General features: G+C 61.0%; 52 protein-coding genes and 1 pseudogene (2 of these 53 cut by a window edge). 25 read left to right on the top strand and 28 right to left on the bottom strand.

Translation table 11 applies throughout. From position 1 onward, the window contains the following. The 7 genes from F6V25_RS09640 to metK form a co-directional block, all read right to left on the bottom strand. A protein-coding gene (locus F6V25_RS09640) for a hydrogenase (RefSeq protein ID WP_151128382.1) crosses the window boundary here: on the bottom strand, positions 1-571 show its 5' portion. The gene continues 74 nt to the left of window position 1, outside the view; only the first 571 of its 645 coding nucleotides appear in the window; it begins with the start codon at positions 569-571; its stop codon lies off the left edge, out of view. A 4-nt stretch (positions 572-575) separates the two neighbouring features. Next, positions 576-1,484: a respiratory chain complex I subunit 1 family protein gene (locus F6V25_RS09635; protein ID WP_151128381.1), complete on the bottom strand. Its 909-nt coding sequence runs from the start codon at positions 1,482-1,484 to the stop codon at positions 576-578. 57 nt (positions 1,485-1,541) lie between these two features. Next, positions 1,542-2,069, bottom strand: a complete 528-nt coding sequence (locus F6V25_RS09630) for a thermonuclease family protein (protein ID WP_151128380.1) — start codon at positions 2,067-2,069, stop codon at positions 1,542-1,544. Between the two features lie 5 nt (positions 2,070-2,074). Further along, positions 2,075-4,447: a peptidase U32 family protein gene (locus F6V25_RS09625; RefSeq protein WP_151128379.1), complete on the bottom strand. Its 2,373-nt coding sequence runs from the start codon at positions 4,445-4,447 to the stop codon at positions 2,075-2,077. A 321-nt stretch (positions 4,448-4,768) separates the two neighbouring features. Continuing rightward, complete coding sequence (gene asd, locus F6V25_RS09620) at positions 4,769-5,869, bottom strand: aspartate-semialdehyde dehydrogenase (protein ID WP_151128378.1); 1,101 nt, start codon at positions 5,867-5,869, stop codon at positions 4,769-4,771. A gap of 212 nt (positions 5,870-6,081) precedes the next feature. Further along, the gene (gene leuB, locus F6V25_RS09615) at positions 6,082-7,170 is read right to left on the bottom strand and encodes a 3-isopropylmalate dehydrogenase (RefSeq protein ID WP_151128377.1); all 1,089 of its coding nucleotides are present in this window, start codon (positions 7,168-7,170) and stop codon (positions 6,082-6,084) included. A gap of 374 nt (positions 7,171-7,544) precedes the next feature. Further along, positions 7,545-8,711 (bottom strand): methionine adenosyltransferase, encoded by a 1,167-nt coding sequence (gene metK, locus F6V25_RS09610; RefSeq protein WP_149307210.1) that lies wholly within the window; start codon positions 8,709-8,711, stop codon positions 7,545-7,547. Between the two features lie 222 nt (positions 8,712-8,933). Here metK and F6V25_RS09605 point away from each other — a divergent pair, with 222 nt between their 5' ends. The 7 genes and pseudogenes from F6V25_RS09605 to F6V25_RS09580 all read left to right on the top strand — a co-directional run bounded on the left by F6V25_RS09605 (position 8,934) and on the right by F6V25_RS09580 (position 16,893). Then, positions 8,934-9,446, top strand: a complete 513-nt coding sequence (locus F6V25_RS09605; protein WP_151128376.1) for a hypothetical protein — start codon at positions 8,934-8,936, stop codon at positions 9,444-9,446. Further along, the gene (locus F6V25_RS09600; RefSeq protein ID WP_246167013.1) at positions 9,446-11,236 is read left to right on the top strand and encodes an MXAN_6640 family putative metalloprotease; all 1,791 of its coding nucleotides are present in this window, start codon (positions 9,446-9,448) and stop codon (positions 11,234-11,236) included. The genes F6V25_RS09605 and F6V25_RS09600 overlap by 1 nt, the downstream gene beginning before the upstream one ends. Positions 11,237-11,382: 146 nt before the next feature. Continuing rightward, positions 11,383-12,402 (top strand): beta-barrel domain-containing protein, encoded by a 1,020-nt coding sequence (locus F6V25_RS09595; protein ID WP_151128375.1) that lies wholly within the window; start codon positions 11,383-11,385, stop codon positions 12,400-12,402. Continuing rightward, positions 12,347-12,889 (top strand): annotated as a pseudogene (locus F6V25_RS17495) (ABC transporter ATP-binding protein); the annotation flags it as partial. The gene F6V25_RS09595 and the pseudogene F6V25_RS17495, both read left to right, overlap by 56 nt. A gap of 591 nt (positions 12,890-13,480) precedes the next feature. Beyond that, a complete protein-coding gene (locus tag F6V25_RS17490; RefSeq protein ID WP_218043544.1) occupies positions 13,481-14,464 on the top strand; it encodes an ABC transporter ATP-binding protein in 984 nt (327 codons plus the stop codon). Positions 14,465-14,478: 14 nt separating this feature from the next. Then, the gene (locus F6V25_RS09585) at positions 14,479-15,612 is read left to right on the top strand and encodes an ABC transporter permease (RefSeq protein ID WP_151128481.1); all 1,134 of its coding nucleotides are present in this window, start codon (positions 14,479-14,481) and stop codon (positions 15,610-15,612) included. Positions 15,613-15,765: 153 nt separating this feature from the next. Continuing rightward, positions 15,766-16,893 (top strand): ABC transporter permease, encoded by a 1,128-nt coding sequence (locus F6V25_RS09580; RefSeq protein ID WP_151128373.1) that lies wholly within the window; start codon positions 15,766-15,768, stop codon positions 16,891-16,893. A 22-nt stretch (positions 16,894-16,915) separates the two neighbouring features. Here the strand turns inward: F6V25_RS09580 and F6V25_RS09575 are convergent, their stop codons facing one another. The 3 genes from F6V25_RS09575 to F6V25_RS09565 are packed head-to-tail and all read right to left on the bottom strand — an operon-like array spanning position 16,916 to position 20,546. Next, complete coding sequence (locus F6V25_RS09575) at positions 16,916-17,104, bottom strand: hypothetical protein (RefSeq protein ID WP_151128372.1); 189 nt, start codon at positions 17,102-17,104, stop codon at positions 16,916-16,918. A 15-nt stretch (positions 17,105-17,119) separates the two neighbouring features. Then, entirely contained in the window at positions 17,120-19,141 is a 2,022-nt protein-coding gene (locus F6V25_RS09570) for a cache domain-containing protein (RefSeq protein WP_151128371.1), read from the bottom strand. 34 nt (positions 19,142-19,175) lie between these two features. Further along, the gene (locus tag F6V25_RS09565; protein ID WP_151128370.1) at positions 19,176-20,546 is read right to left on the bottom strand and encodes a sigma-54-dependent transcriptional regulator; all 1,371 of its coding nucleotides are present in this window, start codon (positions 20,544-20,546) and stop codon (positions 19,176-19,178) included. 353 nt (positions 20,547-20,899) lie between these two features. Between F6V25_RS09565 and F6V25_RS09560 the strand changes: the two genes are divergently transcribed. From F6V25_RS09560 to F6V25_RS09510, 11 genes are all read left to right on the top strand, one after another. Continuing rightward, positions 20,900-22,012: a hydrogenase small subunit gene (locus tag F6V25_RS09560; RefSeq protein WP_149307218.1), complete on the top strand. Its 1,113-nt coding sequence runs from the start codon at positions 20,900-20,902 to the stop codon at positions 22,010-22,012. After that, complete coding sequence (gene hybA / locus F6V25_RS09555; RefSeq protein ID WP_151128369.1) at positions 21,996-22,928, top strand: hydrogenase 2 operon protein HybA; 933 nt, start codon at positions 21,996-21,998, stop codon at positions 22,926-22,928. Before F6V25_RS09560 ends, hybA begins: the two co-directional genes overlap by 17 nt. Continuing rightward, the gene (gene hybB / locus F6V25_RS09550) at positions 22,928-24,217 is read left to right on the top strand and encodes a Ni/Fe-hydrogenase cytochrome b subunit (RefSeq protein ID WP_151128368.1); all 1,290 of its coding nucleotides are present in this window, start codon (positions 22,928-22,930) and stop codon (positions 24,215-24,217) included. Before hybA ends, hybB begins: the two co-directional genes overlap by 1 nt. Positions 24,218-24,290: 73 nt before the next feature. Beyond that, positions 24,291-25,970: a nickel-dependent hydrogenase large subunit gene (locus F6V25_RS09545; protein ID WP_151128367.1), complete on the top strand. Its 1,680-nt coding sequence runs from the start codon at positions 24,291-24,293 to the stop codon at positions 25,968-25,970. Positions 25,971-26,180: 210 nt separating this feature from the next. Beyond that, entirely contained in the window at positions 26,181-26,660 is a 480-nt protein-coding gene (locus F6V25_RS09540; protein ID WP_151128366.1) for a HyaD/HybD family hydrogenase maturation endopeptidase, read from the top strand. A 304-nt stretch (positions 26,661-26,964) separates the two neighbouring features. Further along, positions 26,965-27,969: an NADH-quinone oxidoreductase subunit B family protein gene (locus tag F6V25_RS09535; RefSeq protein WP_151128365.1), complete on the top strand. Its 1,005-nt coding sequence runs from the start codon at positions 26,965-26,967 to the stop codon at positions 27,967-27,969. Then, positions 27,966-29,456: a Ni/Fe hydrogenase subunit alpha gene (locus F6V25_RS09530; protein WP_151128364.1), complete on the top strand. Its 1,491-nt coding sequence runs from the start codon at positions 27,966-27,968 to the stop codon at positions 29,454-29,456. The genes F6V25_RS09535 and F6V25_RS09530 overlap by 4 nt, the downstream gene beginning before the upstream one ends. After that, positions 29,456-29,935, top strand: a complete 480-nt coding sequence (locus F6V25_RS09525; RefSeq protein ID WP_151128363.1) for a hydrogenase maturation protease — start codon at positions 29,456-29,458, stop codon at positions 29,933-29,935. The genes F6V25_RS09530 and F6V25_RS09525 overlap by 1 nt, the downstream gene beginning before the upstream one ends. After that, positions 29,932-31,869 carry a CoB--CoM heterodisulfide reductase iron-sulfur subunit A family protein gene (locus F6V25_RS09520; protein WP_151128362.1) on the top strand — a complete coding sequence of 646 codons (1,938 nt, stop codon included), beginning with the start codon at positions 29,932-29,934 and terminating at the stop codon, positions 31,867-31,869. The genes F6V25_RS09525 and F6V25_RS09520 overlap by 4 nt, the downstream gene beginning before the upstream one ends. After that, the gene (locus F6V25_RS09515) at positions 31,866-32,336 is read left to right on the top strand and encodes a hydrogenase iron-sulfur subunit (RefSeq protein ID WP_151128361.1); all 471 of its coding nucleotides are present in this window, start codon (positions 31,866-31,868) and stop codon (positions 32,334-32,336) included. The genes F6V25_RS09520 and F6V25_RS09515 overlap by 4 nt, the downstream gene beginning before the upstream one ends. Positions 32,337-32,429: 93 nt before the next feature. Then, complete coding sequence (locus F6V25_RS09510) at positions 32,430-32,654, top strand: sulfurtransferase TusA family protein (protein WP_149307229.1); 225 nt, start codon at positions 32,430-32,432, stop codon at positions 32,652-32,654. Positions 32,655-32,737: 83 nt separating this feature from the next. On the opposite strand, the gene F6V25_RS09505 is transcribed toward F6V25_RS09510, so the two are convergent. The 4 genes from F6V25_RS09505 to F6V25_RS09490 all read right to left on the bottom strand — a co-directional run bounded on the left by F6V25_RS09505 (position 32,738) and on the right by F6V25_RS09490 (position 36,629). After that, positions 32,738-33,856, bottom strand: coding sequence for an oxygen-binding di-iron domain-containing protein (locus F6V25_RS09505; protein ID WP_151128360.1), 1,119 nt, complete (start codon positions 33,854-33,856; stop codon positions 32,738-32,740). 63 nt (positions 33,857-33,919) lie between these two features. Then, entirely contained in the window at positions 33,920-34,372 is a 453-nt protein-coding gene (locus F6V25_RS09500; protein WP_151128359.1) for a cupin domain-containing protein, read from the bottom strand. Positions 34,373-34,418: 46 nt separating this feature from the next. Then, positions 34,419-36,137: a SulP family inorganic anion transporter gene (locus tag F6V25_RS09495; protein WP_151128358.1), complete on the bottom strand. Its 1,719-nt coding sequence runs from the start codon at positions 36,135-36,137 to the stop codon at positions 34,419-34,421. Positions 36,138-36,191: 54 nt separating this feature from the next. Continuing rightward, positions 36,192-36,629: a DMT family transporter gene (locus F6V25_RS09490; RefSeq protein ID WP_151128357.1), complete on the bottom strand. Its 438-nt coding sequence runs from the start codon at positions 36,627-36,629 to the stop codon at positions 36,192-36,194. 191 nt (positions 36,630-36,820) lie between these two features. On the opposite strand from F6V25_RS09490, the gene F6V25_RS09485 reads away from it, so the two are divergent. Continuing rightward, positions 36,821-37,303 carry a DUF2062 domain-containing protein gene (locus F6V25_RS09485; protein ID WP_151128356.1) on the top strand — a complete coding sequence of 161 codons (483 nt, stop codon included), beginning with the start codon at positions 36,821-36,823 and terminating at the stop codon, positions 37,301-37,303. 72 nt (positions 37,304-37,375) lie between these two features. On the opposite strand, the gene F6V25_RS09480 is transcribed toward F6V25_RS09485, so the two are convergent. Both F6V25_RS09480 and F6V25_RS09475 read right to left on the bottom strand, forming a co-directional pair. After that, positions 37,376-38,377, bottom strand: coding sequence for an inorganic phosphate transporter (locus F6V25_RS09480; RefSeq protein WP_151128355.1), 1,002 nt, complete (start codon positions 38,375-38,377; stop codon positions 37,376-37,378). Further along, on the bottom strand, positions 38,370-38,990 hold the full coding sequence (locus tag F6V25_RS09475) for a DUF47 domain-containing protein (RefSeq protein ID WP_151128354.1): 621 nt from the start codon (positions 38,988-38,990) through the stop codon (positions 38,370-38,372). The genes F6V25_RS09480 and F6V25_RS09475 overlap by 8 nt, the downstream gene beginning before the upstream one ends. Positions 38,991-39,214: 224 nt before the next feature. Between F6V25_RS09475 and uppP the strand changes: the two genes are divergently transcribed. The 3 genes from uppP to F6V25_RS09460 are packed head-to-tail and all read left to right on the top strand — an operon-like array spanning position 39,215 to position 41,442. Further along, entirely contained in the window at positions 39,215-40,027 is an 813-nt protein-coding gene (gene uppP, locus F6V25_RS09470) for an undecaprenyl-diphosphatase UppP (RefSeq protein WP_151128353.1), read from the top strand. Between the two features lie 49 nt (positions 40,028-40,076). Further along, positions 40,077-40,766 (top strand): RadC family protein, encoded by a 690-nt coding sequence (gene radC, locus F6V25_RS09465; RefSeq protein ID WP_151128352.1) that lies wholly within the window; start codon positions 40,077-40,079, stop codon positions 40,764-40,766. A 52-nt stretch (positions 40,767-40,818) separates the two neighbouring features. After that, a complete protein-coding gene (locus F6V25_RS09460; protein WP_151128351.1) occupies positions 40,819-41,442 on the top strand; it encodes a DNA-3-methyladenine glycosylase I in 624 nt (207 codons plus the stop codon). Positions 41,443-41,533: 91 nt separating this feature from the next. Here the strand turns inward: F6V25_RS09460 and F6V25_RS09455 are convergent, their stop codons facing one another. From F6V25_RS09455 to F6V25_RS09440, 4 genes are all read right to left on the bottom strand, one after another. Then, positions 41,534-42,289: a rhodanese-like domain-containing protein gene (locus F6V25_RS09455; protein ID WP_151128350.1), complete on the bottom strand. Its 756-nt coding sequence runs from the start codon at positions 42,287-42,289 to the stop codon at positions 41,534-41,536. Between the two features lie 206 nt (positions 42,290-42,495). After that, complete coding sequence (gene glgC, locus F6V25_RS09450) at positions 42,496-43,737, bottom strand: glucose-1-phosphate adenylyltransferase (RefSeq protein ID WP_151128349.1); 1,242 nt, start codon at positions 43,735-43,737, stop codon at positions 42,496-42,498. A gap of 353 nt (positions 43,738-44,090) precedes the next feature. After that, entirely contained in the window at positions 44,091-45,497 is a 1,407-nt protein-coding gene (gene hemG, locus F6V25_RS09445; RefSeq protein ID WP_151128348.1) for a protoporphyrinogen oxidase, read from the bottom strand. A 37-nt stretch (positions 45,498-45,534) separates the two neighbouring features. Then, positions 45,535-45,963 carry a MarR family winged helix-turn-helix transcriptional regulator gene (locus tag F6V25_RS09440; protein ID WP_149307240.1) on the bottom strand — a complete coding sequence of 143 codons (429 nt, stop codon included), beginning with the start codon at positions 45,961-45,963 and terminating at the stop codon, positions 45,535-45,537. A 667-nt stretch (positions 45,964-46,630) separates the two neighbouring features. Here F6V25_RS09440 and F6V25_RS09435 point away from each other — a divergent pair. Continuing rightward, positions 46,631-47,827 (top strand): type I restriction endonuclease, encoded by a 1,197-nt coding sequence (locus F6V25_RS09435; protein WP_151128347.1) that lies wholly within the window; start codon positions 46,631-46,633, stop codon positions 47,825-47,827. Between the two features lie 142 nt (positions 47,828-47,969). Here the strand turns inward: F6V25_RS09435 and F6V25_RS09430 are convergent, their stop codons facing one another. The 4 genes from F6V25_RS09430 to F6V25_RS09415 all read right to left on the bottom strand — a co-directional run bounded on the left by F6V25_RS09430 (position 47,970) and on the right by F6V25_RS09415 (position 50,797). Further along, positions 47,970-48,266, bottom strand: coding sequence for a HigA family addiction module antitoxin (locus tag F6V25_RS09430; protein ID WP_151128346.1), 297 nt, complete (start codon positions 48,264-48,266; stop codon positions 47,970-47,972). A gap of 14 nt (positions 48,267-48,280) precedes the next feature. Continuing rightward, complete coding sequence (locus F6V25_RS09425; RefSeq protein ID WP_151128345.1) at positions 48,281-48,559, bottom strand: type II toxin-antitoxin system RelE/ParE family toxin; 279 nt, start codon at positions 48,557-48,559, stop codon at positions 48,281-48,283. A 189-nt stretch (positions 48,560-48,748) separates the two neighbouring features. Next, entirely contained in the window at positions 48,749-48,919 is a 171-nt protein-coding gene (locus F6V25_RS09420; protein ID WP_151128344.1) for a twin-arginine translocase TatA/TatE family subunit, read from the bottom strand. Positions 48,920-48,937: 18 nt separating this feature from the next. Beyond that, entirely contained in the window at positions 48,938-50,797 is a 1,860-nt protein-coding gene (locus tag F6V25_RS09415; protein WP_151128343.1) for a metallophosphoesterase family protein, read from the bottom strand. A 261-nt stretch (positions 50,798-51,058) separates the two neighbouring features. On the opposite strand from F6V25_RS09415, the gene F6V25_RS09410 reads away from it, so the two are divergent. Further along, entirely contained in the window at positions 51,059-51,955 is an 897-nt protein-coding gene (locus F6V25_RS09410) for a DnaJ C-terminal domain-containing protein (RefSeq protein ID WP_151128342.1), read from the top strand. Positions 51,956-52,144: 189 nt separating this feature from the next. Here the strand turns inward: F6V25_RS09410 and F6V25_RS09405 are convergent, their stop codons facing one another. From F6V25_RS09405 to F6V25_RS09390, 4 genes are all read right to left on the bottom strand, one after another. Beyond that, complete coding sequence (locus F6V25_RS09405) at positions 52,145-52,891, bottom strand: sensor histidine kinase (protein WP_151128341.1); 747 nt, start codon at positions 52,889-52,891, stop codon at positions 52,145-52,147. Positions 52,892-52,991: 100 nt separating this feature from the next. Further along, a complete protein-coding gene (locus tag F6V25_RS09400; RefSeq protein WP_151128340.1) occupies positions 52,992-54,488 on the bottom strand; it encodes an ammonium transporter in 1,497 nt (498 codons plus the stop codon). Positions 54,489-54,527: 39 nt separating this feature from the next. Next, a complete protein-coding gene (locus F6V25_RS09395) occupies positions 54,528-54,866 on the bottom strand; it encodes a P-II family nitrogen regulator (RefSeq protein WP_151128339.1) in 339 nt (112 codons plus the stop codon). Between the two features lie 93 nt (positions 54,867-54,959). Beyond that, positions 54,960-55,775, bottom strand: coding sequence for a hypothetical protein (locus F6V25_RS09390; protein WP_151128338.1), 816 nt, complete (start codon positions 55,773-55,775; stop codon positions 54,960-54,962). 449 nt (positions 55,776-56,224) lie between these two features. Here F6V25_RS09390 and F6V25_RS09385 point away from each other — a divergent pair, with 449 nt between their 5' ends. After that, positions 56,225-56,513 carry the 5' portion of a Rieske (2Fe-2S) protein gene (locus F6V25_RS09385; protein ID WP_149307595.1) on the top strand. It continues 11 nt past the right edge of the window, so the window shows 289 of its 300 coding nt (coding positions 1-289); its start codon is at positions 56,225-56,227; its stop codon lies beyond the right edge, outside the window.

Raw genomic sequence — 56,513 nt, 5'->3', positions numbered from 1 at the left:
TGATCCCCATGACGAAGATGCCGGCGATCAGGTCCAGGAGCGCCCCCGCCTCCACCATCAGCGGCATGGCTTCCGTCAGGAGCAGGCCGAAGATGAAGATGCCGTTCTCCAGCATCAGGTAGCCGATGACCTGGTTGATGGCCTTGCGGCGGCTGGCAAGGGCGATGAACCCGGCCAGAATGGTGGCCAACGCTGCCGGTACGGTCAACAGCTCCTGGTGGTGGGGGGCCAATGGGAGCCGTGCGGCGAAGGCGAACGCCATCACGGTGGCCACGGCGCCGGCGATGACATTGCCGGCATAACCGAGAAACGGCGGCAGGTCCTCGCTGAATTCGATCTTGCTGAGGGCGCCGAAGAGCAGCCAGGGGATGCAGACCCCCTTTGCCAGCACCACAAACAGGGTGATCAACAGGATATGCCCCTGCACCGGGTGGATCAGGAGCGGCATCATCCCCAGGACGACCCCCTGGAGGGCAATGGCGCGGATGGCGACGCGGGCCCGGTGGGTTCCCAGGATGAGGATGTTGATCAGCAGCACCAGCACCAGCAATTGGTCGGCAAAGGAACTCATAACCTCACCTTACTACCAGGATCATGGCAAAAGCCGCCATGACGCAGGCCGCCAGGAGCATCTGGGGGACGCGGGTCATGCGGAGGCGGGCCATGCAGGATTCCACCACGCCGATGGCAACCGCCAGAAGGATCATGGAGATCACGAAGACGAGCCAGTCCAGGTACGGATCGGCATTCCGCAACGGCAGGGCCACGTGAAGAAAAAGGGCGGAAAGGATTGAGAGCTTGAGCGCCGCGCCATAGGTGATCATACCGAAGGCGGGGCCGCTGTGGTCCAGCACCAGCACCTCGTGGATCATGGTCAGTTCCAGGTGGGTGGTGGGGTCGTCGAAGGGGATGCGGCAGTTCTCGGCCAGGAGGACCATGAACAGGCCCGCCACCAAGAGGATCAGTGAGGCGCCGGAGGCCAGCCAGAGCGTGGTGGAGCTATGGGTCAGGATGCCGGCCAGGGAAAGCGAGCCGGACAGGCGCGACAGCACGAGGAGGGTGATCAGCACCACCGGCTCGGCCAGGCAGGAGAAGGTCACCTCGCGGGCGGCGCCCATCCCCTCGAAGCTGGAACCGGTGTCCAGGGCTGCGACCGTGGTGAAGAAACGCCCCAGGGCCAGCAGGTACACGAACAGGATCATGTCGCCGTTGAACGAGAGGGGGGGGGCATGGTTGCCAAGGGGGATAAACAGGGCGGCGGCCAGGGTTGCGGCCAGGGTCACTATCGGGCCGGCCCGGAACACCCAGGTGGTGGTGCGGCTGAAGACCGTGCCCTTGCGCAGCAGTCGGTAGAGGTCGTAATAGGGTTGGAGCAGCGGCGCACCGGTGCGACCCGCAAAGGCGGCCTTGGTGCGGTTGATCACCCCCGGCAGCAGGGGGGGGATGAGGATGATCAGTACGAGATGGATCAGGAGATCAATCACCCGAATGTGTTCCTCCCGTTGCGATGCTGGTGCCCTGTGCGGCCGGTCTTCAGGGTACTAACGGCGGCCGCGGCGCCTGCCGCCCCCCTCCTGGGCATGACGGAACTCCCAGGGCGGTTGCGGGTTGGCGTCCCGCCAGAGCCCTTTGTGCCGGGCGCGGGCCAACTCCTCCACGCCGATATACTCCGAGGCGTACGGCCCTTGCAGATACTGGCGGTAGGCCCAGGCCATACCTTCAGCCACCATGTCCCGGTTGATGTCACGGTCGGCATAGCGGATGACCGCCACCGTGCGGTGGTACTGGTCGATATCCATGACCTCCACGGAAACCTGGCGGCCCATGATCTTGTACATCAGGGTCCGCCGGGAGATCTCCCCGAAGGGTTGCCCGGGGCTGTCCGGCTTGGTGGTTTCAGGGGCGTCGATGCCGTACAGGCGCACCTTGAGCCGGCTATCCTCCCGCGTGGCCAGCAACACCGTATCGCCATCGTAGACCGCCCGCACCATCCCGTCGATGATGCGGCCCGCATGGGCATCGGCACCGACCGACAGGAGCAGCGCAAGAACGGTGAAAAACGTTTTCATCGAAATCACACCAGTTCCGCAGCGTAGTTGAACTCCGTCGTGCCGGGAATCTCGCGCCCCGCCTTGAAGGCCGCCAGGATCTCGTTCCAGCTCTCCCGGGGCGCCTGGCGCAGGTCGATCACATAGGAGCCGCACCCCGCCCGGCGCAGCTCGCCGTGACGGGCGGTCAGGGAATAGGGTGTGGCGGCGGAGATGGTTTGGAGGCCGTCCCGGCTGGTGACACTATACGCCTCTCCCCGGTCCGAGTGAAGCGGAATGTTGCTGTGCACGTCCTTGATGCGGATCTTGGTGGTCATGACCGGCAGCGGCGCATAGGCGATCACCCGCCGCTCCACGTCGATCCCTGCAGCCAGAAGCTCCGCCAGATTGGCGGCGTCGTCCTCGATATAGAGGGTGCAGATCTCGGCCCCCAACTCCTGCCAGGCGGCCAGGGCCTGGCTGTTGAGGGAAAAACAGCGGTGCCAGGTGGAGATGTGCAGGTCCGCCAGCCCCTTGAACAGATGGAAGTGGGAGAGGTTCGCCGCCTCGAAGCGCCGGAATCCCGCCTGGTGCAACTGGCGCAGGGTATCGCGGTACAGGGGTATGTCCCGGTCGAAGATCATGAAGGGGAGTTGCCAGATCATGCGCTCCTCAAAGCCGCGCATGCGGGGGATAACCCCGGGGAGCTGGTGGATGGCCGCCCGGGAGAGCGGCAGGATCGTGACATCGGCGCCGTTTTGCAGCGGGAAACGCCACTCCTTGGGCTGGTCCATGACCACCGCCAGGGTTTCCTTGGGAGCGGCATGGGGAGAGCCGGCGCGAAACGCCGCCACATCACGCAGGGCCGCGGCCCGGGCCGCGGCGATCCGCTCACGGAACCCCGTGGAAAGCGCCTCGTCCAACTGCCGGTAGAACTGCCGCCGTAGCTCCTTGAAGGTGGCCGACGGTATCAGCACCGCCGGAAAGCCGGGGGCCTCCAGGGATTCCAGCAGGAAAGGGGTCTCGCCGGTCCTGGCAAACTGCCCCTGGAGCACCGCCTGCATGTCGCCGCTACGGGCCGGCTCCAACGGGCCGAGGGGAAATTGGAACGGGTACTGCATGCCGCCGACCTCGGCCTCCAGGTGCATGACGCCGTCGTTCAGGGTGACCCGCAACCGGCACGGCACCTTGTCCCGCTGCACCGACTCCAGCCGCCGCAGACAGGCGTTTTCGCTCAGGGTGAAGGCCTCGCGGGAGGATACCTTGTAGACCGCATCCCCGGCCGTGAAGCGGAAAGGTGTTTCCACCTCCACCACGCTCCCCGCCTTCGCCTCCATCACCTTCTTGCGCCCCACGAACAGTTCGCGCACGGTCCAGGCCTGGCCGGCCATATCGCTCTTGGGCTGGGCCCGCAGCCGATCCCCCACGTACAGGGCGTCCCGGCTCTCGAAGGTCAGGCGGTTGCCCTTGACAGACTTGATCTGGCCGACGAAACGCCCGGTCCCCCCCTTCTGCCACGGGTTGGCGATATCGTCCGGCTGCTGGGAGGCCAGAAAGCCCTTGGTCGGGGTGCGGCCGAAGGAGTATTTCAGGATCTCCTTGGCGGCGCCCAGCGCCTCCTTGCGGGACCGTTCCGGCGCATCCAGCACCAGGCGGTAGGCCTCCACCACGCTGGCCACGTACTCGGCCGATTTCATGCGCCCCTCGATCTTGAGGGATTTCACCCCGGCCCGGGCCAGTTCCGGCAGCATGTCGATGGCCGACAGGTCGCTGGTGGAAAAGTAATGCCCCTCTTTGCCGCGATGGTTATACAGGCGGCGGCAGGGCTGGGCGCAGCGCCCCCGGTTGCCGCTGTGCCCCCCCAGGTAGGAGGAGAAGAAGCACTGTCCCGAGACGGAGAAGCAGAGGGCGCCGTGGATGAAGGTCTCGATCTCCACCGGCGTGGCCGCGGCAATGGCCGCCACCTCGTCCAGAGCCAGTTCGCGGGCCAGTACCGCCCGCTGGAACCCCAGATTCTCCAGCATCTTGACGCCGGCCGTGTTGTGAATGGTCAGCTGGGTCGAGGCGTGAAGCGGTATGGTGGGAAAGTGGCGACGGATCAGCCGGGCCACGGCCAGATCCTGAAGGATCACCCCGTCCACCCGCATCCCCGCCAGGGCGGCCAGGGTATCCACCAACTGGGGCAGTTCCTTCTCGTTCACCAGGGTGTTGAGGGTGATATAGATCCGTCGGCCGTGGCCGTGGGCATAGGCCAGCATCCGTTCCATCTGCCCCAGGGTGAAGTTCTTGGCCCGGGCCCGGGCGGAGAAATCGCGCATGCCGGCATAGACCGCGTCGGCCCCCTTTTCCATGGCGGCAAAGAAGGATTCCAGGGACCCGGCCGGGGCCAGGAGTTCGGGTTTTTGTGGTGAAATAGACATTTGGTTCCTTAGACCTAAGAGAATAGTTTACCACAAAGACACAAAGTACACAAAGTTACACAAATAATGATTCCAGCCAGTTATACGACAATTTCATAATTGGCTGGACTCTCCTTTTGTGTGGGTACCTTTTCGCCGCTAACTTTGTGAATCCTTTGTGCTCTTTGTGCCTTTGTGGTGAATAACTACCGTCTTTAGGTTAAACAGAAAACGCCCCATGAAGGGGCGCTCCGACGTTACCTGAAAAACGTGATTTTTGTGCAAGGTCAAGGCTGCCCGAAGACTTGCTCAAGGCTTGCGCACAAGGCACGTTCTCATTCATTACTTCTCAACGAGGATCCGCAACATGCGCCGCAGCGGCTCCGCAGCACCCCACAGAAGCTGATCGCCGCAGGTGAAGGCCTGCAGGTAGTGGGGTCCCATCCGCATCTTGCGCACGCGACCGACCGGAACCGTCAGGGTGCCGGAGACCGCAGCCGGGGTGAGCTGGGCCAAGGTATCTGCCTTGGTGTTGGGCACCAGTTTGGCCCACTGATTGTCGTTGGCGATCAACTGCTCGATGTCGGCCAGCGGCACGTCCTTATTCAGCTTGATGGTCAACGCCTGGCTGTGGCAGCGCATGGCGCCGACCCGCACGCAGATGCCGTCCACCGGGATCGGCGCGGCCGTGCCCAGGATCTTGTTGGTTTCGGCAAATCCTTTCCACTCCTCGCGGCTCTGGCCGTCCTCCACCTCCTTGTCGATCCAGGGGAGCACACTCCCGGCCAGGGGGTAGCCGAACTCCTTCTTGGGCAGGGCATCGCTGCGCAGGGTGGCGGTCACCTTCCGGTCGATCTCCAGAATGGCCGACGAGGGGTCCTTGAGCAGGTGCGCGACCGAGTCGTGCAGGGCCCCCTTCTGGGCCAGCAGTTCGCGCATGTTGGGAGCCCCGGCGCCGGAAGCCGCCTGGTAGGTCATGGAGGTGAGCCATTCCACCAGCCCGGCCCGGAACAGCCCCCCCAGCCCCATCAGCATCAGGCTGACGGTGCAGTTGCCGCCGATGAAGTCCTTCTGTCCCTTGGCCAGGGCGCTATCGATGACGTTGCGGTTGACCGGGTCGAGGACGATGACCGCCTCCGGCTCCATGCGCAGGGTGCTGGCCGCGTCGATCCAGTAGCCGTTCCACCCCTGCCTGCGCAACTCCGGGTGAACCGCCTTGGTGTAGTCGCCCCCCTGACAGGTGAGGATGACATCGAGCTTTTTCAACTCGGCCATATCGTCGGCGCTCTTGAGGGTGCCGGCGTTCATGGGGGCCGGCTGCCCGGCCTGGGATGTGGAGAAGAACACCGGTTCGATACCGGTAGCGAAATCACCTTCCTCCTGCATCCGCTGCATGAGGACCGAACCGACCATACCGCGCCAACCGACGATTCCGACTTTCATAGTCTGTTCCTTTTTTCCGAAGATGTGATTAGTTACACCTGAATCCGTGACGACTGAACGGTGGAACGAGCGACATGCCGGAACCCAACGCCTCCCATTTAGCGTCATGCCTGCTTTGCCGTGCGTCCTCCGCTACGGCGGAGACATAACCGGCAATGCCTGGGCTGAGGCATGGTAAGCGAGAGGAGCCGTTCAGGCGTCACGGATTCAGGTTACAGTGCCGCGATGATGGCGTCGCCGATCTCCTTCGTGTTCACCAGCTTTTCGCCTTCCTTCTTCTGATAGATGTCGCGGGTGCGGAAGCCCTGGTCCAGCACCGTGGCCACGGCGTTGTCGATGGCGTCGGCCGCCTCGACCATGCCGAAGGAGAAGCGGAGCAGCATGCCCGCCGAAAGGATCTGGGCAATGGGGTTGGCGATCCCCTGGCCGGCGATGTCCGGGGCAGAACCGCCGGACGGCTCGTACATGCCGAAGGTACCCTCGGCCAGGGACGCGGACGGCAGCATGCCCAGGGAGCCGGTCAGCATGGCGGCCTCATCGGAGAGAATGTCGCCGAACATGTTCTCGCACAGGATCACGTCGAACTGCTTGGGCCAGCGCACCAGCTGCATGGCGGCGTTGTCCACATACATGTGGGACAACTCCACGTCCGGGTATTCCTTGGCAACGGTCGTGACGATCTCGCGCCACAGCACCGAGCTGGAGAGGACATTGGCCTTGTCGATGGAGCAGACCTTCTTGCCCCTCTTGCGGGCCGCCTGGAACGCGACATGGGCGATGCGCTCGATCTCCGGCACGGAGTAGCGCATGGTATCCACGCCGATCCGGTCCCGGCCGTTTCCTTCGATACCCTTGGGCTGGGAGAAGTAGATGCCGCCGGTCAACTCGCGGATGACCAGGACGTTGAAGCCCCCCCCGATGACCTCTTCCTTGAGCGACGATGCGCCGGTCAGGGACGGGAAGATGATGGCCGGCCGCAGGTTGGCGTAGAGGCCGAAGATCTTGCGCAGGGGGAGCAGCGCCCCCCGCTCCGGCTGTTCGTCGGGCGGCAGGTTCTCCCACTTCGGCCCACCCACCGAGCCGAACAGGATGGCATCGCTGGCCCGGCAGATATTCACCGTGGTCTCGGGGAGGGCCTTGCCCTCATTGTCGATGCCGGCCCCGCCCACATTGGCGTGGGTCCGTTCGAAGGTCACCTGATATTTTTTTTCAATGGCGTCCAAAACCCGCAGCGCCTCGGCCATCACCTCCGGTCCGATGCCGTCACCCGGCAGAACCGCTATCTTATACGCCTGTGCCATGTAAATCTCCTCTGTAAGTCTCTGTAGTATACTAATTTCTATACCCCTGTTTTGTCAACAGCGGGTATCAGTTTTCGGGCACACTGATGGGTTGTCAAAAATTTAGGTTGTTCAAAAATAGTCAGATCGTCGCACCCGCAGAAAGCCCCGCGGAGGTGTAGCAGCGCTACGCCGCACAATTTCACTTGTGAAATTGGACCGCGAAGGCGCCCGAAGGGTGAGGCCGCAGGCCGAAGTCACAAGGCGGTTTTCGAGGACGGCGGCAAGATGGCTGTTTTTCAACAACCTGCTAACAGAACGGGGCGGTTTCGCAACCGCCCCGGCCTTGACCATCCACTCGTCAGGATGTATGCAACGCTGTGCGGCTCGGGCCCTTAGATGCCCGCCTTGGTCTTGAGAATCGCTGCCTTGTCGGTCTTCTCCCAGGTGAATTCGGGCAGTTCACGACCGAAGTGGCCATAGGCGGCGGTCTTTTTGTAGATCGGGCGGAGCAGGTCGAGCTGTTCGATGATGGCGCGGGGGCGCATGTCGAATACCTCGCGCACCAGTTCGGCCAAACGGTCTTCACTCACCTTGCCGGTGCCGAAGGTATGCACCATGATGGAGACCGGCTGAGCCACGCCGATGGCATAGGCCACCTGCACCTCGCACCGTTCGCACAGGCCAGCGGCCACCAGGTTCTTGGCCACGTAGCGCCCCATGTAGGCCGCCGAGCGGTCCACCTTGGAGGGGTCCTTGCCGGAGAAGGCGCCGCCGCCGTGACGCCCCATGCCGCCGTAGGTATCGACGATGATCTTGCGGCCGGTCAGGCCGCAGTCGCCCATGGGGCCGCCCACCACGAAACGGCCGGTGGGGTTGATGAAGTAGCGGGTATCGGCATCCAGCAACTCGGCCGGGATGACCTTCTTGACCACCTCGGCGATCACCCGCTCCTCGATCTCCTTATGGGTCACGTCGGGGGTATGCTGGGTGGAGATGACCACCGTGTCGATGCGGCTCGGCTTGCCGTCCACGTATTCGACCGAAACCTGGGACTTGGAGTCGGGGCGGAGGAAGCTCAACTGGCCGGATTTGCGCACCTCGGCCAGCTTGGCCACCAGTTCGTGGGCCAGTTGGATCGGCATCGGCATCAGTTCCGGGGTCTCGTTGCAGGCGTAGCCGAACATGAGCCCCTGGTCGCCGGCGCCCTGTTCCTTGTGCAGGCCGTCACCCTCGTTGACCCCCTGGGCGATGTCGGGCGACTGCCGGTCGACGGAAACCAGCACCGCGCAGGTGTCGGCGTCGAAGCCCATTTCGGAGTCGGTGTAGCCGATCTCCTTGATGGTGTTGCGCACGATCTCGGAGTAGTTGATGGCGGCGTTGGTGGTGATCTCTCCGGCGATAACCGCCATGCCGGTGGTCACCAGGGTTTCGCAGGCCACGCGGGCCGTCTTGTCCTGGGCAAGGATGGCATCGAGGATGGCATCGGAGACCTGATCGGCGACCTTATCGGGATGACCTTCGGATACCGACTCTGAGGTGAATATGAATTTTTCGGACATGAAACGGAACTCCTCTCTGATGGCAATTATTGCTCTCTAAAGCCCTGGAACCGACGGATCGGAACCCATACTGAAATACTCGTCGAATGAACCTGTTAATTTATAAATATGTATCTGTTTTGTCAAGTAAAGATAGTCCGGCTTCATTCCGTTTGACTCGCACCCGCAACTTACTGCACAATAGCGCGCATTTTGGGAATTTCCCCCTTTCGGAGCGCCCCTATGGCCGCCGGTTTCAACCTCATACTCGCCGTGGTCGTCTGCCTGTTCCTGGGCGGTGCGGCCGTAGCCGCCGCGAAACGGCCGAATGGTGCCTGGAATTATTACCATTTCGACGGAAGCCGCTTTGTCGCCGGCCTGGCGGCAGACGGGAAGCGCGCCGTGGCGGTGCGGGACGGGGTTCGGCCGGTGGTCGCGCTCCCCGGTGCGAGGATTGAGGCGGTCGCCCTGCCGGCAGGCACGGGGGCCGTGGCCGGCATCTGCTACATCCAGAGTGCGGGCGGCAAACTGACCGGCGGGGCCGGGTACCTGGCCGCCCCTGCCATGCGTCTGCCGATCTCATCGGGCACCAACGTCGTGACAACGGTACAGACCGACGAGCAGGGGTATTTCATCGCCGTGCTCCCAGCGGGGCGGTATGTCGTCGGAGAGGGCCCCCTGGCCAGGAACGTGCGGGTAGAAAGCGATCAAACGTCGCTCATAGCATTGCGCGTGGGCAAAAGGATGGTGGATTGATGACAATGGCGTTCACACGGCTTGCGGTGGCGTTTGCTTGCGTGCTTGGCCTCTCCCTGCCGGGGGCTGCCGGGCCGCTCGACGATTATTACCTGGCCGCTTTCAATGAGCAGGGCGGCAGCGCACTGGAAAAGGCGATTCTGTCCACGACGGCAGAGACGGCCGGAGCCATCCAATGCGGAACGCCGCTCAAACACGAGCTCAGCAGGGACTGGAGCCTGCTGGAACCGGCGACCCGGAAGACGCTGGCCAAACAACTGGCCGCACCGGCGCTGACGGGCGAGGCGACCCTCCTCTCCAGCGGCGGGCACTTCCTGATCCACTATGCCACATCGGGCAGCGATGTCCCGACGCCGGCAGCCGGGTATACCGTCCCATCCTGGGTGCAGGCCGTGGCCGACACCTTCGAGAGCGTCTACGCAACCTACATGACCGCCGACGGCTACCACCCGCCGCCGGGCACCCCGTACCACATCTACCTGCGCAGCCTGGCTGCGTTGAAGATATACGGCCAGACGACATCGACCTCTTCGTCGCCCTCCCCCGGCTTTACCAACGCCTACGGGAGCTACATCGAGATCGACAAGGATTTCACCAGTCCGATATTCCACCCCCAGGTCTACACGCCCCTGCAAAGCCTCCAGATCACCGCAGCCCATGAATATCACCACGCCATCCAGTACGGCTACAACTTTTTCTTCGATATCTGGTACGCCGAGGCGACCTCCACCTGGTACGAAGATGAGGTGTACGACAACGTCAACCAGCTCTACGCCTATCTCGACGCGGCGCTGCTGAACACGAACCTGAGCATCGATATCGCCCCCAGCATCACCACGGGAGGTGGATACGGCCGTTGGCTGTTCAACCGCCATCTTGCCGAGGCCCATGGCGGGCAGAGCATCGTGCGCAGCTTTTGGGAACGCCTGGCGACAACGGCACCAGCCGGACAGGGCGATATCCCCATGATACCCATAATCGACACCTTATTGCAGGCCAGCGGCTCAAGCCTGAGCACGGACTTCCTTGGGTATGCCGGCAAGCTGTACACCGGTGCCTGGAGTACCCACCAGCCGGAGATACCGCTGATCCCAGCGGCGGCCATGACGGGGACCTTTACATCCTACCCGGTTGCGGGTACCTCCACCCCCTCCCCATCCGTAATCCTGCCCCATTACTCGTTTGCTTTTTTCCGCATGGTGCCGTCGGCAACCTCGCCCGCCACCCTGACCATTACCCTCACCGCCGATACCGGCATTTCTGCGGTCGCGTTCAGCAAAACAGGGAACAGCATCAACTCGTTCACCGCCGGCGTCGGCAGCAGCCAGATAACGATACCCGGTTTCGGCGCGACCACCGAGGTTGTACTCCTCCTGGCAAACACCACCGGCAGCGACAACCTCTTTGCCGGGTTCAGCAGCGACGGGAGCCAAGTCACGCGCACGCCCTCCGGCGGCGGCGGCGGTGGTGGCGGCGGCTGCTTCATCGCCACCGCCGCCTACGGCAGCTACCTTCATCCCCAGGTCCGGGTGCTGCGCGAGTTCCGCGACCATTATCTGTTGACCAACGCCCCCGGCCGGGCCTTTGTGGAGTTCTACTACCGCTTCAGCCCGCCGCTGGCGGACTTCATCGCCCGCCATGAGACCCTGCGCTGGGCGGCGCGACTGATCCTGACCCCGGTCGTCATGGCCGTTGCCCACCCCGCAGCCATGGCCGCCGCGCTGATGATGGCGGCAGGCCTGTATATCCCGCTCCGCCGGCGACACAGGACCATGGTCCAGACCGTTTGACACCGGCGGGGGCGCCGTGTCGGAAATGACCGGAAAAGCGGCCGCGGTCGCTTTTCCCCTGTCAACGGCGCGTGCCTTCGCCCGTCCCCGTGGTACACTTGAAACCAGGTACACCCATTGAACAGAACGCCTGGGGGAGGCCTTTGATGCACTGGAAGAAGATGATTATCGCCGCCGTCATTGTCGTTGTGCTGGCAATGACGGTATTTTTCGTCATGCGCCACAGACCAGAGGAGTCAAACACGCTCAAGGTTTCCGGCACCATAGAGGTCACCTCGGTCGAGCTGTCGTTCAAGGTCGGCGGCCGCCTGGCCCAACGCCTGGTGGACGAGGGGGAGATGGTCACGGCGGGTCAGTTGGTGGCGCGCCTGGAGGATGACGAGCTGAAAGAAGACAAAAACGCCCGGGCAGCCGAAAAACGGGCCGCCCAGGCAGCCCTGGCCGACCTGCAAGCCGGCAGCCGCCGGGAGGAGATTGCCCAGGCCGAGGCGGCACTGGCGCGAATGCGGGCCGATGCCGAACGCTTGAGGAAGGATGCCCTCCGCTCGGAGGCGCTCTTCAAGCGCGAGGTAATCCCCCAGAAGGACCTGGATGCCGCCCGGGCCGGGCGCGACGCTTCGGCCGCCGCGGTGCGCGAGGCCGAGCAGCGCCTGAAACTGCTGCGGATCGGCCCCCGGCCGGATGCGGTACGACAGGCAAAGTCGCATGTCGAAGCGGCCGAGGCCGGATTGGCCCTGACCGAAACACGCCTCTCCCAGAGTACGCTCACCGCCCCCCTGGCGGGGCTGGTGCTGGCCAAACATGCCGAGCAGGGGGAGATGCTGGCCGTGGGCGCCCCGGTCGTCACCATCGGCAAGATGGACGACGTCTGGCTGCGGGCCTATATCCCGGAAACCGAGATGGGGCGGGTCAAGGTGGGACAGCGGGCGCGGGTCACGGTGGACACCTGGCCGGGACGGGTCTTCGAGGGAACGGTCTCCTTCATCTCTCCCGAGGCGGAGTTCACTCCCAAGAACGTCCAGACCGAAAAGGAGCGGGTCAAGCTGGTCTACCGCATCAAGATCACCATGGCCAACCCCAGGATGGAGCTGAAGCCGGGTATGCCGGCCGATGCGGTCATCGAGACCGGGGACCGGAAGGGCTCGCCCCAGGGGACCAACCTTTGATTCAGGGCGAAGCGGCATGACTATCGTGGCTACCAAGCTTACCCGGCGCTTCGGCGACCTGACCGCCGTGGACGACCTGACCCTTTCCGTGCCCCCCGGCGAACTGTTCGGGCTGGTGGGCTCTGACGGCGCGGGCAAGACCACCACCATCCGCATGCTGACCGGCGTGATGGACCCCACCACCGGCGATGCCCGGGTGCTGGGCTGTCCCTGCCGCGACCTGGAACCGGTGCGGGGCGCTATCGGCTACATGAGCCAGCGCTTCGGCCTGTACCCGGACCTGACCGTGGCCGAAAACATCCGCTTCTATGCCGACATCTTCGGCGTGGCGCGCCGCAAGCGGCTGGAACGGACGGAGCACCTGCTCGCCTTCAGCAACCTGGCCCCGTTCCGCGACCGCAAGGCCGCCAACCTTTCCGGCGGCATGAAGCAGAAACTGGGGCTGGCCTGCGCCCTGGTCCATACCCCCAAGGTGCTGTTCCTGGACGAGCCGACTAACGGGGTCGATCCGGTCTCGCGCCGGGATTTCTGGCGCATCCTCTACGGCCTGCTGCGGGACGGGGTGACCATCTTCGTGGCCACCGCCTACCTGGACGAGGCGGACCGCTGCCACCGGGTCGGCCTGATCCACAAGGGGCGGCTTCTGGCCTGCGACAAACCGGTTGCCCTGCGGCAACTGACCGGCGGGAGCGTGCTGGAACTGGTCACCCCCGATGCACGCGCCGCGGCCCAGATACTCCGGCAGGAGCGCCCTGATCTCGCCGTCGCCCTCTTCGGCGACCGGCTCCACCTGACCAGCGATGCGCCGGAGCGGGCCGACCAGGAGTTGCGGGAACTGTTCCTACAAGCCGGTATGGAGTTGCAGGCCCTGGAACGGGTCGAACCGTCCCTGGAGGATGTCTTCGTCGCCATGATCGGCGAGGCGGACAGGCAGCAGGAGCCGTCGACTTCCCCCCCTACCAGGTTTTCGGAAAATTCAGGTTGTTCAAAAATAGCCAGATCGTCGCACCCGCAGAATGCCCTGAGGACGCGTAGCAGCGCTACGCCGCACGAAAGGGCTTTCGAGGACAAAGGCCTGATGGCTGTTTTTCAACAACCTCCCGCCGGGGAACCGGCTGTGTCGGTACGGGGTCTGACCCGCCGCTTCGGCGACTTCATTGCCGTCAACGCCATCGATCTGGAGGTGGCCCAGGGGGAGATCTTCGGCTTCCTCGGCCCCAACGGCGCCGGCAAATCCACCACCATCCGCATGCTGTGCGGCATTCTGGAGCCCTCCGCCGGCGAGGGCCGGGTGGCCGGCTGCGACGTGATGCGCCAGCCGGAACTGATCAAGACGCGGATCGGCTACATGAGCCAGAAATTTTCCCTGTACGAAGACCTCACCGTGGAGGAAAACATCGCCTTCTACGGCGGCATCTACCGTATCCCCCCCAAAAAACTGGCCCGGCGCGCGGAGTGGGTGATCACCATGGCCGGGCTGGAGGAGCGGCGCCGCTCCAAGGCGGGCGAGCTGTCCGGCGGCTGGAAGCAGCGCCTGGCCCTGGGGTGCGCCATGCTGCACGAGCCGCCGGTGATCTTCCTGGACGAGCCGACCTCGGGGGTGGACCCCATCAGCCGCCGCTCCTTCTGGGACCTGATCAACCGCCTGGCGGCAAATGGTGTGACCGTATTCGTCACAACTCATTACATGGACGAGGCCGAATACTGCGACCGCCTGGCCATGATCTACCGGGGGGAACTGGTGGCCCTGGGGAGCCCGTCGGAATTGAAACGGGGGCACATGGCCGAAGAGGTTCTGGAAGCGGCCTGCGAACGCCCCCAGGACCTGTTGGAGGAACTGGAACGGCTCCCCTGCGTGCGTCATGCCGCCCTGTTCGGCCGGGGCGCCCATGTGGTGACCGAGAACAGCGCCGCCACCGAAACGGCCCTGGCCGCCTCTCCCCTGGCCGGGCAGGTGCGCCTGCGCCGGGTGCTCCCCTCCCTGGAGGATGTGTTCGTTTCCCTGATCGAGGCGCGGGACCGGGACGAAGGATCGAGCCGGTTGCCGAGGGCGACCCCATGACGGGCCATATCGCCATAAAACTGCGCCGCACCCGGGCCGTGGCCCGCAAGGAGACCCTGCACCTGCTGCGCGACCCCCGCAGTCTGATCATGGGGCTGGCCATCCCCATGCTGATGCTGTTCCTGTTCGGCTACGCCCTCAACCTGGACATCGAAAAGGTCAAGTTGGCGGTCTGGGACCGGAGCGATACGGTGGCCAGCCGGGATTTCGTCGCCAGCTTCGCCTCTTCCCGCTACTTCCAGCTGGTGGAACGCGCTTCGTCCTACGGTGAGATCGAGCGGGCCATCGACAGCCGCCGCGCCATCATCGCCCTGGTGGTGCCGGAAGGCTTCAGCCGCACCCTGGAGGGACGCGGCCGCGCCGATGTGCAGGCCATCCTGGACGGCAGCGACGCCAACACCGCCACCCTGGTGCTGGCCTATGCCGAAGCGGTGGCCCGCACCTTCTCCGCCGAGATCATGGTGCAACGCCTCCACCGGGCCGGCCGCTCCCCGACACCGCCGCCGGTGGACCTGCGCCCCCGGGTCTGGTTCAACACCGACCTGGTGTCGCGCTACTACATCTTTCCCGGCCTGATCGCGGTGATCATGATGGTCATCGCGGCCCTGCTCACCTCCCTGACCGTGGCGCGGGAATGGGAGACCGGCACCATGGAGCAACTCATCGCCACGCCGCTCACCGGCGGGGAGATCGTTGCCGGCAAGCTGCTCCCCTACTTCATGATCGGAACCATCGACCTGGTCCTGTGCGTGCTGGTGGGGTACTTTGCCTTCGGCGTGCCGTTCAGGGGGAACCTGGCGCTCCTGTTCGCCCTGTCCCTGGTCTTCCTGGTGGGGGCGCTGGCCCTGGGAATCCTGATCAGCATCCTGGTCAAAAGCCAACTCCTGGCCAGCCAGTTCGCCCTGGTGACCACCATGCTGCCGGCCTTCCTGCTCTCCGGGTTCATGTTCCCCATCGACAACATGCCCCAGGTGATCCAGATCGCCACCAACGTGGTCACGGCGCGCCATTTCGTCCACATCCTGCGCGGCATCTATCTCAAGGATGCGGGTATGGAGGAACTGGCCCCCCAGGTGCTGGTACTGGCCCTCTTCGGCGTGGCGGTACTGGCGTTGGCGGTGAAAAAGTTCAGGAAGAAGATCGATTAACAGGCGGCTGAAAAACCCAGGTTGTTCAAAAATAGTCAGATCGCCGCACCCGCAGAAAACCACGAGGAGGCGTAGCAGCGCTACGTCGCACGAAGTGGTTTTCGAGGATGCGGCGAGATGGCTGTTTTTCAACAACCTGCAAGGAAACATCACATGTTCGAACGGCTGAAGGCCATGCTCATAAAGGAGTTCATCCAGGTGCTGCGGGACCCGCGCACCCGGTTCGTGATCTTCGTCTTTCCGGTGTTCCAGGTGGTGGTCTTCGGCTATGCGGTCAACACCGACGTGCGCAACAGCCGCACCGCGGTGCTGGATCGTGATAACAGCCGCGAGAGCCGCGGAATCGTGGAGCGCTTCCAGCGCTCCGGGTACTTCGACATCACCGAGCGGGTCGCGGACGAGCGCCGTATCCGCTATCTGCTGGACCGGGGCCAGGTGCGGGCGGTACTGGTCTTCGACCACGGTTTCGAAGGGCGGCTGAAAAAGGAGGGGGCGGCCCCCCTGGCCCTGATCCTGGACGGCAGCGACGCCAACTCGGCCGGGATCGTGCTGGGCTACGCCTCCTCGATCATCGGCGCCTACAACGCCGAAGAGCTGGCCCTTCGCCTGGCCCGCAACGGGGTTGCCGCCCGGCCGGAGGGGGTGACGCTCCGTTCCCGGGCCTGGTTCAACCCCAACCTGGAGAGCCGGGTCTATTTCGTGCCGGCGGTCATCGCCATGCTGGTGATGGTGGTGACCATGCTCCTCTCCAGCATGGCCGTGGTGCGGGAGAAGGAGATCGGCACCATCGAACAGGTGGTGGTCACCCCCATCACCAAAGGGGAGTTCATCCTCGGCAAGACGATCCCCTTCATCCTGATGGGCTACGCCAATGTGATCATCGTGGCCTTCGTGGCGGTGCGCTGGTTCGATATCCCCATCCGGGGGAGCCTGGGGCTTCTGGCCTTCAGCACCGGCCTGTTCCTCATGAGTTCCCTGGGGGCGGGGCTGTTGATCTCCACCGTCAGCAGCACCCAGCAGCAGGCCATGATGACCGCCTTCTTCGTCATCTTTCCCTGCATGCTGCTCTCCGGCTTCTCCTTCCCCATCGACAACATGCCGGTTGCGGTACAGTACATCACCCTGATCAATCCCCTGCGCTACTACATGATCATCCTGCGTTCCATCTTTCTCAAGGGTGTGGGGATCGTGGTGCTCTGGCGGGAGTTGGCGGCCCTTACGGCCATCGGCGTCGTGGTGCTCATGGTGGCGGTGGGGCGTTTCAGAAAGACGGTGGGATAATGGACGGGCGGATGGCCGCCCGTCACTCGTCCGCTTTTTCCTTGCGGTAGAACCGGATCAAAAACTCCCCATCCCTGGGGGAGAGGTCGAACTTGAAGACCGCCTCCTGGAGAAGCGGCGCCAGCGGCTGGCCGGGGTTCTCCAGAAGGTTGCCGGATATCCATTTGATTGCGCGCCGCAGCTCTTCTCCATCCGGTAACAGGTCATGCATAGCGATAACGCTCCTTTACACAATAGGTGATCCCTGCTCTCTTTGCTCTTCGGAGGCCTGCTTGAGCGGCAGGATGACGCTGAAAATCGTGCCCTGGCCCGGCTCGCTCAATACCTCGATCTCGCCGCCGTGGTCCCTGACGATGCCGTAGGATACCGCCAGCCCCAGGCCGGTCCCATGGGGCTTGGTGGTATAGAAGGGGGTGAATAGTTTCTCCACCTGCTCTTCGCTGAGGCCCGGTCCGGTATCCGCGACCGCTACCCGGCACAGCCCGGCCTCCGGGTCGTCACCGATGTCCACGAAGAGCGTCCCGCCCCCCTCCATGGCCTGCAGACCGTTCACGATCAGGTTGGTGAAGACCTGCCGCAACTGGTCTTCGTCCGCCTCGATCATGATCTCTTTCCCGCGGTAATCCCGGGTCACGGTATAGGGATCGAGCAACACCTGATGTCCCACCTGATCCAGGATATCCTCCAGCACCTCCGCGAGGGAAAACCGGCTGAGCTGCTTGGCGCTGCCGCGCGAGAAGGCCCGGAGATTTTTGACGATCCGCTCGATCCGTGCCACCTGGCGCATGATGGTGTCCAGCTCTTCGGGGCCGTGATCGTCGGCAGCGCTGTTCATCTCCAAAAGCTCCACATTGCCCCGGATGATGGCCAGGGGATTATTGATCTCGTGGGCCACGCCGGAGGCCAGAAGCCCGATGGCCGCCAACCGTTCCGCCTGGGCCAGCTCCTTTTGGGCAAGCAGCAGTTGCTCGTTCTTTTCCTCCAACTGGGTGGTGCGTTCCGTCACCTTCTCTTCCAGGGTGTGGTTGAGGGACAGGATCTCCCGTTCCCGCTCCTTCAGGCGGCGTTTCATGATGTTGAACTCGCCGGCCAGCGAGGCGATCTCGTCATGGCTGTCCACGGTGATGTCGGACTGCTGTTCACCGGCGGCGATCCTCCGGGCCCCCTCTTCCAGCGCCTTGATCGGCCGGGCCATGTTGGAGCCGAGCCAGGCCGAAAGCGGGACGCCGAACAGGGTGACGAAGGCCAGGACCCCGGAGAAGATCATGTTGATCTGGGAGCGCAACTCCGCATAGGGCTGCTCCGGCATCCCCACATAGAGCGCGCCGACCACGGTTCCCCGGTAATCCCGGAGCGGTTCGTAGGCGGTAAAGTTCCATCTGTCCACCACGAATGCCTTGCCGTTCCATTTTTCCCCCCGGCTGATGGCGTTATACACCTCGGCCGACATCACGCTGCCGATGGCCCGCTCGCCCCGCTCGTTCATCACGCTGGTGGCGATGCGCACATCATCCAGGAATACCGTGGCACTGCCCACCGGCTGGCCGGCATTTTCCCGCGGTTGGAAAATGACCCGTGTGATGCGGTCAACGAGCCTGTTTTCGCCATTGAGCAACATGCCGCCATAGATCACGCCGGCAACGGTGCCGTCGGCTGCGATGACCGGGGCAGCGGCAATCAGGAACAACCCGCGGTTTTCGACCTGTTTCGTGTAGGTCCGGGCAAGGGGGGTAGGTTTGAGGGGGATATTCATCAGCGAAGGGAGTTGGGGATTTTCACGAACGACCTGCTCGGGCCGCAACAGGAAAATACCGCTGCAGACGATCCCCTTGGCGGCATCGGTGAGGATTTTTTCCGATCGCAGCGCATCGCCCGTACTGCCGGGGTTGGCGGCCCGGTAGCGGACCAAACCGTAACGGTCCACCAGGGTCAGGAAACTGAGGCGATCATTCCTGAGTATAGACTGAAGGGGGATAACGGCCGGCAGGTTTTTGTTGTCGCGCAGGGCGGCCGACAATTCCGGGGAGAGGCCGGCCAAGCGGATGATGTCGCTCAGACGCGCCATCTCCCCCAGAAAGATCTCGTTAGCCGAACTGAGATTGCTCTCCACCGTCTGTTGCGCCTCGCTGATGAAGCGCGTGATGATGATCGAGGAACCGATGACCCAACAGACGGCAATGGCCGCCATCAACGGCACCATGGTGCCCACCGTCAGCTTGAAGCGTATGGAGGTCCGCAGGAACTTCATGCCGCCTCACGCCCATGAGGGCCACGGCCCGGCATTACTCGGCCCGGCCGGCATTGAGGCCGAATTCGACGATCTTGCGGTCCAGCGTCTTGCGCGAGATGCCGAGGATCTCGGCCGTGCGGCTCTTGTGGAAGCCGGTGCGCTTCAACACCGCCTTGATATGTTGCCGCTCCACCTCATCCAGCGCCACCAGGGGGGCCGCCCCATGGAGGGCGGCCACGGTCTCGCGGCGCCTCCCGATGGGGAGCAGGGCGGCGGTGATGGTGTTGGAACGGGCCAGGATCACGGCGCGCTCCATGACGTTCTCCAACTCGCGCACATTGCCGGGCCAATCGTAGTCCATCAGCATCGCCAGGGCTTCATCCTCGAAATCGTGCACCTCTTTCTTCATCTTGGCGGTATAGATATCCAGGAAGTGGCGCGCAAGCGGTTCGATGTCCTCGCGCCGCTCGCGCAGGGAGGGGAGATTCACGGTTATGACGTTCAGGCGGTAATAGAGATCCTCGCGGAAACGGCCGTCCCGGACCTCGTTGACCAGGTCCTTGTTGGTGGCGGCGACAAAACGTACATCCACCTTGCGGGGCCGGGTCGAGCCGACCGCGATGAAATCCTTTTCCTGGATGACCCGCAGCAGCTTGGCCTGCACCGTCGGGCTGACATCGCCGATCTCGTCCAGAAAAAGCGTCCCGCCGTCCGCCTCCTCCACCAGCCCCTTCTGATTGATGACGGCGCCGGTAAAGGCACCGCGCACATGCCCGAAGAGCTGGCTTTCCAGAAGGGTATCCGAGAGGGCGGCGCAGTTGAGGGAGATATACGGCTTGCCGGCACGCGGACTGTTGGCGTGGATGGTGCTGGCGATCAACTCCTTGCCGGTGCCCGATTCCCCCAGGATCAGGATATTGGCATCGCTGGAGGCGACCTGAAGGGTCAGGTCGTACACCTCGCGGAAACAGGCACTCCTGAAAACCATTGTTTCGGAACGGCCCGTCCCCCGCTGCAACTCCTTGCGCAACATGAGATTTTCATTGGCCAGCCGGTGATGGTCGAGCAGTCGGTCCAGCACCGTGAGCAGCTTCTCTTTGGGAAACGGTTTGGTGATATAGTCGTAGGCCCCCAGCTTGATGGCCTGGACCGCATCGTCGATCGTGCCATGGGCCGTCATGATGACCACCGGCACGTCCGGGCGTTCGCTACGGAGATGCTTGAGAACCTGGAGGCCGTCCATGTCGGGCATGCGCACGTCCTGGAGGATCACATCGCACTCCGCGGCATCCGACGCCTTTACCCGCTTCAGAAGCTCGTTGCCGCGCAAAAAGGTCTCGACCTGATAGCCGTTCGCACTCAGGAGCTTATCAAGATAGCGGAGAATATCCGCTTCATCATCACATACAAACACAGTTGGCATAGGACATGCTCCTTATTCACGCGGGTGGCGTCGTTCCCCCCTTGCCCCCAGCGAGACCAGCGGGCAGACAAGCTCGTAATCTCTCTCCTGAACCATGGAGCGGCTGTTTTTTCCCTGTGAGAACAGAGGGAAGCGGAGGGGACTGCCTGGGACAAAAAGATACATCATGTGCCAAAAAGACGCAACCGTTGTTTTGTTTTGTCGTCTGCCCGCCGAGTCGTAAACGCAACGAATCCAGCAATTATAAACAGTTGCAGCAAGTCGTCCCAAACAGCAAGATTGGCACGCCTGTTGCCGTATACTACAAGGTTTTTAACCAGCCACATATCAAGCACATGACAGCGGAGGATGCAATGACAAAAGAGGGCCTTTTCCCCGGCGTTACCCGTCGAGACTTCATGAAGACCTGCATGACCGTATCAGCCATGCTGGGGCTTCCCTACGGGATGGTTACCAAAGTTGCCCAAGCGGCCCAGAAGAGCGACAACAGGCCAGCAGTAATCTGGCTCCATTTCCAAGAGTGCACCGGTTGTTCGGAATCCCTGCTGCGTTCGACGCATCCGACCGTCTCCAACCTGATCCTCGACATGATCTCCCTGGACTACCATGAGACCCTCATGGTCGGCTCCGGACATCAGGCCGAAAAATCCCTGACCGACTCCTTGCTGGCCAACAAAGGGAAGTACATCCTGGTCGTCGAGGGCGCCATCCCCACCAAGGACAACGGCATCTACTGCAAGGTCCACGGCAAAACGGCCCTGGATTCGCTGAAGCATGCCGCCGAGGGCGCTGCCGCCATCATCTCCATGGGCACCTGCGCCAGCTACGGCGGCATCCAGTCCGTCGGCCCCAACCCCACCGGCGCCGTAGGGGTACGCGACATCGTCAAGGACAAGCCGATCATCAACATCCCCGGCTGCCCCCCCAACCCTTACAACTTCCTTTCGACCGTTCTCTACTACGTAACGTTCAAAAAACTGCCCGAGCTGGATCAGATGGGCCGCCCCAAATTCGCTTTCGGCCGCAGGATCCACGAGCACTGCGAGCGCCGCCCCCACTTCGACGCCGGCCGTTTCGCCCGCGCCTTCGGCGACGAGGGTCACAGCCAGGGCTACTGCCTCTACAAACTGGGCTGCAAGGGACCGGCCACCTATGCCAACTGTTCGGTGCTGCGTTTCAACGACGTGGGTGCCTGGCCGGTTTCCATCGGGCATCCCTGCATCGGCTGCACCGAGCCGGACCTGCTTTTCAAAACCGCCATCGCCGACAAGGTTCAGATTCACGAGCCGACGCCGTTCGATAGTTATGCTCCGATCGACCTGAAAGAAAAAGGCAAGGGTCCTGATCCTCTGACCACCGGCGTCATCGGTCTTGCTGCCGGCGCCGCCATCGGTGCGGGTGTCATGATGGCCAAGAAGCTGCCGGATGGTCCGGAGAAGGGAGATGACCATGGGAAAACCGAGTAGACGCCAGTTCCTCAAAATTATGGGCGCCACCGGCGCAGCCCTGCTGGCCGGCAAGAAGGCTGCCGTGGCCAATGAGGGGCACAAGATCAACAATGAAACCATCGGCATGCTGTACGACGCCACCAAGTGCGTCGGCTGCAAGGCCTGCATGTCCGCCTGCAAACGGGTCAACGGCGATTACGGCAGCCTCTCGTACGAGCGCGCCAAATTCGACACCGACGGCCTGTGGGACGCCCCCGAAGACCTGTCGGGCAGCACCCGCACCCTGATCAAGCTCTTCAAACAGTCCGAGCAGGAATGGTCCTACGTCAAATACTCCTGCATGCACTGCCAGAAGCCGTCCTGCGTTTCGGTCTGCCCGGTTGCCGCCATGACGCGCGACCCGGAAACCGGCATCGTGGATTACAACAAGAATACCTGCATCGGCTGCCGTTACTGCCAGGTGGCCTGCGCCTTCAACATCCCCAAGTTCCAGTGGGAGAAGGCGATCCCCCAGATCGTCAAATGCGACCTGTGCAAAAACACCAACCTGCCGAAGAAGGGGATCAGCGCCTGCGCCGAGGTATGCCCGGCCGGTGCGATCATGTTCGGCAAACGGAAAGACCTCCTGGAAGAGGCCGAAAAACGGCTGCGGGAAAATCCGGGCAAGTACATCAACCACATCTATGGCGCAAATGAGCTCGGCGGCACCAACCACCTCTACCTCGCCAGCATGCAGTTCAACAAACTGGGGCTGCCGACACTCAAGGACGAGGCGCCCGCCGAATTTTCCGAAAAGATTCAGCACACCATCTACAAGGGCTTCATCGCCCCGGTGGCGCTTTACAGCACACTCTGCTTCATCGCGCTGAAGAACATGAAGGGGCATGGTGAAGACGAGCATGACACCAAAAACGACAAGGGGGGCCATCACTGATGGGACACGATGAGTACCAGACACATGAAGCGAAAATTCTGACCCCCTCGTTTATCGTTCTTCTGACCCTGACCCTGATCGGGTTTGCATTGATCATTCTCCGCTTCGTAAAAGGGATCGGCACCGTCTCCAACATGAGCGACGGCTATCCTTGGGGCATCTGGATCACCTACGACGTCGCCACCGGCACGGCCATCGCCTGCGGCGGCTACGCCATGGCGATCCTGGTCTACATCCGCAACCGCATGCACTACCACCCCATGATCCGCTCCGCCATCCTGACCAGCATGTTCGGTTACGGGCTGGCCGGTTTTTCGGTCATGGTGGACCTGGGACGCCCCTGGAACGCCTACAACTTCTTCGTCCCTTCCAAATGGCAGGTCAACTCCGCCATGTTCGAAGTCGCCGTCTGCGTCATGGCCTATACGATGGTCCTGATCATTGAGTTTCTGCCCGCCATCCTGACGACGCTGGAAAAGACCGAGTGGAAGACCTTGCAGCATATGCTGGACTTGGTGTACGGCCGTCTCGGCATGGAACGGCCCGAACGGATCGGCGACCGGCTCGACAAGGTCAAGGAATTGGCCGCCTGGGCCCGCCCCCGGCTCGACAAGGTTCTGATCTTCGTCATCGTGCTGGGCATCACCCTGCCGACCATGCACCAGTCGTCCCTCGGTTCGCTCCTTTTGATCGCGTCGACCAAACTGCACCCGTTGTGGCATACCGGCTTCCTGCCGCTCCTGTTCCTGATCAACTGCATGTATATCGGCTACTCCATTGCCATCCTGGAGTCGGTCATCTCGTGCTACGCCTTCAAACGCCCCTTCGAAACCAAGGAGCTTTCGGGAATGGCGCGCATCATCCCCTTTCTGACGGTTATCTGGCTGAGCGTCGTCATCGGCGACCTGGCTTGGCGCGGACAACTGGGCACCGCACTTTCCTTCAACTTTTACTCGTGCTTCTTCCTGCTGGAGTTTTGTCTGATCGCCGCCGGTTCGCTGATCCTCTTCAGCAAGAAAAAAAGGGAATCCATCCGCTGGCTGTTCGTTTCAGCCGCCCTGATCGTGTTCGGCGGGGCCCTGTACCGCTTCAACGTCTATCTGATCGGCTTCAACCCCGGCAAAGGATGGCATTACTTCCCGGCCCTCGCGGAACTGATGGTAACGGTCGGCATCGTTGCCTTCGAGATCCTGGGCTACCAGGTGCTGGTCAAGTTGCTGCCGGTTCTGCCGAGGCTGCACACCCGCGAGCAACACGCGGCAACGCATCCCCTGGGGGAAAAGGCGTAAGGGAACGGCACAACGAGATACAAACACTCGCTATTTGAATCTTATCAATAAAAACCGATAACGGAGGAAATACATGGCCCGCATTACCCTTGACCCGATCACCCGTATCGAAGGTCACCTGAGAATTGATGCTGAAGTAAACGGTGGCGTCGTCACCAATGCCTGGTCGTCCGCCCAGATGTGGCGTGGTATCGAAACCATTCTGAAAGACCGCCCCCCCCAGGATGCCTGGATTTACGCCCAGCGTTTCTGCGGCGTTTGCACCACGGTCCACGCCATCTCCTCGATCCGCTCGGTGGAGCACGCCCTCAAGGTCGATGTCCCGATGAACGCCCAGTACATCAGGAACATCATCATGGCCCAGCACTCGGTGCAGGACCATATCGTCCACTTCTACCACCTGTCCGCCCTGGACTGGGTGGACGTGGTCTCGGCCCTCAAGGCCGACCCCAAGAAGACCGCTCAGCTGGCCCAGTCCATCTCCAACTGGCCGGGCAACAGTGAAACCGAATTCAAGGCCGTCCAGCAGAAACTGAAATCCTTCGTCGAAACCGGCCGTCTCGGCATCTTCGCCTCCGGTTACTGGGGTCACCCGGCCATGAAACTGCCGCCCGAGGCCAACCTCATGGCAGTTGCCCATTACCTCAACGCCCTGGATTATCAGCGCAAAGCCGCCCAGGCCATCGCCATTCTGGGGGGCAAGAACCCCCACATCCAGAACCTGTGCGTCGGCGGTGTCGCTACCGCCATCAACATGGAAAACCTGGCCACCCTCAACATGGAGAAGATCGCCGCCCTGAAGAGCCTGATGACGGAGACCCGCGAATTCGTCCAGCAGGTCTACTATCCGGACATGGTGGCCATCGCCTCCATCTACAAGGATTGGTTCAAATACGGCCGCGGCGTGGTCAACTACCTGGCCGTGCCGGAGATGCCCGAGGACACCAAAAACACCAAGTTCGCCCTGCCGGGAGCCATCATCAACGGCGGCGACATCAAGAAAGCACGCATCATCACCAACCACCAGGACCTGGACCTGATCGCCAACATCAAGGAAAACGTGTCCCACGCCTGGTACGAAGGAAACGGCACCCTGCACCCCTGGGACGGCGAGACCAAACCCAATTACACGGACTTCCAGGATAACGGCAAATACACGTGGTGCAAGGCTCCCCGCCTGGACGGCAAACCGGTTCAGGTCGGTCCACCGGCTCAGTTGTTTGCCGCCTATGCCGGCGGCAACGAAAAGGTCAGGAAACTGGTGGACGCAAGCTGCGCCAAGATCGGTGTGGGCGTGAACGACCTGCACTCCACCATGGGCCGTCTCGGCGCTCGCGCCATCCGTGCCCACCTGATGGCCGACTACTCTCTGGAGTATCTGGACAAGCTGGTGGAAAACGTGGGCAAAGGCGACAAGGTCTACGCCAATCCCACCGAGATCCCCAAAGGCGAGTACAAGGGCGTCGGTTTCCACGAAGCGCCGCGCGGCACCCTGTCTCACTGGATCGTGATCGAAAACCGCAAGATCAAGAACTACCAGGCCGTTGTCCCCTCGACCTGGAACGCCTCGCCGCGTGACGACAAAGGCCAGCTCGGCCCGTATGAGGCCTCGTTGGTCGGCAACCCCGTGGCACAGGCAGACAAGCCGCTGGAAGTGCTGCGGACCATCCACTCCTTCGACCCCTGTATCGCCTGTGCGGTGCATACCATCGATCCGGAAGGGAAAGAGATCACGAACGTCAAGGTAATGTAGTCGTCACGGAGCAACTCTCGCAACAGAAGCACAATGGGCGCTGACAACAGTGAAGAGACTTAGAGCAAACGAGTCGCATGTTCCTGTTGTCAGTCGCCTTTGTGCTCTTTGTGTCTTTGGCAGGGGTTGTAACGTGCTGCAAGCGATTGAAGCGCATCCCAGTCCGTAGTAGTTTGAAACGACCTCTTAGTGATGGAAAAGGATAATACGATGAAAACACTTATCTTCGGCGCCGGCAACCTGCTCCTCTCCGATGAAGGCTTTGGGGTCCACTTTATTGAGTACCTACAGAAACACTACGTTTTCCCCGACGACGTCACCCTGTACGACGGCGGGACGCTCGGCATCATGGTCTGCCACATGTTGGAGGAAGCCGACCAAGTCTTTCTGGTGGACGTCATCGAGGCCAAAGGCGAGCCGGGAGATATCTATCGCTACGAGAAGGATGACTTCATGCTGGGCAAACTGCCCATCAAGATGTCGCCCCACCAGATCGGCATCCAGGAGGTGCTGGCGCTCTCCGAAATCCGTGATCGCTGTCCCGAGAAGGTAACCCTGTTCGGCATCATCCCTGCTTCCTACGAGGCGGGTGCCGAGTTGTCGCCCCTGTTGGCGGGGAAGCTTCCGGGCCTGGCCGAACTGGTTGTTGCCGAGATTACGGCCTCGGGGAGCCCCGTTGAAAAGTGCTGAATGCTAAACTCGGCGGACTGACAGCCGCCGAGTTAGATTCCTTCATCGCGTGTATGGAAGGGCTTTAGCAATCCTGACCATGTTAAATACCTGCGCCTTGTGTCCATCCCTCCGTAGCCGGACGCTCCGAAAACGTGTCTCGGCCGGCCCTTCACCGATCGCGGCGGTGGCACAGCAATCCCAGAATCTCTCGCACGTTGCCGACAGACCGGCACATGAGTGCGGTTCCGCGCACGAATCGATCAACTCCCTCAGCGATGCGGCCATCGCCGACCGGCTCTGACCACGACACAAAGGAGGCGCAATGCCAACCCTCAAACCAAAACTCGCCATGTACTGGGCCGCATCCTGCGGCGGTTGCGAAATCGCCCTGGCAAACATCAACGAGGCGCTCCTGGAGGTCGATAGCCACTTCGATTTCATGTTCTGCCCCTGTCTCCTGGACACCAAACGGGCGGATATCGAGGCGTTGCCCGACAAGGCGATCTTCCTGACCCTGTTCAATGGCGCCCTGCGGACCGAGGAGAACCTTGAGATGGCCGAACTGCTGCGCCGCAAGTCCCAACTGTTCGTCGCCTTCGGCGCCTGCGCCGCCAGCGGCGGCATCCCGGCCCTGGCCAACCAGCACGGCATCGGCCATGTGCTCAAAACCGTTTTCCGCACCTCGGCAAGCGCCGATAACGCCCAAGGACTGATCCCGGGGGCAACCTCCCCCGTACCGGGCGGTGAGCTGGAGTTGCCGGCATTCCTCCAACGGGTGCTGGCCGTGCACGAGGCCGTGACGGTTGACTACACCATGCCGGGCTGCCCGCCCGAACCGGAACAGATCGTCGCCGTCATCCGTCACGTCGCCTCGGGTAAACCGTTGCCGGAAAGCGGTACGCTGCTCGGCTGCACGGCCCGGGCCGTCTGCGACCAATGCAGCCGCGAAAAACGCGGTTCCCTGGCCGCCCGCCTGATACGCCCTTTTGAGGCGCTTCCCGAGGCTGGCTGGTGCCTGGCCGAGCAGGGGTTCGCCTGCATCGGCACGGCCACCCACGGCGGTTGCGGTGCCCTCTGCCCCGCCGTCGCCATGCCCTGTACCGGCTGCTACGGCGCTCTCGACCGGGATGCCGATCCCGGCGCAGCCGCGCTCTCCGCCTTGGCCGCGGTCGTCGATCCCGGAGAGTCCAGCGGCAAGGCGGAAGCCGATATCCACGCCCATCTGCGCAACGCCCTGGCCGGCGTGGCCGATCCGCTCGGGACCTTTTATCGCTACACCCTGGCAACGACCGTGGTTGCCGACCGTAGCCCGGAGATTGAACAATGAATCAACGCATCACCATCGACCCCATCACCCGCCTTGAGGGGCACGGCAGGATCGAGATCTTCCTGGACGACGCCGGCGAGGTGGTTTCCGCCTACTTTCAGGTTCCCGAGCTGCGCGGCTTCGAGTCGTTCTGCGTCGGCCGCCAGGCCGAGGAGATGCCCAACATCACCAACCGCATCTGCGGGGTATGTCCCGAAGCCCACCACATCGCCGCGGCCAAGGCCCTCGACGAGCTGTTCGGGACCCCCTGTCTCCCTGCGGCGGCCCGAATCCGGGAGTTGATCTACAGCGCGTTTTTCGTCACCGACCATACTACCCATTTCTACTGCCTCGGCGGACCCGATTTCATCGTCGGCCCCGATGCCCCCAAGGAAGAACGCAATATCCTCGGTGTGATCCGCAAGGTCGGCCTGGATGCCGGCAAAGCGGTCATCGCCTGCCGGGCGCGTAATCACGAGCTGATCAAGAAACTCGGCGGCCGGGGCGTCCATCTCTGCGGCGCCCTACCCGGAGGCTGGAGCGTGGCGGTCACCCCGGAGATCGCCGACGAGGCCCGGCAGATCGCCCGGCAGAACATCGAATTCGCCCTGTTCTCCCTGGAAACCTTCCATAGGATCGTCCTGGGCAACGCGGCCTATCGCGACCTGGTACAGGGCGACCTCTACGCCCACCAGACCTATTCCATGGGCACCGTAGACGCCCATAACGCCCCAAACTTCTACGACGGCACCATCCGGGTCGTGGACCCGGCCGGCTACGAGTTCACCCGCTACCGCCCCCAGGAGTACCTGGACCATATTGCCGAGCACGTGGAGCCTTGGACCTACGTCAAGTTCCCCTACCTGAAGAAGATCGGCTGGAAAGGGTTCGTGGACGGTCCCGAGAGCGGCGTCTACCAGGCAACGCCCCTGGCGCGGCTCAACGTGGCCGACCGGATGGCGACGCCCCGCGCCCAAGCGGAATTCGAGCGGTTCTTCGATGCCTTCGGCTGCCGCGGCACCGGCCCGGGCGGCCGCAATAGCCCGGTTCATCATCGGCTCGCCACCCACTGGGCGCGTCTGATAGAGCTGCTCTATGCGGCGGAACGGATGCAGGAGCTGGCCGACCACCCCGACCTGTGCGACCCGAATGTGCGACAGGCCGTGTCCTGTCGTGCCGGTGTCGGCATCGGTTCCGTGGAGGCCCCACGCGGGACCCTGACGCACCATTTCACTTGCGATGAGCACGGCATCCTCACCAGCGTCAACCTGGTGGTCGGGACAACCAACAACAACGCCCCCATCGGCATGTCCATCGCCAAGGCCGCCAAGGGGCTGATCCACAAGGGTGTAGTCAGCGACGGCATCCTCAACCGGGTCGAGATGGCGTTCCGCCTGTACGATCCCTGTTGTTCCTGCGCAACCCACGCCATCGGCACCGCGCCGCTGGAGGTCACGGTTCGCCGCTCCGACGACGGCACCATTCTCGACCGGATCAGCCGGGGCTGATGATGGTGGTTATCGGCCTGGGATCACCGTTTCTCGCGGATGACAGTGTCGGCCCCCGGGTCGTCCGCGAACTTGCCGGAGCGGGGTATCCCGGCGTCCGTTTCGTGGAGGCCCATGCCGGCGGCCTGTTGCTGTTGGAGGAGCTGTCCGGCACCCGGGGTGCCATCATCATCGATGCGCTGCTCGACGAGAACCTTCCCCCGGGCGAGGTGGTCGTGAGCGGCATCCAAAGGGCATCCCACAATGCGGCGTGCAGCCACGATTGCGATCTTCCCGAGGCGCTCGACATCGGCCGGGCCATGGGGATGCCGCTCCCCGACGCCTCGGACATCAGCCTGGTTGCCGTGGTCGCCAGGGATGTCACCACATTCAGCGAAGCCCTTACTCCCGAGGTAGAAGCGGCGGTACAGCGGGCTTGTGCCGCCGTCCGCTCCATCCTCGCCCGAAAAAATGCGGGTTCACCCGCGGAGGCGCCATGAACAAGCAACCCAAAACTGCCGTCATCCTGTGCACCTGCAGCGGCATCATCACCGAGAAGATCGATTGGGACACGGTACGGGCCCAACTGGCCGAACACCCGGACACGCCGGTCGTCACGACCGATGAGCTGGCCTGCGGTGCCGAGAACCTGGAAAAACTGGCCACCTGGCTGAAGGAAGAAAAGCCGGAGCGGGTCGTGGTTGCGGCCTGTTCGCCGCGGGAGCACGAGCGGACCTTTCGCACCCTCCTGGCCTCAGCCGGCATCAACCCCTATTACCTCCAGATGATCAACGTCCGCGAACAGGTGGCGTGGGTTACCGCCGATCCCGCCCAGGCGACGCGCAAGGCGGCACGCCTGATCGGCGCGGCCCTGAAGCGGGTCCAACACCACCGGCCGCTTGTGGAGCGCCATGTCCCGGTACGGACCGACGTGGCCGTCATCGGCGCCGGCCCGGCCGGCATCCAGGCGGCCCTTACCCTGGCCCGGGCCGGCCGCATGGTGACGCTGATCGAAAGGGAACCCTTTTTCGGCGGCATGCCGGTGCGCTTCGAAGAACTGTTCCCCAACCTGGAGTGCGGTCCCTGCTTGCTTGAGCCGGGCATGGGCGAACTGCTCCACGGACCAGAAAGCGAGCGCATCAAGCTCCTCACCCTGGCGGAGGTGACCGAGGTCAAGGGGAGCTTTGGCAACTGGCAGCTCTCCCTGCGCCAACAGCCCCGGTACGTCGATCCCGAACTCTGCATCGGCTGCATGGTCTGCGCCGCCGTCTGCCCGGAGCGCCGGGAAAACCCCTGGAACTGCGGCGGTGAACTGGCTGCCGTGGATGGTCCGTTTGTCGGCGCGCTCCCCAACCTTCCCCATGTGGATGCCGGCCGCTGCCTGAAGCTGAACGGCCAGGAGTGCGGGGCCTGCCTGGCCGAATGCCCGCTGGAGGGCGCCCTTGACTTCGACGACACAATCCGTGATAGTGTGGTGGAGGTCGGAGCCATCATCGTGGCCACCGGGGCCGAGGAGTTGCCGGTCGTCCCGCCCACGTTCGCGAGTAAGGACAACGTCTTCTCCGCCTATGCCTTCGAGCGGCTGCTGGCCATGACCGGCCCCAGCGGCGGCGAACTCGTCAAAGGGGACGGTTCCGCTCCCGCTTCCCTGGCCATCGTGCAGTGTGCAGGGTCGTTCGACGACGCCGTCACCTACTGTTCGGGCACCTGCTGCCAGGCGGCCCTGAAATATGCCCATATCGCCGGCGCGAAACAGGAGGGACTGACCGTCACCCGCCTGATCAGGGAGCAGGTGGTTCCCGGGATCAACGCCGCCCGTCTCTTTAGCCACGATCACAGTCATGTGGTCCGCTATGACGGCCTGGGCGACCTGACGCTGGCCGAAACGCCGAATGGCCGTGTTATCGTCTGCGGGTCGAACGGCGCCGAGGTCCCCGCGGACATGATCGTGCTCTGCGGGCCCACGGTCCCCGGCTCCGGGACGACGCAAACAGCGCGCCTCCTGGAGTTGGGCCTGGACGACGCTGGTTTCATCGCCCCCATTCATGCCCTCTCCGGCTCCTTTCTCAGCCCGCTCAAGGGGGTCTATCTGGCCGGCACTTGCCGCGGGCCGGGAGATATCCGCGAGGCCTTTGCCTCGGGTACCGCAGCGGCCGGCGTTGCGCTCTCGGAACTGGTGGAGGGGCGCGACCTGACGGTCGATCCCCAGGTGGCGGTCGTAGATGCGGAGCAATGCGCCGGATGCAAGAGCTGCATCAGGGTCTGCCCCTACAAGGCCATCTCCTGGGATGAGGGCACCAAGGCTGCCGATATATCGGACATTCTCTGCCGGGGCTGCGGCACCTGCGTGGCTGTTTGTCCGGCGGGAGCCATTACGGCCCAAGGGTTTTCCCGCGCCATGCTGCGCGCCGAGATTGAGGGGGTAGTATCATGAGCTGCCAAACAATGCCGAATGTGGCACCACACCCCGCCACGAAGGAGGTGGAGGCCGGCGTCCCGGGCGAGGTCAGGATCGTGGCCTTTCTCTGCAACTGGTGCTCCTACGCCGGAGCGGACAAGACCGGCATGAACCAACTGCCCGTACCTGCCGAACTGTCGGTCGTGCGCGTCATGTGTTCCGGCCGGGTCGAACCGACCCTGATTCTGGAGACGTTCCAGAAGGGTGCCGACGGGGTGATGGTGCTGGCCTGCCACCCGGGCGACTGCCACTATAAGGAGGGAAACCTTAGGGCCTTCTGCCGCGCCGAACTGTTGGAACGGATGATGCCCCAACTCGGCGTCGATCCGGCTCGCTTCTATTTCGATTACGTTTCCGCGGCAGAGGCGGAGAAATTTTCCCAGGTGACGAACGACTTCGTCGCTTCCATTCGCGCGCTGGGTGACACGGCCCCAGGACGATAAGATAAGTGATTGCAGCATGAACCACCCCGCAGACGAATCCACATATCCCGCTTAATGGGGTTTGGTAACACATCACACATAGGGAGGTTAACAATGGCGACACAAACACTTGACTGTCTGGGAATGAAATGCCCCCAGCCAACCCTGAAGGTCAGCATTCTGGCAACAAAGATGAAGCCCGGCGATATCCTGGAAGTCGTCGCCGACTGCTCCACATTCGAAAACGACGTCCGGGAATGGTGCAACCGCTCGAAGAAGACTCTCCTCTGGGTCAAGGATGAAGGTGGCGGCAAGAAACGTGTTCAGATAAAATTCTGATCCGCGGCGGTTCCATTTCACACGCAAAAGGCCGGTTCTCAATGGAGAGCCGGCCTTTTTTCTGCTCAAACACCACAGCGGCGTCACTCCTCACGGACCTCCTCGAGCAGTTCCACCGCCACGCCCCCCTCCTGTTCCAGCAGCATGTCGAAGGGAGGCAGGTTGTGATCGAGTAGCATCCGCAGGATGCGTGCCTTGAGGATACTTTTCTGGGGGACATCGGCATGCCTGAAGAAGGCGCGAATCAGCGATTCCACCGATTCCATCGCGTCCCCCTTGATGTCCATCACCGTACCCTCCTTGGAGAGAGCGAAAAAGGCGGGGTAACTGCCGTCGGGCTGAAAATAGCCCATCACCGTGCGCGTCGGCTCCTCACCCAGCACCGCGCGCACGGCAGCGATGATCTCGTTGAGGGCGGCGATCAGCGCCGGCAGCTTATCGTTCAGGGAGATGATGATATCCAGCCCCACCTGGAGTTGCTCCATGCGATCGAGGAAATCGCCGATCAGGTCACCCTGGATGAGGCCGCCGTGCTGGGGAGCCAGCATGATCGGCTGCGGGTCCAGTGCCCTGATCCTCCGGACCGCCAGCCGGATGGCATCGTTGCTCGGCATGTAGAGCTGATGGAAGGCTTTGATGCCCGCCCAGTTGGTGGCGTCAGCCCAGAGCCCCGAGGCGGCGATTCCACCGAACAGGTCGCCGGTAAAGAGTATCCGCGATTCCAGGTCGTATACCATGCAGGCGCCCCGAAAATGGCAGAAAGGGGTCGGAATGAATTTCAGGCGGTGCCCCGAGGGGAGCGAGATGCGCATATTCCTGAAACGCTCCACGGGGCGGAAATCCCTGCCTTGCAGGCCGTTCAGGCTGACCAGCCGCCAGGTATCCTCGCTGGCGAGAAAAAGAGCGTGGGGGTTGAGCTTGGCCAACAGCGGCAGGCTGCCGACCACGTCCGGGTCCTGGTGGTTGACGAACAGCATGTTGACCTTTGCGATGTCGCCGGCAGCGCTGACCACCTTGGCCACGACCGTGTCGAAATCCGAGGTTGGGCCCGGGTCCATCAGCATGGCGGCATTCTGGCTGCCGCCGTTGAATAACCTCAGGTAACTGTTGCGATTTAAAAACGATTTACTGCCCGTCCCCACCCAAAAAATGCCGTCGCTGATCTCCACCGCCTCGTCAAGGTTCTCCGTCGCTGCTGCCATGCCCGTTCCTCCCACCCATGATAGTCTGGTGCGGCACCTTTGCGACAAGGCGCCCTCCTGGTGCTATTCAAGCACCCTTTTCGGCCTCTCCACCTTTACCACATTGGGACGGTCCTGTTCGCCGGTAGAGAAAACCACCAGCCGGGCCGGCCCATTGCCCACGGTCCTGACGTTCTGGGCAAGATTCTGTACCCCCACGATGGCGTCCCCCTGCCGGAAGACATAACTCCTGCCGTCGGCCATCTCCACGTCCAGGGAACCGGACAACACATAGGCGTAGACCGGCGCGGTGTGCAGATGCCAGCCGGTCTCGCCGCCGGGGGGGAGTTCCACCACCAGCGCCGTGACCTCCGGCTGGTCGGTGGCCAGATAGGAGATCTTCTGACCGTTGCTGGCCGTAGAGGTGGTCAGCAGCTTACGGCTCGTAACACCGGCATAGCCGTCGGCCCGACAGGTAACAGCAACCGCTGTTCCCCACAACGTAATCAGGATGATTGTTACGAATCGAGTCTTCATGCCGTCGCTCCTTTCGTGGCGGTCGTTCCCGGCCGCAGGTCAGTGGCTATACCGGGGCCTCCGCCAACCCGGCGGCCGCCTCGTCACCGATCCCGCCGAACTGTCCGTTGATATCCTCGGCCCGGTGCAGGGCCGAACTGATGTTGGGCAGGATATTACGCGCCCCCAGGAGATGGGGCAGGTTCGAGGTGTAGATCAGTCTTTTGGGCTGGCCCCGGGTGCCGCACAGGAGCAGCGTCCGCCCCGATTCGCGGAGTTTTTCGTTGAATTGTTCGATGGCATACAGGCCGGTGGCGTCGATAGCGGTCATATAGCGCAGCCTCAGGATAACGATCGGTTGCAGGCGTTCCACCGAATTGGCCATGCGGGCCAGTTTTTCCGCCGCGCCGAACAAAAGCGGCCCCTGCACGTGAAACATGCTGATGTAATGGGGGATACTGTGATCCTGCACGATGTGAGCCTTGGCCTTTTCGATGGCCTCGGCCGTCAGGGGCGCCACCACGGTGGTGCGCGAGACCTGGTAGATGTACAGGAGCGCCGCCAGGGTCATGCCCACCTCCACGGCGATGGTGAGGTCGGCCACCACGGTCAGGACGAAGGTGATCAGCCAGACGGATATCTCTTTCCGGTTGAGGCGCAGGATCATGGGTATCTCGTGCCACTCGCCCATGTTGTAGGCCACGACGAACAGCACCGCAGCCAGGGTGGCAAGGGGGATGAAGCGGGCCAGCGGCGCGGCGAACATGATGATGCAGAGCAGGGTCAGGGCGTGGATAATACCGGAGAAGGGAGAGCGCGCCCCGGAACGAATGTTGGTGGCGGTGCGGGCAATGGCGCCGGTCACCGGAATGCCGCCGAACAGCGGCACCGTCAGGTTGGCGACCCCCTGGGCCACCAGTTCCACATTGGAGTTGTGGCGGTCGCCGCTCATGGAATCGGCCACCACCGCCGAGAGCAGACTCTCGATAGCCGCCAGGAGCGCCACGGTAAGGGCCGAGGGAAGCAGTGGAATAATCAACTCCTGGTGAAACTGGGGAATCTGCAGATGGGGCAAGCCGGTGGGGATGCCGCCGAATTTGCTGCCGATGGTCTCCACCGGGAGGTCCAACAGGGCGACACAGGCCGTGGCACCCAGCAGGGCGACGATCGAACCGGGTATGCGGCGGGTTAAACGCGGTACGATCAGGATGACGGCCAGGGAGGCCACGGCCAGCACAATGGCGGCCAGATCAGCCTTATCCAGGTTCAGGACGATGAAACGCATCCGCTCGATGAACTCGCTGGGCACCTTGGCGGCCACCCGTAGTCCCAGGAAATCCTTGAACTGGGTGGAGGCAATCAGGATGGCGATGCCGTTGGTAAAACCGATGACAACCGGCCTGGGTATGAATTTGACCGCATTCCCCAGGCCGGTCAACCCCAGGAAGATCAGGATTACGCCGGCCATCATGGTGACCATCAGCAGGCCCGAAAGGCCGTGCCTGGCGATGATGGCGGCAATTACCACCACGAACGCCCCGGTCGGACCGCCGATCTGGGTCCGTGAGCCGCCCAGGGCCGAGATCAGGAAACCGGCGATGACCGCCGTATAGATGCCGGCCTGGGGCGTGACGCCGGAGGAGATGCCGAAGGCCATGGCCAACGGCAGGGCCACCAGGCCGACCGTGATGCCGCTGGTCGTGTCGGCCGCCAGATCGGCCCTCGTATAGCCCTTGAGCGCCTGGACGGACTTGGGCAGCCATTGCGACAGCTTGCTCTGTTTCATGATATTTTTCGTACCATTCCTTTCCCGATGCTGATTATAGAAACACCAATATGCCTATCGTCTGATTATGAGTGCCGCACCGGCAGCTAAAAGGACGATGCCGAGGAACCGCTGAGGGGTGAACGGCATGTGGCGCAGCCCGAACAGTCCGAAGTGATCCAGGAACGCCCCGGCGGCCAATTGCCCGGTGATGATCGCTGCCATGACGGCTGCCGTCCCCAGGCGCGGCACGGTAATGATCGTCAGAGTGACGAAAAAGGCACCCAGGAGGCCGCCGGTCAACTCCCACCAACTGGCGGCAGTGACGCCGCGCCACGTCCCGCGCCCGGTGAGCATGACCACCACCAACAGGGCCAGCGTTCCCACGGCGAATGAGATCATGGAACTTTCATAACTGCCGACCTTCTGGGCCAGCCGGGCATTGATCGACGGTTGTACCGCAACCGCCACGCCACCGCAGACCATCAGTGCAACAAGTAGAATGTTGCTCACCGCTTTTCCCCTCCATCGCACTCGACGTTCCCCACGCCGATCACTACCCATTCGGGCCAAAACCGTCGCAGTACTCTGCATAGGTACTAGTATGAGAAAACGCCGAATGTCAACAATTTTGGCTCACCATGGCCGGAAAAGTTGACAAGAGCAACACGGAGGCTTTAGAGTTACATGCGTTTGGAGTAACAATGTTCAATAAGAAAAAACTCATACAACGGTTCAAGGCCCTCCTGTCGCTGGATGGTCATCCCGCTCATATTGCGGCCGGCTTTGCAGTCGGTGTTTTCATCAGCTTCACCCCCTTCTTCGGTCTCCACACCCCCCTGGCCATCGCCCTGGCTTTCGTCTTTCGCCTCAACAAGGTCAGTTGCATCAGCGGCGCCTGGGTCAACACGCCGTTTACCGTGGTGCCGACCTTGGCGCTCAGCTACAAGCTCGGCAGATACCTGCGGGGAAAGCCGGTTAATGAACTGGCGCTCAAGGGGTTGGAATGGCAGTATATCAAGCCCTACGCCAAGTCCTTGCTGTTGGGGTGTTCCATCATCGGGTTTATTTCGGCAGTGGCGGCCTATTTTCTCTGCTATTGGCTGGTGGTCGTCTTCCGACGCCGGGATGCCTCAATGACGGAGATAACGAGGGAGATGGAAGAGGTAGGAGAAGATTTGGAATAGGGTGAGCAGGCGGGCAGGTGGCCCGCCTTTTTTGTGCATACCGTGAGACCCCCTGTCGCAAAGGAGCGGCCTCTACCTGCCGAGCAGCGGACTCAGTACCTGATAGGCCAGATAGGCCATCAGCCCCGAAGCCGGGATGGTCAGCACCCAGGCCAGCACGATGCGCTGAGCCACCTTCCAGTTGACCGCCGTGAGCCGTTTGGAAAGCCCGACCCCCAGGATGGTGGACGTGATGACATGGGTCGTGCTGGTGGGCATGCCCAGGGCCGACGCCCCCAGGATAACCCCGGCCGAAGCGGTTTCCACGCAGAAGCCGTGCACCGGTTGGAGCTTGACGAAATCACGCCCCACGGTCTTGATGATACGCCACCCCCCCAGGGCCGTTCCACAGGCCATGGCGGTGGCGCAGGCCACCATCACCTCCCAGGGAACCGCGAAGGTTTTCAGAAAACCGTAGCTGACCAGCGCCATGGTGATGACCCCCATGGATTTCTGGGCATCAGCCGTCCCATGGGAGAAGGCCATGAAGGCCGCCGAAAGGACCTGCAAACGGCGAAAATGTTTGTTGAGCGCACTTGGAGCGCTGTTACGAAATACGCGGTAGAGGAACAACATGAAAGCGAAGCCAACGATGGTCCCCAATATGGGCGAGACCAGCAGGGCAAGGACGATCTTTTCCAGCCCCCCCCATTTAAGCGCGCCGAGGCCGGCATGGGCATACACCGAACCCATGAGGCCGCCGATAATGGCATGGGAGGATGAAGAAGGAAGCCCGTAATACCAGGTGATCAGGTTCCAGATGATCGCGCCGAGGATACCGGCCAAAACCACCATCTGGGTGATGTTGGCGCTGTCCACAATCCCTTTGCCGATGGTGGAGGCCACCTTGGTGGAGATCATGGCGCCGGCAAAGTTGAGTACCGCAGCCATGCAGATGGCGGCCTTTACCGAGAGCGCCCGGGTCGAGACACAGGTTGCGATGGCATTGGCCGTGTCGTGAAACCCGTTGATATAGTCGAACAGAAGCGCCGCCAGGATGACCAGGCAAAGCATCACCAAGACCGGATCAAGCATTTTTCACCACCACGCTCTCAAGGATATTGGCAGCGTCTTCGCACTTATCAGTGGCTTTTTCCAGCGTTTCGAAGATTTCCTTCCATTTGATCAGTTGGATCGGGTCCTTTTCCTCGTCGAACAGGCGGCTGATAGCCTCGCGGGATACCCGGTCGGCCTCGTTTTCCAAGGCGTTGATCTCCACACACGCCTCGAAGATATGTTCGTTTGACTGTTTGCCCAGCATGGCGACAGCCTTGTCCACGACCTGGCACGACTGGAGGATGATGAAACCGAGCGACTTGGCCTCATGGGGAATGGTTTCCACGTTATACATGATAATCCGCTGGGCCGAGGCGTCGATCAGATCGAGGATGTCGTCCAAGGCACTGGACAGGGCATAGATATCCTCCCGGTCAAAGGGGGTAACAAAGGTTTTGTTCAGCTTCTGGATAATCTCGTGGGTGAGCGAGTCGCCGTTGTGTTCGATGTCCTTGATTTTGCGTTGGCTGGCAGCGGGGTTCTCAAAATTGTCGAGCATATCCTTGAGGGCCAGGGCACCCTCAATGGTGTTTTCCGTCATCTGCTTGAATAGTTGAAAAAATTTTTCTTCCTTGGGGATCAATCCGAACATTCCGCCTCCCATCGTTGTAGAGCCGTTGCGATTAATGTAAAAAACCTATCATATATATCATGTTTTTATGCCGCTTCCCACAGAAATGTCACGGGGGTGTAACGAGGCTGTCACGCAGCGGTTTAGGCGGTTGCCTTTGGGTCTGTCTTGCAGTATTCTGCCCCTTTCGAGGGGGACGGGCGGATGGGTAGTCAGCCCGGCCCCTTGCCAGAAAGGAATCGTTCATGAACATGTTGCACGCCGTCGTCCTCGGCGCCCTCCAGGGATTTTGCGAAGTACTCCCCGTCAGCAGCTCCGCCCACCTGATCCTGGTGCCCTGGTTTCTGAAATGGCCCGAATCGGGCCTGACCTTCGATGTGGCCCTGCATCTCGGCACATTGATCGCCCTGGCGGTCTATTTCCGCCAGGACATCGTCCAACTGGTGGTCTCCGCCCTTGACGCCATCGCAACACGCTCCCTGGACACGCCGGCCAAACGGCTGCCGTTTTTGCTCCTGGCTGCCACGGTGCCGGCCGGTGTGATCGGAAAGCTTTTCGAACAGACCATGGAGGAGGTCTTCCGCGAGAGCCCCTTGCTGATCGCCGTCTTCCTGATCGTCTTCGGCATCATCCTGGGCCTTGCCGACCGTTGGGGACGCAAACGATACGGCCTGAGCGACGTCAAAACCGGCAGCGCCCTTACCATCGGCCTGTTCCAGTGCCTGGCACTGATCCCCGGTGTCTCCCGCTCGGGCATCACCATCACCGCCGGCCTGATGCTGGGCTTTACCCGCGAGAGCGCGGCCCGGTTTTCCTTCCTGCTCTCGCTCCCCATCGTGGCCGGAGCGGCACTGTTCAAAACGCTGCACGTGGCCAAACACGGCATCCCTGCCGGAGAAGGACTTCCCATGCTGGTCGGCATCGCCGTGTCGGCGGTCACCGGCTACATCAGCGTGGCTTTCCTGTTGCGCATGGTCCAGAAACGGAGTATCGCGCCGTTTGTCTGGTATCGCCTGCTGGCGGGCGGTGTCGTTATCGCCCTCATCATGGCAAGATAACCCCCTTCCCCTGAAGGGAATGTGACACATCCAATTACGGGAGGTAGTCATGAGTGGCGGGATCAAGGAATGGCCCCAGGATGAACGTCCTCGGGAAAAGATGCTCAAACAGGGGGCGGCCGGCCTGACCGATGCAGAACTCCTGGCCCTTATCCTCAGGAGCGGCGACCCGACCACCGGCCAGAGCGCCATTGACTTGGGACGCAAGCTGATCGGCCACTTCGGCAGCAATCTACGGGAACTGGGCAGCGCCGAAATTACCGAAATCACCGCCATCAAGGGCATGGGGCTGGCCAAGGCGGCCGGCGTCAAAGCCGCCTTCACCCTTGCTTCGCGCTTTCAGGCCCGCAAGCTGGAGAGTTTCGACCGTTTCACCTCCCCCCACCAGGTCTTCGACTACTTCCACCACGAATTCCGCGACAGCCGCAAGGAGTATTTCCTGGCGCTGCTTCTGGACGGCAAGAACCGCATCATCCGCCGCGTTCAGATCTCGGAAGGTTCCCTCAACCAGAGCATCGTCCACCCACGGGAGGTCTTCAGCCCGGCCGTCAAGGAATCCGCCGCAGCCATGATCCTGGTCCACAACCACCCCACCGGCGACCCGGCCCCCAGCGGGGAGGACATCGCCGTCACCCGCCGCCTGCGCGAAGCCGGCGACATCATGGGGATCAAGGTGCTGGACCATATCATCGTCGGCGATGGCGAATACATGAGTTTCGTGGAGCGGGGATTGCTGTAACCGCAAGCCAGACAACATGACCGGAGAGTGGTTGACCATGGAGGAGAGAAATATGGAGACGAGGGGAACAACCCGAACGTCAGGGGGGCAGAATGCGCCCGGGGCCGGTGCCGTTATCCGCTGCGCCTGGGCCGGCAGCGACCCGCTCTACCAGAACTACCACGACCGGGAATGGGGCGTGCCGGTGCACGACGACCGGGTGCTGTTCGAATTCCTGACGCTGGAAGGTGCCCAGGCCGGGCTCTCCTGGATCACCATCCTGCGCAAGCGGGAGGCTTACCGGGCTGCCTTTGCCGGGTTCGATCCCGAGGTGGTGGCCCGTTTCGATGAAAATGATGTGGCGAAGCTGCTGGGCAATCCCGGCATAGTCCGTAACCGTCTTAAGGTGGAATCCACCATCACCAATGCCCGGGCCTTCCTGAAGGTCCAGGAGGAATTCGGCTCGTTCACAGCCTACCAGTGGGACTTCGTGGACGGCAGACAGGTCAAGAATGCCTGGAGAAGTATACAAGAGGTCCCGGCCAGCACGCCGCAGTCCGACGCCTTGAGCCGCGACCTGAAGCGTCGCGGCTTCCGCTTTGTCGGCACAACCATCTGCTACGCCCACATGCAGGCGGTCGGCATGGTCAACGACCACACCGTGGATTGCTTCCGCTGGCGGGAATTGAATGGCTAAGCCCCGGATATTTTGATATCCGGGGCTTAGCCATCGCCAAAAACGCGCTACCGCGGAGAGAGGGAGAGGCTTCCGGCATACAGGGGAACGGCTATTTTTCCACCGGCAGCCCTTCGAATTCCCAATCGGCGAAAATAGCCTGGCTAATGGTGGGGTAGGCCAGTTTCTGTAACTTGCGGTAGGCGTTGTAGCTCCTGCCGCCGGAGTTGCAGTAGACGACGATCCGTTTCTCTTTTTCCAGCACTCCCGAGCCGGCGGCGAAATTGGTAGCCGGTATGTTAATTGCGCCGGGGATGTGCCCGGCGGCGAATTCGCTCTTATCACGGACGTCAACGATCACCAGCGTGCCGGGCTTCGTATCCATGAGGGTCTTCAATTCCTTGGGGGAAAGCTTGCTCGTCTCAACCCTCTTTTCGTAGCTGGCGCCCGCGTAGATCGGCATCCCCTTCTCTTCCCAGACCGGCATTCCCTCCGCGTAGATGAGCACATCGCCATAGCCGCGCTCAACGGCCAGCTTGGCCGCCTTCTTACTTTTGCCGCACTTGACGCCGTTGCAGTAGAAGACCAGCTTGTGCGCCCGGTCGGCCGGCAGGAGGGACGGGTCCTTTTCCAGCTTGGATATGGGGATATTGATCGCGCCCTTGATGTGCACCTCCTCGTACTCTTCCGGGTTGCGCGCGTCGATGAGGAGCGGTTTCGGCCGGGCCGTTTCAAGAAGCAGCTTCAATTGCTCCGTTGAGATGCTTTTCACGCCGGCCACCGGTTGTTCGGCGCCAAGGACCGGCATCACCGCCATTACAAGAAGCACTGCCACTATGGAACAAAAATGCCTGATACCCATCATCATACAGCCTCCTTTACCTGCCGTTCGAGTCGTTGGTTCACTGAAACCGGAATGGAAGGTTAAGAGAACGGTGAGCAAAAGGCAAATTGGTATATTAAATATATACCAATAGTTGCATCTTTTTTATAAATACACGTAACCCCAATCAGGTCCGCAGCGAGAAGCTGGCATACCGCCCTTGGCAACGCGGCAGGCGACCAGAGACTGGTCTACTTGTCTTTCCTCGGCACCACCACGATGCCTGATTCGGTTACGGTGTAGCCCCGGCGCAGGTCCGCCTCGCGGTCGTAGCCGATGATCGTCCCGTCCGGGATGACCACCCCCTTGTCGATGATCGTCTTTTTGATCTTGGCGTGCCGGCCGATGTTCACGTTCTCGAACAGGATGGAATCCTCCACCAGGCTGAAGCTGTTGATCTTGCACAGCGGGCCGATGATCGACCTGCGGACCGTGCCGCCGCTGGTGATGCAGCCGGCGCAGACGTACGAGTCGATGTTCTGGCCCCGGCGGTCGTCGTCGTCGAAGACCGTCTTGGCCGGCGGCAGATTCCCCTGGTTGGTGAGGATGGGCCACTTGTAGTTGTAGAGATTGAGCTGGGGCGACACATGGATCAGATCCATGTTGGCCTCGTAGTAGGAGTCGATGGTGCCCACATCCTTCCAGTAGCCCCGCTCCTCGCTCTTCATGCCGGGGATCTGGTTGTCGTTGAAGTTATAGGCGAACACCCGGTCCCCCTTTTCCAGCATCATGGGGATCACGTGCTTGCCGAAATCCAGGTCTTCGTGCTGCTTCTTCCCTTCCAGCAGCACCTCGATCAGCTTCTTGGTGGGAAAGATGTAGTTGCCCATGGACGCAAAGCAGGTTGCCCTTCCGGGGATGGTTTCCGGGGTGTCCGGTTTTTCCGCGAAAGCGGTCACCCGGGAATCGTCGTCCACGGAAAAGACGCCGAACCGCTTGGCCTCTTCCACCGGCACCTCCAGGGCCGCGATCGTGATATCGGCCCGGTTCATGCGGTGGTAGTTGATCATCTGGCTGATATCCATCTTGTAGATGTGGTCGCCGCCGAAGACGGCCACGTAATCCGCATCCGAGGACTCCACGAACCGCAGGTACTGCAGGATGGCATCGGCGGTCCCCTTGAACCACTCCTCGCTCTCGCTGCTGGTTTCCGGCGAGATGGCCACGTAGAACTCCCCCAGCCCGGTCCACTTGCCCCAGGATTCCCGGATATGCTTGTTGAGCGAGTAGGCCCGGTACTGGGTCAGGATATAGACCTTCTTGATGCCCGAGTTGAACAGGTTGGAGAGTACGAAATCGATGATCTTGTATTTGCCGCCGAAGGAAACGCTCGGCTTTGCCCGGCGCATGGTCAGCGGATTCAGCCGTTCCCCCCTGCCTCCGGCCAGTACCATTGCGATCGTGTTCCTGCCGACGTTGTCAGAGCTGTACATGAGGCGCCTCCTTTGGAACTTATGGGGTTGTTATGGGTAAGGGCCAGGTGTATCTCCGGGGCGGATGCATGGTGACGGGGAGCGCCCGGCCGACAAAAAAGCCGCCCGATCAGCAATCTGCTGACCTGAGCGGCTTTTCATCCGGTCTATAGGGCTTCATCCCGTGAAACCATCTCCTCACCCCATGAGAGCGAATCGTAACGCAACTGCCCACAAATTACGCCGGAGAGGCCGGGCTGTCAAGGAGCGGTACGATATTTTCGCGGGAAAGGCGGCCCGGTAATGGAACACCATGGCGGCCCATCCACAAACGCTCGGAGAAAATCCTTTTCCCGTGCCGTGGCGGCAGTGATCTACAACAGTCCCAGCGCCTCGTCCGAGGCCCGCTGGGCTGCGGCCACGCAGTCGTTGAGGCCGATGCCCCGGTAGGAGTTGCCGGTCAGGATCAGGCCGGGATGGGCCGATAGTCCCGCCCCCAACGCCTCCAGGCGTTTGCCGTGCCCCGCCGTGTACTGGGGGATGGCCTGTTCGTGACGGAAGATCCGCACGAACGACGGATCGACGTCGATCCCCATCGTATCCTTGAGGTCCCGCTTGACCCGCGCCGTCACCTCGTCGTCGCTCAGTTTGACATACTCCGGGAAACAGGCCCCGCCCATCATGCTGCGCAGGAGCACCTTGCCTTCCGGCGCGCGGTTCTCGAACATGCTGGAATCCCACAGGGTGCCCAGGATGCTGCGCCCTTCCTTCTTGGGGACCAGGTAGCCGAAGCCGTCCAGGGGATGAGCGATACGGTCGCGCTCGTAGCCGAAGCAGATCACCGTCATGGTGGCGTAGGGGATCTGGCGCAACACGCCGGAAAGCCCCACATCCAGGCCGGTGAGCATCTCGGCCGCGGCAAAGGCGGGAGCGGCGACGATGACCACATCCGCCTCCCGTTCGCTGCCGTCGGCGCAGCGCACGCGGTAGGGGACGCTTTGCCCCTTCTCCACGGCCGCCACCGGGCTGGCCGGTTTGACGATGTCCCCCAGGGATGCGGACAGGGCGTCGGTCAGGTACTGGATGCCTTCGCGGAACGAGGTCAGGACGCCACCCGGGCCGGCGGCGCTGGAGACCGCCTTGCCCTCGGCACGCTCCTTTTTCTTCTTCCTGGCCAGCATGATCATGGCCCGGACCAGCCCGCCATACTCCCGCTCCAGTTCCGCAATGCGCGGAAAGCAGGAGACGAGCGACATGGTTTCCGGGTCGCCGGCAAAGATACCCGACACCATGGGGGCGATCAGCTTGTCCAACGCCTCCTTGCCCAGTCTGCGGCGGCCGAAGGCGGCCAGGGTCTCGTCCACCCCCTGGGGGGCCTTGGCGATGAACGGCGTCGGCTCCAGGGCCAGGCGCAGCTTGCCGGGCCAGGAGATCAGACGGCTCTTCAGGAAGGATGCGCCGTTCTCCGGCAGTTGGTGCAGTTCGCCGCCGGAGAAGATGAAGCGCTTGCGGGCGTTGTCGTTGCTGCGGTGCAAGCTGTCGTTGACGCCGATGGCCGAGCAGAGCTCCAGGGTCTGGGGCTTGCTGTCGAGAAAGCCGTTGGGACCCCATTCGCAGGTATAGCCGTCTGCCTTGATGCTCCAGATCTTGCCGCCGACCCGCTCCTCCTTCTCCAGCAGGGCCAGGTCCAGTTCCACCCCCGCCGTGCGCGCCTTGTCCCGCAGCAACCAGGCCGTCGCCAGCCCCGAAATGCCGCCGCCTATCACGATCACCTTTTTCATCACTGCCTCCTTCTTACCGTCAAAGTCGGTACCTGCCCTATTCCAGCTTGCCGAGAATCTCCGCCAGGTTTTCAAAGGCGACCACCAGCCGCTCCTGATCCCGAGGCGGCAGCCGGTCCAGTAAGGTACGATAATTCTCCACGATCCCCCGGCGCAATTCCCGGATCAGTTCCTCGCCCTTTTCCGTGGTGTAGATCATCACCTGGCGGCGGTTGTCCTCGTCCACGGTCCGGTACACGAACCCCAGGTTGACCAGCCGGTCCACCATCTCGCTGGCCGAGCTCATGGCGATCTGGAGTTCCTTGGCCAGTACGTTCAGGGTGCAGTTGCCCTTGTCGTAGATGGTCAGCAGCATCTTGTACTGGTTGTAGGTCAGGTCCATCCCCTCGTGGACGATGCTCCTGATCCTCCCCATAACCCGCATGATGACCGGGTAGAGCTGGGCTATCCGTTCGATCTGTTCCATGATCCGTCTCTTAAAATAGTTTTCCGAACTGTTCGGATAACTAAATGTTAGTTATATTAATTGTGATTGTCAAGCGGGAAAAGGTGGATCCCCCCCTGCCTCCTTTAGGCCCCAGAGAGTCCTCCTTATCAAGGAAGGGGAAGAAGTCGGGCGTTTTCTCCCCTCCTGATTCAGGTGGGGCCAGGGGTGGTAGCCAGCCTCAAGAAAAACTTGAAACCGTGTTGGCCCACGAAAAGCACGAACAAAGCCTGTTGATTATGGGCAAAAGCGGCTTGCCTTTCGGATGAATGGTCAGCTTTCTGTATCCGCCCCGGTTATTTGTTTTCGTTCGTGTATTTCGTGGACAGATGCCGTTTGGGGTTCGGCTCTTTCGCAGAAGGCAGTGGATCAAAATGACACATAGTGGGGCTTCCCAAGGTCTTCGGGGGGCTTTATTGTATGATAACGAGTGGCTTGGGAGAGGGACGAAAAGTGGTAATTTTTTTAACATTTCCAGAAGAGTGTTAATTGTTTTAACATGTTGATTTTGCGATTGAAATTTGTGTCTTTGGGGAGTAGAAAAGGATTCACTTTAATAAGGATGATTTATAAAACAAAGCGACGAGTAGTAACAGATAAAGTTTTTCTGAAACGCCAGCCTATGAATTCCAATCAACGGAGGGGGATCATGCAAGAGTTTAAGGAAAAACTGTTGGCCCATGTGGAGCACATTAAGACAGTTGGCCACCACTGCTCGACTGAGGAGACCACCAAGCAGGCCTTGATACTCCCCTTCCTCAACATCCTCGACTTCAGTCCTTTTGACCCACAAAAAGTGAAAGCCGAATACGGTGCAAACCTGCCGGGAGTAAAGGCCAATGAACGAGTAGATTATGCTCTCTTCTCCGACGGCAATCCGGTCATGTTTGTCGAAGCCAAGTCATTCAATGAAAAACTGACCAACCATGCCGGACAACTCGCCCGTTACTTCAACTCCACCCCCGGTGTCTCCGTCGCTGCGATCACTAATGGCCGTGAATGGCGCTTCTTCACTGATTTGAAACTACCCAACGTGATGGATGAAAGCCCATTCCTGAAAGTAAATTTTGATGCTTTGTCAGAATCAGATATGGAGCAACTTGCCCAATTCCGTTATGGGTGTTTCCGGCCCGATCAACTGCGAACCTTTGCCGAAGAAAGAGTCTACCAGGAACAGTTCCAGGAAGTAATTGAAAGCTGCCTACGCGATGTGGATCAGGAATTCGTCCGCTTCGTGGCCAACCGCGCAAAACTCGTCGCAAAGCTCACCCCAAGGGTACTGGACACCATAACCCCCTTGATCAAGCGAGCAGTTGCCGATGCCATCAGCAAAATGGTCGTTACCGGACTTTCCGCGCCCCCTGTACCATTCAATACCGCACCGGAACTAGCACCAGTCCCCGAGGATTCCCAGGAGAGCGTTGCCGATCCAAGCAACCCCAGAATCATTACAACCGCTGCCGAGTTGAAATTATTGTCAATTTTGAAAGACATGTTGAACGGCGTGGTCAACCCAGACGAAGTTGTTGGAAAAGATACGGAGTCATACTACACCGTATTATATCAGGGCAAGGTCAACCGTTGGATTGTACGCTATGTGGGCGACCGCGCCAAGCCGCTGGCGTATTTTCCCATTGAGTTGACTGAATTGCACAAGACAGGAATCGCCAAGAGAGGGCTTGTGCTTGGGACAGGCGGCAACAGTATTGTTCTGGATAAGCCGGAAAGTATCATGCGTCTGTCGGAGGTCATCTTTGATGCCTTGGCGTGGTGTCAGGATGATGGGAATTTCAAGAGGGAAAGAAATAACAAAGCAGAAGTCGAGAAAACGGAGACGGGGGAATAATGATGGTGCCACGTCTACACAAGACACCAACACACCCATAATTATCAGCCCAATAGGTATTTAAGTAGCCAAGAAGCTTTATATGGACTTAATTAGGGACACTCCCTATTTTAATCGTGAACGCCGGAGTTCCGGGAATACCTCACGCCGCCTGCTTCATCGGGGTTACGTGCAGCTCAATCTTGCCGCCAACGGCCTGCCGGGCAACCTTCAGGTCGTATGCGGTCTGGAGGTTCAGCCAAAATTCCGGCGTTGTCCCGAAATACCGGGAGATGCGCAGCGCGGTGTCGGCGGTGATGGAGCGGGTACCGTTCAGGATGGCCGTAATCCGGTTTGCAGGCACATGTAGGGCGTGCGCAAAGGCGTTGGCCGTCATGTCGATCTCGGCAAGTTCATCCTTGAGGATTTCGCCGGGGTGTATGGGGCGCATGGCATTCATAGAGATTTTCCCTTTCAATGATAATCGACAATCTCGACGTTGTACGGACCATCCTCCCGCCACTCAAAACATATTCGCCATTGCTGGTTGATGCGTATGCTTTGCCGGCCCTTCCGATCTCCACCCAAAGCCTCGAAGCGGTTGCTCGGCAGGTTCATCAAATCTTCTACGCAGGTGGCGCTTTCAAGAATTTGTAACCTTTTTTCAGCCTGTTGGGCAAAAGTCTGAAAACGCGGGACGTGTTCGCCATGATAGAATTTCTCGGTATGCTTGCAGGCGAATGACCGGATCATGGTAATCAATGTAGTCCGTTTTACGTTTTACGTCAAACATAAAATTAAGCTCACAGGTCGCCCCCTTCGCCGAGCCTTTAGCGGCTGATTCAGCCAACATAAACATACAGGGGTCAGCGCATCCCATTGAAAAAGGCCCACACATGATGACCATGTGCGGGCCTTTGCCCTTGAAGCCGGTGGAGATTGCTATGCTTCTTTCGCCTTGATCTCGATCTCGTCCCTACCTTCTGATGCCTTTTTGAAATTGCGGATGGTCTTGCCCAGGGCACCGCCGATCTCCGGCAGGCGGCTGGCCCCGAAGACCACCACGACGATGGCGAGGACGATGAGCAGTTCCGGTACGCCGAATCCGAACATGGTATCCCTTTCCGCGGCCTAGACGCCGGCCACGGCGGCAAAGTAGCCGTTGTAGTTGACGACCGCCCAAACCGTGCCGCTGGCCGTATCCACACCATAGGTGCCCAAGGTGTAACTGGATTTCCAGGGACCGAGCACGAATTTCTTCGTGCCGCCCGTGCTGCTATTCGCGGCGTTGGTCCAGTTGCCGTTGTCGTCCGGCGTAGCCATGGCGAAAGAGCCGGCCTGGATCTGGGCGTCGGTCACCTTGGTCTTGTCGTAGGTCAGGGAGAGGGCAAAGATATCGGTCTGGGTGCTCCCCAAGGAGGCCGACATGCCCCGCAGCAGCAGGATGTCGCTGGCGGTGGCATTGGCTGCATACCAGCCGGTGTTGACCGTGGCGCTGAAAAAGCGTCCCGACGGATCGGTCACCGTATAGCCGTTTGACCCGGCCAGAACCTTGGCGACCGTACCGCTGCCGGCCGTGCTCGTATTCTGTACCGTGGTATAGGCGGAACCGGCCGCCACCACGAACTGGGTGCCGTTCAGGCTGTACCCGAAGGTCTCCCGCTTGGTGAAGGTGAGGGTCGGCACGGTGGCGATCACCCCGCCGTTGACCGGCGAGGGATAGGCGGGAGCGGAGTAGTAGTCCACCGTCACGTGCGACCCGTCAACGGTCACGAGGCAATAGCCAATAGTGTTCAGTTCCTGTTTGGCAAGGGTCTGGCGCTTGCCGCCACTGTAGGTCACGTCGTTGGAGGGATTGGCGGGATAGTAGAACTTGCTGCTGTTGGAGGCGCCCACGATCTGCATCACCTTGGCGGTCGTGCCGTCTGAGGTCGCCACCAGGCTGCGGTCGTACATGTGGTCGTGGCCGCAGAAGTGATACCCGACGTTGTTGTTCTTCAGGCTGGTGATGAAGGTGTCCAGACCCGGGGAACTGGCGGCCGACGGATCGTTACCGAAGAGCACATCCGTATGGTCCTGGGTGATCATCCCCTTGTGACTGAAGACAAAGGCGTGGCCGCCGGTGGGCTTGCCGGCCAGGGTGGTATCGATCCAACTCTGCTGCGCGGCGATGGTCGTGCCGAGGGCATAGGCCGTGCCGTCGGCGTTAAGATTGTTGGACGGATTAAACTGGTCGAGCAGCACGAAGCGCACGTTGTTGTAGTCGAATGAGTAGGACAGGCCCTTCAGGTTATTCACATCGGTACTGGGGCTGCTGAAGTTGGAGCCAAGGGTGAAGGCGGAGCCGCTCTTGGCTGGGGAGGGCTGGAGGTCGGCATCGGGGTTGGTGAGGCTTAAGACATCCGCCGGCGTTGTGTTCATCTGGCCGTTCTGGGTCTGGGGAAAGGCACGTTGGAACTCGGTAGCCGTGGTTGTCGCACTGTCGTGGTTGCCGCGCAGGGGGAAAAAACCGATCCCGGCGTTGTACAGGGTCTGGGCAAAGACCGCCCGCATGTCCTCGGCAGCGGTGTTCGAGTAGGTGTAGGTCGTGGTCGTGCCGTTGACCGTCTTGGTGGCGGTGGTGGTACCGGTCGAACTTGCCTTTTCCGTCAGGTCACCGGTCTGCACCACAAACTTGACACCCTTGTTGATAAACTCCTGGTTCAGCTTGGCAATGATGTCCACTGGCGTGCCGTTGGGGTTGTAGCCGTCATCGGTCTGGGTCCATTGGGTGTCGTTCATGACGGCGAATTTCCATGCGGTCTTGGACGGCACTACGGCTGCAATCGAACTGGTCGTGGCAGCAGACGACGATGTCCCGCAGCCTCCCATGACCATACCCACCGCGACGGCACCGGCGCCGGCTGCGGTGCGCTTTATGAACTCGCGCCGGTCGATACCCTTTGTCGCACCTGGTTCGAGACCATCGTTCTTGTCGTCGTTCTGTGACATGCGTACGTTTCCTCCTTCATCTGGTATTAGGTTGTGAACTGCCGTCCAAAGCCTCCGGGAAGTGCAGTTGCGCAGTGACGCTCCGACGGATTTAGTACCAGACAATCTCAGCTGTTGGCGTTAAGATCCGGTTAAGAGTGCGTGAACTTTTCCGGGGCTGGTGGGAAAATGTTGGGGCGGTCCCAAAGGGATTCATTGACAGAAGGGCGTCCAGCAATTACATTTTGCTGAGACGATGCACGATAAAGGATGGAAACAACCATGGCACAGACGGATTATTACAAAGCGCTGGGAGTCGATAAGAACGCCACCCCGGATGAGATCAAGAAGGCCTTCCGCAAGCTGGCGGTCAAGTACCACCCCGACCGCAACCCGGGGGACAAGGCGTCCGAGGATAAATTCAAGGAGATCAATGAGGCCTATGCCGTGCTCTCCGATGCCAAGAAAAAGGAAGAGTACGACACCTTCGGCTCAAGCGGGTTCCACCGGCAGTACAGCCAGGAGGACATCTTCCGCGGTTTCGACTTTGGCAACGCCTACAAGGATATGGGGGCGGGAGGCGGCGAGGACATCTTCTCGCGCCTGTTCGGTGGTGCCTTTGGCCGCGGCGGACGGAACGGCTTCCGGGCGGCGCCCCAACAGGGTGCTGACCATGAGATGGAGACCGACGTCAGTTTTCGCGATGCCGCCCTGGGCGCCGAAAAGCTGGTGGCCTTCCGCAGGAACGGCAAGCGGGAGGAACTCAAGGTAAAGATCCCGGCCGGCGTGGAAAACGGCAGCAAGATCCGTATTGCCGGCAAAGGTGGGCAAGGGGAAGGCGGCGGGCCACAGGGGGACCTCTACCTGATCATCCGCGTGCTGGCTGATCCGGTCTTTACCCGCGAGGGAGGCGATCTGTTCGTGGAGCGCTCCATACCGTTCAGCGCCGCCTGCCTGGGAACTTCGCTGGATGTGCCTACCCTGGAGGGGGATAAGCGCATCAAGGTGCCGGCCGGCATTCAGGCCGGTACGAAGATCCGCCTGAAGGGGTGCGGCGTAAAACCGCTGGGATCGAACACTAAGGGTGATCTCTATGTCAAGATCACCATCCAGGTACCGGGGTCCCTGAGCGCCGAGCAGAAAAGACTGGTGGAGAAATTGGCCGAAAACGGGCTGTAGGGCAACGGTCAAACGGCAGGAACAGCGGGAAATGTCAGCAACCCAAAACCGCTTTGGATCCACGAAAGGCGCGAACAAATCAGACCGATGCCGGTAATCGACCATTCGCCCCAAAGGTATACTGACTTTTATCTATAATTAATGCTGATTTTGTGAGTGCATTTCGTGGACGGTTGTTTTTGAGGACCGCTACCCTTCAACGACGAAGGTCACGGTAAAGGTCGTCCCCTCCCCTTCCGTGCTCCGCACCCCGATACTCCCCCCCAGATTTTCCACCAGCGTCTTGGTGACGAACAGCCCCAGCCCGGTGCCTTCACCCGGCTTTTTGGTGGTGAAATAGGGGTCAAATATCTTGGTCAGCGCTGCGGCCGGAATTCCAGGCCCGGTATCGGCGATGACGATGCTCACCTTTCCCGGCTCCGGCGCCAGGGTTTCGACCATCAGGCTGCCCCCATCCTGTTCCATGGCCTGCAGGGCATTCATGATGATGTTGAGCAGGACCTGTTTCAGCAGGTTGGCGCCGACCTCCACCACCGGCAAATGGTAGTCCAGTTTCCGCAGCAGGGTCACTCCGCGCCGAGCCGCTTCGTAGTCGAGAAAGTCCAGCACGAACCCCACCGTAAGGTTGACGTCCGCCTCCCCGCCCGATTCCGTTTCCTCCTGGCTGCTGAAATTGAGCAACCCGCGCGTCATGTGGGAAAGGCGCAGGGCCTCGGAGCTGATCCGGGCAACCATCTCCCGGACGAACTCCGGCACATCGGCTTCCCGCATGATCAACTGGGAGGCCGAGATGATGACGGAAAGCGGCGCGTTCAATTCATGTACCACACCCGCGGAGATCCTGCCGAGTTCGGACATCTTCTCGTTATATGCCAATTGTTTGAGAAGCTCTTGACTGATGGCTCCGTCGATGTGCCTGTCTGCCGGGGTTTCCATACTGATCTCCGGGAGGATCGTCAGAGTGAATGACAAGGGCGGAAGCCGTCCCGGGGGACGGCTTCCGCTTCTTCGTTTGATGCGGAGGTTGAAAGGGCTGTTACATATTGTAGCCGGACTCGGAGTGCTGCGTCTGGTCGAGGCCCATGATTTCGTCTTCCTTATCTACCCGCAGGCCGATGGTCTTATTCAGAACAAAGGCGATGATCAGGGTGACGATGAAGGCATAGCCCCCGGCCGCCAGAACCGCGATCAACTGGATCATGAGCTGCTTGGCGTTGCCGGCCAGAAGGCCGGTTGCGCCGACGGTGGCGAAGACGCCGGTCAAGATGGCGCCAAAGGTGCCGCCGATGCCGTGTACGCCAAAGGCATCCAGGGAGTCGTCATATTTCAGTTTGGCTTTCATCAACACGCCCAGGTAGCAGACGATACCGGCGGCAAAGCCCATGAGCAGGGCAGCACCCGGCTGTACGAAACCGGCTGCCGGGGTGATGACGACCAGACCGGCCACGATACCCGAACCGAAACCGAGGGCGCTGGGCTTGCCTGCGTGGAACCATTCGGCGAACATCCAGGAGAGGCCGGCGGCAGCCGGAGCGATGGCGGTGGTGGTAAAAGCCAGACCGGCCAGGCCGCCTGCCGCATCGGAGGTGTTGACGCCGACAACCGCTGAACCGGCGTTGAATCCGAACCAACCGAACCAGAGCAGGCCAACGCCCAACAGGGTCAGCGGGAGGCTATGGGGAGCCATGCGCTCGGTCGGGAAGCCGCGGCGCTTGCCGAGAAACACCAGGAACGCCAGGGCCGAAATACCGGAGGAAAGATGGACGACCGTACCGCCGGCGAAGTCCAGAGCGCCTTTTTTAAAGAGCCAGCCGTCGGTCATCCAGACCCAGTGGGCCAAGGGGTCATAGACCAGGGTGGTCCAGAGCAGCACGAACAGGCAGAAGGCCGAGAACTTGACGCGTTCCGCCAGGGCGCCGGAGATGAGGGCCACGGTAATCATGGCGAACATGGCCTGGTACATGGCGAATACCAACTCGGGGATCGCGCCGGGCTCCTTGGCGTAGTTCTGGAACAGGGCCCAGTCCACCGTACCGGTGGCGGCATCCTTCATGATGATCAGGCCGTTCAGCATGAACTTGCTGCAGTTGCCCACCAAGCCGCCACCCAGGTCGGGGGCAAAAGCGAGTGAGTAGCCGATAACCGCCCACTGAACACCAACGATACCCATGGCCACAAACGAATGCATCATGGTGGAGAGTACGTTTTTCTGACGGACCATACCGCCGTAGAAAAAGGCCAGGCCAGGTGTCATCAAGAGCACCAGGGCGCAACAAACCAGCATCCAGGCGGTATCGCCGGTGTTGAGCACCGGCTTGACGTCGGGCGGCGTGGCCGGGGCTGCTGCCGCCGGAGCGGCGGCGGGCGTTGCTGCCGGGGCCGCGGCAGGTGCCGCGACAACAGGAGCAGGTGCGGCTGTCGCTGGTGCTGCCGCCGGGGCGGTATCTTTTTTCTCTTCGGCCATGGCGCAGATCGGTATCAGACCGGCCAGGATGACAAGCATAATTGAGGCAAAATACAGTTTGAGCTTCATGATAGTCCTCCGTAGGTAAGTGGTTATATCCGATAATTGTTAGATCGCGTCCGTACCTTTTTCGCCGGTTCTGATCCTTACGGCCTCTTCGAGCGAGACGATAAAGATCTTGCCGTCACCGATCCTGCCGGTCTTGGCCGTATTTTGAATCGTCTCCACTACCTTGGTGACCAGATCGTCGCTCACTGCAATCTCGATCTTGATTTTGGGGATGAAATCAACCACGTACTCTGCACCGCGATAAAGCTCGGTGTGCCCTTTCTGGCGACCGAATCCCTTGACCTCACTGACCGTTATACCTTCGATGCCGATTTCATTGAGGGCATCCTTAACCTCGTCCAATTTGAATGGTTTTATGATGGCTTCGATAAGTTTCATTGCGTCTGCCTCCTTTATTTGCGCGTATATGGGCCACTCCTGGAAAAAGGCGGGGGCGCGGGCAGCCGCCCCCGAATTATAAGGAGGGACAGCTTAGAATGCGATATCCAACTGGGTGGTAAAGGCCGGCTTACCGCCGGGGTTGATATTACCGCCGTTGCCGTTGCTGGGATCGGAAACCGATGTGGTGTAGAACGGGTTGAAAACAACAACACCAACGATCAGCGAGACCTGTTTGGAGAAAGCCCACGAACCGCCCACCGAAACTTCGCCATTGGCATTGTTGCCCCCCATGTAATCGACCGCCAGCCAGAGTTTGTCGGAGATCTCGCTCATGGTGCGGTCCCAGGACGCCATTACGCCGCTGTTCGCACCCCGGCCGAGAGCACGCTCGGAACCATAGTAACCACCTGCGGAGAAGCGGCCTACGACCGGCAGGGTTTTCCCGACCAGTCCATAAACAATATTCTGCCGAGTGGAGAGCCCTTTCTCCAGCTTTTCGTAGGTGCCGAGATTATACGCGCCGATGGCAAACTGGGGCAGCCCCTTGACGCCAAAGGCATCTTCAGGTGTACCCAATTTGGCGTTGAAATAGAGGGGGGCCCGGTCATAGCCATAGATGGCATCGTTCTGGTAGCCCGACTTAAGAAAATCAACCCCGACCTCCAATTTGACGTTTTCCGACGGCAGTACGCCGGCACTCAGGCCGATATTGTACAAATTGGGGTTGAAGCCATTTTCGGTTTTTCCGGAAAAGCGAGTATAATTATCGATATCGATATGAATTTCTTTGAAGCCTTTGACATCGGGGGAAGGAATCCAAATCTGCGTTGAAGGGGTAGCCAGTGCCGTACCACAGGCAAAGACCAATGCTGCCATTGTTGTTGCTACTACGTTACCAATCCTCATCTTTCCTCTCCTTTTCATCGTTGATTTTGAACGGTGATTGGATGAAAGCGACATTGGTTTCATCGATGCACGTTCTGTAGAGTAAAATGTTGTAAAAATATATATGTGTTGTCCGCTACACCTCGCTTATGGTCATGAAGCTTAAGCACATAATGTGCCATATTGCATTTTGCTGTGATATCAAATATATGCGCCATGTCGACCATAATTCAGTGCGTTTTTAATCCCCTGGGCGCTCGTTACGCTGCCTATTTTTTGATCATTTTTTTGCCCTCTGATATTTTTTTGTGCCTATCGCTCAATTAGATTCTACCACGTACGCCGCCGGTGCTCTTTTCGCCGCACCATGCTTTCCGTCTATGCACGCGCTGAAACCATCTGACGTTCCTTGTTTTTTCAGTGGATTTAAGGTAGGTTAACCAAACACATCATTCACAGGAGGTACTCCCATGACACCGGTGGCAAAGGTCGGCGAGGTTCCCAACTTCGGCAAGAAGGTTGTTTCCGTCTCAGACCGGGAAATTCTCCTGGTCAACGTCAAAGGGACCATCTTCGCCTGTGAGAACGAATGTCCCCACCAGGGGAGCCCTATGAACGCCGCCGTTGTCAAAGAGGGGTATATCGCCTGCCCGCGCCACGGCTACCGCTTCAACCTTGCCGATGGCGGATGCGCGGATCACCCCGACCTCACCCTGAAAACCTTTCCCGTCCAAATCAGCGGAGACGACATCCTCATCG

This window comes from Oryzomonas japonica (assembly GCF_008802365.1).
In the GTDB taxonomy this organism is placed as follows: Bacteria; Desulfobacterota; Desulfuromonadia; order Geobacterales; family Pseudopelobacteraceae; genus Oryzomonas; species Oryzomonas japonica.
This window is presented reverse-complemented; position numbering and strand designations above follow the sequence as displayed.

Bases quoted from the DNA above. Each gene is read 5' to 3' on its own strand.
- glgC (WP_151128349.1), bottom strand. From the start codon at position 43,737: ATGTACAGCTCTGACAACGTCGGCAGGAACACGATCGCAATGGTACTG.
- radC (WP_151128352.1), top strand. From the start codon at position 40,077: ATGAGTGGCGGGATCAAGGAATGGCCCCAGGATGAACGTCCTCGGGAA.
- F6V25_RS09535 (WP_151128365.1), top strand. From the start codon at position 26,965: ATGCCAACCCTCAAACCAAAACTCGCCATGTACTGGGCCGCATCCTGC.
- F6V25_RS09600 (WP_246167013.1), top strand. From the start codon at position 9,446: ATGACAATGGCGTTCACACGGCTTGCGGTGGCGTTTGCTTGCGTGCTT.
- hybB (WP_151128368.1), top strand. From the start codon at position 22,928: ATGGGACACGATGAGTACCAGACACATGAAGCGAAAATTCTGACCCCC.
- F6V25_RS09410 (WP_151128342.1), top strand. From the start codon at position 51,059: ATGGCACAGACGGATTATTACAAAGCGCTGGGAGTCGATAAGAACGCC.
- F6V25_RS09480 (WP_151128355.1), bottom strand. From the start codon at position 38,377: ATGCTTGATCCGGTCTTGGTGATGCTTTGCCTGGTCATCCTGGCGGCG.
- F6V25_RS09495 (WP_151128358.1), bottom strand. From the start codon at position 36,137: ATGAAACAGAGCAAGCTGTCGCAATGGCTGCCCAAGTCCGTCCAGGCG.
- F6V25_RS09540 (WP_151128366.1), top strand. From the start codon at position 26,181: ATGAAAACACTTATCTTCGGCGCCGGCAACCTGCTCCTCTCCGATGAA.
- F6V25_RS09630 (WP_151128380.1), bottom strand. From the start codon at position 2,069: ATGAAAACGTTTTTCACCGTTCTTGCGCTGCTCCTGTCGGTCGGTGCC.
- F6V25_RS09435 (WP_151128347.1), top strand. From the start codon at position 46,631: ATGCAAGAGTTTAAGGAAAAACTGTTGGCCCATGTGGAGCACATTAAG.
- asd (WP_151128378.1), bottom strand. From the start codon at position 5,869: ATGAAAGTCGGAATCGTCGGTTGGCGCGGTATGGTCGGTTCGGTCCTC.
- F6V25_RS09515 (WP_151128361.1), top strand. From the start codon at position 31,866: ATGAGCTGCCAAACAATGCCGAATGTGGCACCACACCCCGCCACGAAG.
- F6V25_RS09440 (WP_149307240.1), bottom strand. From the start codon at position 45,963: ATGGAACAGATCGAACGGATAGCCCAGCTCTACCCGGTCATCATGCGG.
- F6V25_RS09505 (WP_151128360.1), bottom strand. From the start codon at position 33,856: ATGGCAGCAGCGACGGAGAACCTTGACGAGGCGGTGGAGATCAGCGAC.
- F6V25_RS09545 (WP_151128367.1), top strand. From the start codon at position 24,291: ATGGCCCGCATTACCCTTGACCCGATCACCCGTATCGAAGGTCACCTG.
- metK (WP_149307210.1), bottom strand. From the start codon at position 8,711: ATGTCCGAAAAATTCATATTCACCTCAGAGTCGGTATCCGAAGGTCAT.
- F6V25_RS09500 (WP_151128359.1), bottom strand. From the start codon at position 34,372: ATGAAGACTCGATTCGTAACAATCATCCTGATTACGTTGTGGGGAACA.
- F6V25_RS09575 (WP_151128372.1), bottom strand. From the start codon at position 17,104: ATGCATGACCTGTTACCGGATGGAGAAGAGCTGCGGCGCGCAATCAAA.
- F6V25_RS09570 (WP_151128371.1), bottom strand. From the start codon at position 19,141: ATGAAGTTCCTGCGGACCTCCATACGCTTCAAGCTGACGGTGGGCACC.
- F6V25_RS09425 (WP_151128345.1), bottom strand. From the start codon at position 48,559: ATGATCCGGTCATTCGCCTGCAAGCATACCGAGAAATTCTATCATGGC.
- F6V25_RS09405 (WP_151128341.1), bottom strand. From the start codon at position 52,891: ATGGAAACCCCGGCAGACAGGCACATCGACGGAGCCATCAGTCAAGAG.
- F6V25_RS09455 (WP_151128350.1), bottom strand. From the start codon at position 42,289: ATGATGATGGGTATCAGGCATTTTTGTTCCATAGTGGCAGTGCTTCTT.
- uppP (WP_151128353.1), top strand. From the start codon at position 39,215: ATGAACATGTTGCACGCCGTCGTCCTCGGCGCCCTCCAGGGATTTTGC.
- F6V25_RS09485 (WP_151128356.1), top strand. From the start codon at position 36,821: ATGTTCAATAAGAAAAAACTCATACAACGGTTCAAGGCCCTCCTGTCG.
- F6V25_RS09530 (WP_151128364.1), top strand. From the start codon at position 27,966: ATGAATCAACGCATCACCATCGACCCCATCACCCGCCTTGAGGGGCAC.
- F6V25_RS09460 (WP_151128351.1), top strand. From the start codon at position 40,819: ATGGAGACGAGGGGAACAACCCGAACGTCAGGGGGGCAGAATGCGCCC.
- F6V25_RS09510 (WP_149307229.1), top strand. From the start codon at position 32,430: ATGGCGACACAAACACTTGACTGTCTGGGAATGAAATGCCCCCAGCCA.
- F6V25_RS09525 (WP_151128363.1), top strand. From the start codon at position 29,456: ATGATGGTGGTTATCGGCCTGGGATCACCGTTTCTCGCGGATGACAGT.
- F6V25_RS17490 (WP_218043544.1), top strand. From the start codon at position 13,481: ATGGCTGTTTTTCAACAACCTCCCGCCGGGGAACCGGCTGTGTCGGTA.
- F6V25_RS09605 (WP_151128376.1), top strand. From the start codon at position 8,934: ATGGCCGCCGGTTTCAACCTCATACTCGCCGTGGTCGTCTGCCTGTTC.
- F6V25_RS09390 (WP_151128338.1), bottom strand. From the start codon at position 55,775: ATGAGGATTGGTAACGTAGTAGCAACAACAATGGCAGCATTGGTCTTT.
- leuB (WP_151128377.1), bottom strand. From the start codon at position 7,170: ATGGCACAGGCGTATAAGATAGCGGTTCTGCCGGGTGACGGCATCGGA.
- F6V25_RS09420 (WP_151128344.1), bottom strand. From the start codon at position 48,919: ATGTTCGGATTCGGCGTACCGGAACTGCTCATCGTCCTCGCCATCGTC.
- hybA (WP_151128369.1), top strand. From the start codon at position 21,996: ATGGGAAAACCGAGTAGACGCCAGTTCCTCAAAATTATGGGCGCCACC.
- hemG (WP_151128348.1), bottom strand. From the start codon at position 45,497: ATGAAAAAGGTGATCGTGATAGGCGGCGGCATTTCGGGGCTGGCGACG.
- F6V25_RS09565 (WP_151128370.1), bottom strand. From the start codon at position 20,546: ATGCCAACTGTGTTTGTATGTGATGATGAAGCGGATATTCTCCGCTAT.
- F6V25_RS09415 (WP_151128343.1), bottom strand. From the start codon at position 50,797: ATGTCACAGAACGACGACAAGAACGATGGTCTCGAACCAGGTGCGACA.
- F6V25_RS09625 (WP_151128379.1), bottom strand. From the start codon at position 4,447: ATGTCTATTTCACCACAAAAACCCGAACTCCTGGCCCCGGCCGGGTCC.
- F6V25_RS09560 (WP_149307218.1), top strand. From the start codon at position 20,900: ATGACAAAAGAGGGCCTTTTCCCCGGCGTTACCCGTCGAGACTTCATG.
- F6V25_RS09520 (WP_151128362.1), top strand. From the start codon at position 29,932: ATGAACAAGCAACCCAAAACTGCCGTCATCCTGTGCACCTGCAGCGGC.
- F6V25_RS09595 (WP_151128375.1), top strand. From the start codon at position 11,383: ATGCACTGGAAGAAGATGATTATCGCCGCCGTCATTGTCGTTGTGCTG.
- F6V25_RS09580 (WP_151128373.1), top strand. From the start codon at position 15,766: ATGTTCGAACGGCTGAAGGCCATGCTCATAAAGGAGTTCATCCAGGTG.
- F6V25_RS09430 (WP_151128346.1), bottom strand. From the start codon at position 48,266: ATGAATGCCATGCGCCCCATACACCCCGGCGAAATCCTCAAGGATGAA.
- F6V25_RS09475 (WP_151128354.1), bottom strand. From the start codon at position 38,990: ATGTTCGGATTGATCCCCAAGGAAGAAAAATTTTTTCAACTATTCAAG.
- F6V25_RS09400 (WP_151128340.1), bottom strand. From the start codon at position 54,488: ATGAAGCTCAAACTGTATTTTGCCTCAATTATGCTTGTCATCCTGGCC.
- F6V25_RS09395 (WP_151128339.1), bottom strand. From the start codon at position 54,866: ATGAAACTTATCGAAGCCATCATAAAACCATTCAAATTGGACGAGGTT.